Raw genomic sequence first — 57,671 nt, 5'->3', positions numbered from 1 at the left:
AGCGCGTACAAGCCGACCGACATGTTCCGCTCGCGCAGGAACTGGAGGTACGCTCCGTCGTTCGCGCGGCGCTCCGCCTCCAGATCGTCCAGCCGGAATGCCTTCATCGTGCTCCGCCCTCCGCATCCATGGTGCTCCCGACTACCTCTGGAACGATCACACTAATGAAGACCTTCATCATCAAGACCCTGGCCAACGCCGCAGCCCTCGCGGTCGCCGTCTGGCTGATCCCCGACATCGGGCTGACCGGTAACGACAACGCCGACAAGGCCGTCACGCTGCTGCTGGTCGCGTTGATCTTCGGCGTCGTGAACTTCGTCGTCAAGCCCCTCGTGCAACTGCTGTCGCTGCCGTTGCTGCTGCTGACCCTCGGGCTGTTCACGCTCGTGATCAACGCGCTGATGCTGATACTCACCTCCTGGATCGCGGACGAAGTGGAACTGAGCTTCCACGTGGACGGGTTCGGGACGGCGGTGCTCGGCGGTCTGGTGATCAGCATCGTCTCGTGGGCGACGAGCATGGTCCTCGACCGGGACTGAATCGTGCACCGGGGAGTGCACGGGTACGAGGGCGAAGGGCATGCGGCGGTCGGCTGCACCGGGCGCCGGGGACCGGGCTGAGGCAGGATGGAGCGCATGCGAACGAGCGAACGCCCCCACCCCGCGCCTTTCCTCGTCTGCTTCGTCTGCACCGGCAACATCTGCCGCTCGCCGATGGCCGAGGCCGTCTTCCGCGCCCGCGTCGCGGAGGCGGGGCTCGACGGCGAGATCGAGGTGGACAGCGCCGGCACCGACGGCTGGCACGTCGGCGAAGGCGCCGACCCGCGCGCCGCCGCCCTGCTCACCCAGCACGGCTACGAGCTGAAGCACACCGCCCGGCAGTTCACGCCCGACTGGTTCGCCGAACGCGACCTCGTCCTGGGCCTGGACAGCGGGCACGTACGCCGGTTGCTCAAGATCGCGCCGACCCCCGTCGACGCCGAGAAGGTGCGGCTGCTGCTCTCCTTCGCGCCCGATCTCGACCTGACCGACGTCGAGGATCCGTACTACGGCGGCACCGGCGGCTTCGAAGAGGCTCTGGACCTGATTGAGACCGCCGCCGAGGGCCTGCTGCAGGCCGTACGCGACGAGCTCGCCGCCCGCCCGTGACCGACCCGGCAGCCGGCCCAGCCCCGGACGACCCCGCACCGGACGGCACCATCGACCCGGACAGCACCGGCACCGGCGCCCCCGACGCCCCGGGCCGCCGCCCCGGCACCGGCGCCTCCCGCGCCCGCCGCGGCGTCGAGGCGCGCGCCGCCGCGCTCACCGGCGTCCCCGTACGGGCTCGCGCGGGCGTCGGTGGCGGGGACATCTCCGCCGCGCACCGCCTCGAACTCGCCGACGGCCGCCGCGTCTTCGCCAAGACCCGCGCCGACGCCCCCGCCGACTTCTTCGCCGCCGAGGCGCACGGCCTGCGGTTCCTCGCGGACACCGGCACCGTCCCCGTCCCCGCCGTCCTCGGCGAGGAGCCCGGGCTGATCCTGCTGGAGTGGGTCGAGCCCGGCCGCGCGACCCCCGCACAGGCCGAGCGGCTCGGCCGCGACCTCGCCGCGCTGCACGAGACCCCCGCCGCCGCCTACGGCACCCCTTGGCCCGCGTACATCGGCTCGCTGCCGCTGCCGTCTTCGCAGACCGCTCCCGCAGCCGCGGAACCACCGCCTGAGCACGCCGAACATGCGCCCGCCTCCCCCGATGACTGGCCCGGCTTCTACGCCGAGCACCGGCTGCTTCCTTTTCTACGCCTCGCCACTGACAACGCCGCCCTCACCCCCGCCGACACCCAGGCCGTCGAGCGCCTCTGCGCGGTGATCGACCAGGTCACGGGGCCGCCGCAGCCGCCCGCCGCCATCCACGGCGACCTGTGGTCGGGCAACGTGCAGTGGACGGCCGGCGACCGCGCGTACCTCATCGACCCCGCCGCGCAGGGCGGCCACCCCGAGGTGGACCTGGCGTTCCTGGAGCTGTTCGGCTGCCCGCAGCTGGGGCGGCTGCTCGGGGCGTACGAGGAGGTACGCCCCCTGCCCGGCCGGCGCGGCCGGGTGCCGCTGTACCAACTTCACCATCTGCTCGTGCACGCCGCGCTGTTCGGCGCCGGCTACGGCGTACAGTGCGGCGCGGCGGCGCGTGCGGCCCTGGAAGGAGCCGGCCGGTGACGCAGGACGACCCCTCGCACGCCCCCGAGCCCCCACCCCACGCCGACGCAACCCCCGACGCCGAAGCGACCCCCGACGCCGACGCCGCCCCCGACGCGGCCCACATCACCCTCCACGCCGACGCCACCCGCGTCGTACGCGCCGGCCTCCCCACCCCCGAGCCGTACGAACCCGCCCTCCCCGGCCCCGTCTTCGCCGCCCACTACCACCTCCCCGGCGACATCACCGCCGCCCCCTACGACTACGGCCGCGACGCCAACCCCACCTGGACCCGCCTCGAAGCCGCCCTCGCCGCGCTGGAGTCGCCCGGCGCCCCCGCCGAAGCGGTGGCCTTCGCCTCCGGCATGGCCGCGATCACCGCCGTCCTCATGGCCGTCCCCGCCCCGCCGCCGGACGGCACCCCCCACGGCCACGTCGTCCTCCCCTCCGACGGCTACAACCTCGTCCCCGGCGGCCTCCGCACCCTCCTCGAAGAGCACGGCACCGAGGTACGCGCCGCCCCCACCGCCAGCGACGCACAGGCCGAACTCCTCGACGGCGCCCGCCTGCTCTGGCTGGAGACCCCCGCCAACCCCGGCCTCGACGTGTGCGACATCCGCCGCCTCGCCGACGCCGCCCACGCGGCCGGCGCACTCGTCGCCGTCGACAACACCCTGCCCACCCCCCTCGGCCAGCGCCCCCTCGAACTCGGCGCCGACCTCTCCGTCGCCAGCGGCACCAAGGCGCTCACCGGCCACGGCGACGTCCTCCTCGGCTACGCCGTCACCCGCGACCCCGCGCTCGCCCGCCGGCTGCGCACCTGGCGCAGGACCGCCGGCGCGATCCCCGGGCCGATGGAGGCGTGGCTCGCGCACCGTTCGCTGGCCACCCTGGAGCTGCGCACCGCCCGCCAGGCGGCGAACGCCCTCGCCGTCGCCGAGGCGCTGCGCGCGACGCCCGGAGTAACGGGCGTACGCCACCCCGGCCTGCCCTCCGACCCGGCGCACGCGCTGGCCGCGCGCCAGATGCGCGCCGGGCGCTACGGGTGCGTGGTGACGTTCACGCTGCCGGACCGGGCGGCGGCGGAGCGGTTCCTCGGCGCGGCGCGGCTGGTCGACGAGGCGACGAGCTTCGGCGGCGTGCGCTCGACCGCGGAGCGGCGCGGGCGGTGGGGCGGGGACGCGGTGCCGGAGGGCTTCGTCAGGTTCTCCGCGGGCGTCGAGGACGCCGCCGACCTGGTCGCTGACCTGCGCGAAGCGCTGGCATACGCGCTCGCCCGCTGACGCCGCGACAGCCCGGCAAAAAGAACAAAACTCGCGTAAAGCCGCAATGCGTGGGTTCATGGTGTGTGGGGGAGCGGCGGGCACGCGGGTCGAGAGCCGCGTTCGAGACGCCCGTCGGAAAGCTCTCAAGGAGATCACACCATGCGTAAGATCGCCGCAACACTGGGCGCCGCCGGGATACTCGCCTTGGCCTCCCTGACCGGCGCGAACGCGCAGACCGCCGCCACCCCGGCGGACAGCCCCCAGAACACGGTCCAGCAGGAGCCGGGCCCGCAGGGCCCGAAGGGCGACAGCGCGAGCAACTGGGGCTGGCTGGGCCTCGCCGGCCTGCTCGGCCTCGCCGGCCTGGCGAAGAAGCCCGGGAAACCCGCCACGAGCGGCAGCCGCGGCGACGTCACCGACCGCGCCGCCCAGACCACCGGCACGCGTCGCGACTACGGCACGGACACCGGCATGCGCGGCACCGGAGGGGATGAGATGCGCGGCACGAGCGGCGGCCGGCACGACATGCCGGGCAGCACGGGCAGCAAGCGCGACATGACGGGCGGCACGCCGGGCGCGTCCGGGACGTCCGGCATGAAGGGCGGCGCGTCCGGCATGGAGGGCGGCGCCTCCGGCTCCTCCGGCATGTCCGGCGGTACGTCCGCGTCCCGTACCCGTACGTCCGGCACCGCCGGCGACCGCACCGGCCACAGCGACATCACCGGCGGCACCGCGCACGAGAGCAGGCCCGGCAGCGACCGCAGCGGCACCACCCACCGCGTCTACGACCCGGACGACCCCGCCCACCGCGCCAACCGCGGCAACCGCGGCAACCGCGGCAACCGCGGCAACGGCGACGACGACAAGCCGCGGTGACGGACCCGGCGTGCGGGCGGCACATCGAATCCGCCGCCCGCACACCGCTGTCCGCACACCGCCGCCCTCCGCAATGAGCCGATCACTTCCGGGGCGCGGGTTTCGACCGGCGTCCCGCGTGCCACATTCACCCCATGACCGTGTCCCACCGGCCCGTGGTCAAGCGCACCGCCCGCGCCGTCCTCCTCGACGGCGACGAGATGCTGCTCATCAAGCGCACCAAACCGGGCCACGAGCCCTACTGGATCACCCCCGGCGGCGGCGTCGAGCCCGGCGACGCCTCCGTCGTCGCCGCCCTGCACCGCGAGGTCGACGAGGAGCTGGGCGCCCGCGTCACGGGCGTCGTCCCCGTCTTCGTCGACACCGTCCCCGAAGGCCCCGCGGGCCCCGGCGGCGAACGCGGCGTGAAGGTGCAGCACTTCTTCGCCTGCCGCCTCACGTCCATGGACCTCACCCGCCGGCACGGCCCCGAGGTCGACGAGCCCCGCGGCGAGTACGAGACGGTGCGCATCCCCTTCACCCGCGAGGGCGTCGACTCCGTCGAGGTCGTCCCGCCCAGCCTGCGCGCCTATCTGCGGACGAACATCGAGGGCGTCCTCGCCGTCCTCGCCGACGACTTCGGTTAGCCCGGCGTACGCGTCAGCGCGTACGCCTCGCGCAGGTCCATCCCGCTGTACGCGTCCGAAGCCAGCCCGCTCACGTGGTGGTCGGCGTTCACGGCGACCGACCGCGGCACCACCGCGAACAGGTCGGTGTCCGACATCGAGTCCCCGTACGCCACACAGTCCGCCCGCGTCAACCCGTACTGCGCGCAGAGCAGATCCGCAATCCGCACCTTGTCCGACGGCGCCAGGATGCCCGCCATGTCCACCGGCTCGCGGAACGGCAACGCCGGGAAGCGCGAACCGTGCGCCGCGTGCACCCCCCACTCCAGCAGCCGCTCGACGAAGAACCCGGGCGCCAGCGAAACCACCGCACAGTGCTCCCCGCGGGCGGTGATGTCGGCCCACACCTCGCGGATCCCCGCGAGCCACGGCGCGCCCGCGAACGCGCGGGCCAGGATCTCGGGCGTGAGGCTGCTCCACATGCCGTGCGCGCGCTCGGCGTAGTCGTACGTGTCGATCTCGCCGGAGCCGAACGCGGCGTCCAGCGCCCGGAACTCCGCGACCAGGCCCAGCTGCCGCGCCAGCTCGATGTTCGCGGAGGAGCCGTGCAGCAGGGTGCCGTCCATGTCGAAGATGTGCAGCCGGGACATGGCCGTGAGGCTAGGACGTGCGTACGGTCGCGGACAAACGATTACTCGCGCCGCGACTACTCGCGCCGCTACACGCGCGCGCGTGTAGCGCCTGCGAAGTCGGCGCCCGTGGAGCGTCAGTCCGGGTCGTGCTCCGGGCCGCCGTAGTCGGGGCTGGTGAAGTCCGGGCTGGAGTAGCCCGGTCCGTCGGTCGCCGACGTTCCCTCGTCGGGGCTGGAGAACGACGGGCGGGAGTAGCCGAGGCGCGGAGTGCGGGTGGCGGTGGGTTCCGTACGCACCGCGGGGTACGCCCCGCCGCCCCCGGAGCCGCCGCCCTCGCCGCCGCCGGCGAGCGCCTCCTCCAGGAAGGGCTGGATGCCGCGTTCGAGCAGCGCGGCGCGCCACTCCTCGCGGGCTTCGTCGACCTTGTCGGTCAACTCCCGGCTGGCCGCGGCCCTGATGGACGTCGAGCCGTTGCGCAGCGCCGTCAGCAGCAGCGCGATCATCGAGATGACGATGGCGCCGACCGCGAGCAGCGCGAAGATCCAGCCCGCCTGGCGCATCGAGGACGCCACGGCGGGCTCGGGGTTCATCATGTGCAGCAGGTAGCCGACGAGCAGGAAGATCACCGCCGCCGTACCGGACAGCACCGGCACCAGCACCGCCGCCGCGGCGGCCACCCCCGCGCTGGAGTTGCCGCCCTGGCCGCCGCCCATCGCGCCGGCGAGGCGGATGCCCTCGCCGCCCAATGTGCCGCCGCCGCCCGAGGGCCGGCGCAGCTCTTTGCGCAGCCGTACGTAGTGTTCGTATTCGGCCGACGCGCATGCGGAAATCGCCGCCATGGCACCGAGGGCCATGGTGCGCAGCTGCTCGGCATTGAGCGGCCGTCCGCGGCCGGTGCCGACGGTGTACTCGGTGCTGTGCAGCGCGGTATCGAGGAGCCGCTCGAAGTCCGGGCGGTCCTCCGTCTGCAGATGCGACGCACTGGTCATGTGCTTGTGCTCCCCCGGATGGGCAGGCAACAAGGCAAACGGGGACGGAGCGTGCCTGCGGCGCTAGGTCCTGCGCGACAGGGCCTATAACCGATGGTAGAGCGCTTCGCGTATGGCGGATAAGTGTCTTCTCAGAAAAGGAGGTTCCGTATTAGAGCACGTCAGGCGGAAGTCCGCTAGCGTCAGATCAGCGGAAGTCGCACGACAAGCAGTTTTCCGGCCATGGTGACCCCGCCGTCCATGGCGATGGCGAGGTCGTCCGCGTAGATGTGCGGGCCCTGCACCGCCGCTCCCCGCTCCTCGCCGTCGGTGTCCTCGCTGGGCACCTCCCCGAGGAGATACGGGATCGGGCTGTGCCCGTGCACCAGCCGTTCGCCGCCGTACCGGCCCAGTAGCTCTCGTACCGCCGGCGGGCCCGTCTCCTCGTCGCGGAAGGCGAAGCGCTTGGTGAACTTGCGGAACAGGTCCCAGACCTCGTCCGCGTCCGAGCGGGCGAGGATGTCGTGGATGGTGTCGTTGACGCCCTCGATGGACTCTCCGTAGTCGAGGTACGCGGTGGTGTCGGAGTGCACCAGGAGGTGGTCGTCCTCCTCGGCGATGGCGTCGAGCCGCGCCATCCACTGCAGGTGGACGTCCTCCAGCCGCTCCATGTCGGTGCGCTGGCCGCCGTTGAGGAGCCAGGCCGCCTGGAAGGAGGCGGTGCCGGCACCGGAGTTGACCGGCGTGTCGCCGAAGCGTTTGGCGCCGAGCAACAGCAGCTCGTGGTTTCCCATGAGCGCCTTGCAGTAGCCGCCGGCGGCGGCGGCCTCGGCGGACAGCCGCATGACGAGGTCGATGACGCCGATGCCGTCGGGGCCGCGGTCGGTGAAGTCGCCGAGGAACCACACGCGGGTGTTGCCGGCGATCCAGCGGCCGGCCTCGTCGACGATGCCCTGGGCGCGCAGGGCGGCGTGCAGCTCGTCGAGGTAGCCGTGGACGTCGCCGACGACGTACAGCGGGCCGTAGCCGCCGCTCTCGCCGGGCCGGATCACCGGCAGGTCGGCCTGGGTCGGGGTGTAACCGTCGTCGGCGGCCCCGTCGCCGGCGTGCCCGTAGGGCTCGCCGGTGGCCGGTGCCGCGGGGACGGGGGGCGCCGCCCCGGCGGGCACCCCTGCCGTGGTCCGCAGCCCCGGCGTCTGACCGGCCCCCTGTTGCATCGAACCCCTCCACCGCCTAGCCGTTCTGCCACCGGGACACGACCGGGCCGCCGTGGGACCAGGTGCCGCTCCCCCGTGCAGGTGGAGGAGATCCGCGGTGTGCGTGCGCCCATCATAGAAATGCCTGTCGCAGCTTGTGCGGTACCAGGGGCCGCCAATTGGGCTCCGGCTGCGGAAGAGGGCTCCCGCGACAGCACCAGAACCGGGCAAACGGGGCATGACCGGCGGGGTGCGGGGCGGGGAGCGCAGGACTTCCGGGGCGCGGGGCGGTGCGGCGGGCCCTGGCGCGGCTCGGCGGGCGGCCGTACGGCCCGGCCCGGCGCGGGGCCGGGGCGTACGGCGGTGGCCGCGTCGCACGGCCGCGTCGCACGGCCGGGGCGTACGGCCGCGTCGTGCGGATGCGTCGTACGGCCGGCGTACGGCGCCGTGGCGCCGGACCGTTCGGCCGGCCGCGGCCCCCGCCGCTACGCCGGGCGGCGCGGGGCGCTGATGACCGTACGCGACGAGCGGCGCTGCGAGGACGCCCGCACGATCAGATCCGTCGGTATGACCTGCTCGATGGGCCGGCCCGCGTCCACGCCCTCGATGGCGTCGATCAGTAATTGCACGACGGCCGTGCCGATGCGGCGCGGCTTCAGCGACAGCGTGGTGATCGGCGGGTCGGTGGAGGCGTAGCCCGGTGACTCGCTGCAGCAGACGAGCATCAGGTCGTCGGGCACCCGCAGACCGTAGCGGCGGGTGGCGGCGAGCAGGTCGGTGCCGTTGGGGTCGAAGAGGCCGTAGACGGCGTCCGGGCGGTCGGGGCGGGCGAGCAGCCGGTCGGCGGCGACGGCGCCCGCGCGCGGGTCGTGGGCGGGGTAGGACTCGTAGACCGGGTCCTGGCCGACGCGCTCGCACCAGGTGAGGTACGCGGTGGTGGACAGCCGGGTGTACGTGTCCGTGCTGGTGCCGGTGAGCAGCCCGATGCGGCGGGCGCCGGCCTCGGCGAGGTGGTCGAGGAGGTCGAGGACGGCGGCCTGGTGGTCGTTGTCGACCCAGGCGGTCACGGGCAGGGAGCCGCCGGGGCGGCCGTCGCTGACGACGGGGATGCCCTGCCGGACGATCTCGCTGACCACGGGGTCGCCCTCGGCCGGGTCGATGACCACGGTGCCGTCGAGGGCGACGTTCGACCAGACGTCGTGCCGTGAGGTCGCGGGGAGGATCACCAGCGCGTAGCCGCGGGCGAGCGCGGCGGAGGTGGCGGCGCGGGCCATCTCGGCGAAGTACGCGAACTCCGTGAAGGTGAACGGTTCTTCCCCGTACGTCGTCACCGTTAAGCCGATGAGCCCCGACCTGCCCGTGCGCAGGGCGCGGGCGGCGGCCGACGGCCGGTAGCCGAGGCGGTCGGCGACCTCGCGGACGTGCCGGCGGGTCGCTTCCGGCAGTCTGCCCTTCCCGTTGAGCGCGTCCGAGACGGTGGTGATCGAGACGCCCGCTGCGGCGGCGACATCCCGGATTCCCGCCCGCGCCAGCTTGCGGCTGGGCGGCCGGCTCACTTGCGGTTGGATCGAGCCGGTCATGCGCCTTCTTTCTTCAAGCCCGTACGTTGTCCCCCGCGCAAGCCGCAATGGTCAGGCTTGACGTCGCGAGCTGATAGTAGGGCTCGGATGGCTCGATTGCGGGAGAATCCGAACCGTAACTGACAGGCACGATTCTGCGGAGCGATGTCGTCAAACGACCATGGAACGCCAAGTGGTTGCACCAATGACGCCCTAGGTCCATGGCGCGAGCCCCTTGGTACTTGTCATGGTACGAAGGTCTCGAAGAGGTCTCAGTCACCTTCACGGGTGATGCGCGCCATGGCGTCCGCCACCCGTGCGCGCCAGGGTGGATGCGCCCCCCTGCGCGTGGGCGCACACAGGTGACGGGCTCGGTTGGAGGACCGCGGTGACGAACGAACAGACTCCCAGGCTGCGGCCTGCGCTGGAGGGCATTCCCACGTACCGGCCCGGCAAGCCGGCCGCGGCGCCGGGGGCGGGCGCCGCGGCGTACAAGCTCTCCTCCAACGAGAACCCCTACCCGCCGCTGCCCGGCGTGCTGGCGGCGGCGGTCGCGGCGGCCGGCAACTTCAACCGCTACCCCGACATGGCCTGCGCCGCCCTCACCGCCGAGATCGCCGAGCGCCTCGGCGTGCCGCCCGAGCACGTCGCCACGGGCACCGGGTCCGTGGGCGTGGCGCAGCAGTTGCTGCAGGCGACGGCCGGGCCGGGCGACGAGGTGATCTACGCCTGGCGGTCGTTCGAGGCGTACCCGATCATCACGCAGATCTCGGGCGCGCGGTCGGTGCAGGTCCCGCTCACGGCGGAGGAGCGGCACGACCTGGACGCGATGGCGGACGCGGTGACCGACGCGACCCGGCTGATCTTCGTCTGCACCCCCAACAACCCGACCGGCACGGCGGTGCGGCGCGGGGAGTTGGAGCGGTTCCTCGACCGAGTGCCGCGGGACGTGCTGGTGGTGCTCGACGAGGCGTACGTCCAGTTCGTACGGGACGACGGCGTGGACGGCGGCATTCCGGACGGTCTTGAGGTCTACCGGGACCGGCCGAACGTCTGCGTACTGCGCACCTTCAGCAAGGCGTACGGGCTGGCGGGCCTGCGGGTCGGCTTCGCGGTGGCGCACGAGCCGGTGGCGGCGGCGCTGCGGAAGACGGCGGTGCCTTTCGGGGTGAGCCAGATCGCGCAGGAGGCGGCGATCGCGTCGCTGCGGAGCGAGGCGGCGCTGATGGAGCGGGTGGAGTCGCTGGTCGCGGAGCGCACGCGGGTGCGGGAGGGGCTGCTGGCGCAGGGCTGGACGGTGCCGGAGACGCACGCGAACTTCGTCTGGCTGCGGCTGGGGGAGCGGAGCGTGGACTTCGCGGCGGCGTGCGAGGCAGCGGGGGTGGTGGTGCGGCCGTTCGCCGGGGAGGGGGTGCGGGCGTCGGTGGGCGAGCGGGAGGCGAACGACATCCTGCTGGCGGTGGCGGAGGAGTTCCGCAAGGAGTCGTAGAGGGGCCGGGGTGGGGCGGACGCCCGGCGGCAGGGCGGCGTGGTGGGGGGTCCGGGACGTAGGGGACCCCCCTGAAAGACCCAAAAGGGGTTGTGCCACACTGAGGCTTGTGAATGTGAACTCATTCACGAGCGGCGCTGTTCATAGGGGTTTATGCCCGTATGCCATGCCGCCACGGCCTCACCGGACCGATCGGCGCGTGGATCATCGTCAGTGCCGTGTCCGTGCTCACGGAGAGGAGCCCACGTGGATCAGGCACTCGCCCCGGAGACCCTGGCGCGCTGGCAGTTCGGGATCACCACCGTCTACCACTTCCTCTTCGTCCCCCTGACGATCTCCCTCGCCTCCCTCGTCGCCGGGTTGCAGACCGCCTGGGTGCGCACGGGCAACGAGAAGTACCTCAGGGCGACGAAGTTCTGGGGCAAGCTCTTTCTGATCAACATCGCCATGGGCGTGGTGACCGGCATCCTGCAGGAGTTCCAGTTCGGCATGAACTGGTCGGACTACTCCCGCTTCGTGGGCGACGTCTTCGGCGCGCCCCTCGCCTTCGAGGCGCTGATCGCCTTCTTCTTCGAGTCCACCTTCATCGGCCTGTGGATCTTCGGCTGGGACCGGCTGCCCCAGAAGATCCACCTCGCCTGCATCTGGATGGTCGCGGCCGGCACCGTCCTCTCCGCGTACTTCATCCTCGCCGCCAACTCCTGGATGCAGCACCCCGTCGGCTACCGCATAAACGAGGAGTCCGGCCGCGCCGAGCTGACCGACTTCTGGCGCGTACTCACCCAGAACACCGCCCTCGCGCAGTTCGCCCACACCGTCACGGCGGCCTTCCTCACCGGCGGCGCGTTCGTCGTCGGCATCGCCGCGTACCACCTCATGCGCGGCCGGCGACCTCGTGATATCGCAGTCATGCGCAGCTCGCTGCGGCTGGGCCTGCTGACGATGGTCGTCGCCGGGCTGCTGACCGCGTTCACCGGCGACCGGCTCGGCAAGATCATGTACGAGCAGCAGCCGATGAAGATGGCGTCCGCCGAGGCCCTGTGGGAGACCGAGGCGCCGGCGCCCTTCTCGCTCTTCGCCATCGGCGACGTCGACAAGGGCCACAACAGGGTCGCCATAGAGGTCCCCGGCGTGCTGTCCTTCCTCGCCCACGACAACTTCTCCGACGCGGTGCCCGGCATCAACCCCACCAACGAGGCGATGAAGGAGAAGTACGACGACGAGTTCGGCCTCGGCGACTACCGGCCCAACATCCCCCTCGCGTACTGGAGCTTCCGGTGGATGATCGGCTTCGGGATGTCCTCCCTCGCCCTCGGCGCCCTCGGACTCTGGCTCACCCGCCGCCGCTTCTGGCTCGCCGACCGGCTCCGTACCGGCGAGGACGACGTCCCCAGACTCGCCCTCACCAAGGACCGCGAACTCGGCGCCCGCCTCGGCGGCTGGTACTGGCGGCTCGCCCTCCTCACCCTCCTCTTCCCGCTCGTCGCCAACGCCTGGGGCTGGATCTTCACCGAGACGGGCCGCCAGCCCTGGGTCGTCTACGGCGTCCTGCCCACCTCCTCCGCCGTCTCCCCCGGCGTCTCGCAGGGCGAGGTCATCGCCTCGCTGAGCGTCTACACCCTCCTGTACGCGGTTCTCGCCGTCATCGAGGCCAAGCTGATGATCAAGTACGTGCAGGCGGGGCCGCCCGAACTCACCGAGTCCGACCGCAACCCGCCGACGAAGATCGGCGGCCACGACCGCGAAGACTCCGACCGGCCCATGGCCTTCTCGTACTGAGGAGGGAGACCACGCCATGGAACTGCACACCGTCTGGTTCGTCCTCATCGCCGTCCTGTGGACCGGCTACTTCTTCCTGGAGGGCTTCGACTTCGGCGTCGGCGTCCTCACCCGGGTACTGGCCCGCGACCGCACCGAGCGGCGCGTGCTCATCAACACCATCGGCCCCGTGTGGGACGGCAACGAGGTCTGGCTGCTCACCGCGGGCGGCGCCACCTTCGCGGCCTTCCCCGACTGGTACGCCACCCTCTTCTCGGGCTTCTACCTGCCTCTGCTGCTCATCCTCGTCTGCCTGATCATCCGCGGCGTGGCCTTCGAGTACCGGGCCAAGCGGCCCGAGGAGCGCTGGCAGCGCAACTGGGAACTCGCCATCTTCTGGTGCTCGCTGCTGCCCGCGTTCCTGTGGGGCGTCGCCTTCGCCAACATGGTGCGCGGGGTGAAGATCGGCGCCGACAAGGAGTACGTCGGCGACGTCTTCGACCTGCTGGGCCCCTTCGCGCTGCTGGGCGGGCTGGTCACGCTCCTCCTCTTCACCTTCCACGGCGCGGTGTTCACGGCGCTGAAGACCGTCGGCGAGATCCGGATGCGGGCGCGCCGGCTGGCCGCCGTCCTCGGTACGGCGACGGCGGCGCTGGCGCTGGTCTTCCTGCTGTGGCTGCAGGCGGACACCGGCGACGGCCGGAGCCTGGTGGCGCTCGTCGCGGCGGTGGCGGCGCTGTTCTGCGCGGTGGGCGCGGTGGCGGCGGGCCGGGAGGGGTGGTCGTTCCTCTACTCCGGGGTGGCGATCGTGGCCACGGTCGCGATGTTCTTCCTGGCGCTGTACCCGGACGTGATGCCGTCCTCGCTGAATGCGGAGTGGAGCCTGACGGCGGAGAACGCGTCGTCGACGCCGTACACGTTGGAGATCATGACGTGGTGCGCGGGGATCGCGACGCCGGTGGTGCTCCTGTACCAGGGGTGGACGTACTGGGTGTTCCGCAAGCGCATCGGGACGCAGCACATCGCGCTGGAGGCGCAGGTGGCGGCGGGCCCGGGTGCGGGGCCAGGTGCGGCGCCGGGTGCGGGAGGCCCGGGTGCGGGAGGCCCGGGTGCGGGTTCGGGCGGGGCGGGCTCGGGCGGGGCGGGCCGGTGATATGAAGCCCGTCGACCCCCGGCTGACCCGGTACGCCCGCGCCACCCGGCTGTTCCTGTTCGCCACGGTCGCGCTGGGCGCGGCCGGGGCGGGGCTGGTCATCGCGCAGGCGGTGCTGATGGCGGAGATCGTCGTCGGCGCCTTCGAGGACGGCCTGTCGGCCGCCGACCTGCGTACGCCGCTGCTGCTGCTGGCGGCGGTCGCGGTGGGGCGGGCGGTGGTGAGCTGGCTGACGGAGCTGGCGGCGCACCGGTCGAGTGCGGCGGTCAAGTCGGAGCTGCGGATGCGGCTGCTGACGGAGGCGGTACGGGTCGGGGGCGCCCGCAGTGCGGTAGGGCGGGGCGCGGCGGGCCCGGACCCGGGCCCGGCGAAGGTGGATGCGCGGGGAGCCGGCGGAGGCGGTGGGGGCGGCGAGGGCGACAGGGCTGGCGGCCATGAACTCCGTACCGGGGAGCTGGCGGCGCTCGCCACCCGCGGAATCGACGCGCTGGACGCCTACTTCGCCCGCTACCTGCCCCAACTCGGCCTCGCCGTCGTCGTCCCGGCCGCGGTGCTGGCCCGCATCGTCACCGACGACTGGGTCTCCGCGGCGATCATCGCCGGCACGCTGCCGCTGATCCCGATCTTCATGACGCTCATCGGCTGGGCCACCCAGACGGCCACCGACCGCCAGTGGCGCACCCTGTCGCGGCTGTCCACTCACTTCCTCGACGTGGTCTCCGGCCTGCCGACGCTCAAGGTCTTCGGCCGCGCGAAGGCGCAGGCCGACAACATCCGCACCATCACCGCCGACTACCGGCGGGCGACGATGCGCACCCTGCGGATCGCGTTCCTGTCGTCCTTCGCGCTGGAGCTGCTGGCAACGATCTCGGTCGCGCTGGTCGCGGTCACCATCGGCATGCGGCTGGTCCACGGCGAACTGGACCTGTACACCGGGCTGGTGGTGCTCATCCTGGCCCCGGAGGCATACCTGCCGCTACGCCAGGTCGGCACCCACTACCACGCCGCGGCGGAGGGCCTGGCGGCGGCGGACCGGGTGTTCGCGGTGCTGGAGACGGAGGACGACGGCTCACGCGGGCAGGCGACGGCCCCGCGGAGGACGGCCTGGCGGGGATCCTGGCGCGGAGCGGCGGCGCGGGGTGCGGCGGCGCGGGGTGCGGCGGCGCGGGGTGCGGCGGCGCGGGGTGCGGCGGCGCGGGGTGCGGCGGCGCAAGGGACAGCGTCGGATCCGGAGAAAGCAACCGCCGCCTCCCCCTCAACCCCGCACTCCCACCCAAGGGTAAGCCGCCCCACCGACAGCGATTACCCGGACGCCCGCGAGGCCGACCTCGCCGTATCAACCCCGCACTCCCGCCCCAGGGTAGGCCGACCCACCGACAACGCCTGCCCGGACGCGCGCGAGGCCGACCTCGCTCTCGACGGCCTCGTCGTACGGCATGAAGGCCGGAGCGAGGACTCCCTTCCGCCGACGGCCCTCACCCTCCGCCCCGGCGAGACCGTGGCGCTGACCGGTCCTTCCGGCGCCGGCAAGTCCACGCTCCTCGCCGCCCTCCTCGGCCTCGTACGGCCCGCCGCCGGCCGGATACTCATAGGCGGGCGCGACCTCGCCGCGCTGGACCTGGCGACCTGGCACGCGCAGGTCGCCTGGGTGCCGCAGCGGCCCGCACTCTTCGCCGGCACGATCGCCGACAACGTCCGCCTCCCCCGCCCCGACGCCACCGACGCCGAGGTGGCGCAGGCCCTTCGCGACGCCGCCGCCGGCGACCTCGACCCCGCCACCGCCCTCGGCGAGGCGGGCGCCGGCCTCTCCGCCGGCCAGCGGCAACGGGTCGCCCTCGCACGGGCGTTCCTCGCCGACCGGGCCGTGGTCCTCCTCGACGAGCCGACCGCCGCCCTCGACGGCGACACCGAGGCCGCCGTCACCGCCGCGATCGCCCGGCTGGCCCGGGGCCGCACGGTGCTGCTCGTGGCGCACCGCCCGGCGCTGCTGGGGGTGGCGGACCGGGTGGTACGGCTGGGGGAGGGCCGGATCCGGATGACGGCGAGGAGGACGGGCGCGGCTTCGCCATGCGCTCCGGCCCCGGCCCCGGGCGGGGCGTTGGTTTCGGCGCCGGTCGCGGCGTCGTCGGCCGCGGTCACGGCGGCTTCGGCCCCGGGCGGGGCGCCGACAGCGGCTTCCGCGGCCCCGGCCCCGGACGGGGCGTCGGCTTCGGCGCCGGTCGCGGCGTCGGCAGCAGCTTCCCCGGCCCCAGCCCCGGACGGGGCGCCGGCTGCCGCCTCGTTCGCGGCGCCGACAGCAGCTTCCCCGGCCCCAGCCCCGGACGGGGCATCGGCTTCGGCGCCGGTCGCGGCGCCGCCGGCGGCTTCCGCAGCCCCGGCCCCGCGCGCAGCGGCGTCGCCGCCGGTCGTACGGGAATCGCGTGCCGAGGGCACGTACGAGCCGGGCAGCGGATCGTACGCGCCCGAAGGCACCCCGCACGCCCCCCGCCGCGCCCGCCGGCCCCTCGCCGGGCGGCCCGCCCGCCGGCGCGGCGGTGCGCTCCGCGGCACCACCGCCCGGGGCCGGCTCGCGCTCGCCGCGCTGCTCGGTGCGCTCGTCCTCGCGTCCGCCGTCGGGCTCATGGGCGTCTCCGGGTGGCTCATCTCGCGCGCCTCCCAGCAGCCTCCCGTGCTCTACCTCATGGTCGCCGTCACCGCCACCCGCGCCTTCGGCATCGGCCGCGCCGTCTTCCGCTACGCCGAGCGCCTCGTCTCCCACGACGCCGTGCTACGGATCCTCGCCGGCCTCCGCGTCGCCGTGTACACGCGGCTCGAACGCCTCGCCCCGGCCGGCCTCGCCCCGCATCGCCGCGGCGACCTCCTCACCCGGCTCGTCGCCGACACCGACACACTGCAGGACCGCTACCTGCGCTGGCTGCTGCCCGTCTCCACCGCCGCCCTCGTCGGCACCGCGTCCGTCGCGGGCGCCGCCGTCCTGCTGCCCGAGGCCGGCGCCGTGCTCGCCGCCGGGCTGCTGGCCGCCGGCGTCGGGGTGCCGCTGCTCGCCGCCGCCACCGCCCGCCGGACCGAGGCCCGGCTCGCGCCGGCGCGGGCCGCGCTCGCCACCGAGGTCGTCGACGTCCTCACCGGTACCGCGGAGCTCGCCGTCGCCGGCGCCCTGCCCCGCCGCCTCGCCGCGCTCCGCGACGCCGATCGCCGGCTGACCCGTATCGCCGCCCGCAGCGCCGCCGCGCTCGCGCTGGGTGCCGGGCTGTCGGCGCTGATCTGCGGGCTGACGGTGGCAGGGGCGGCGGCGGTCGGGGCGCAGGCCGTGTACGACGGGCGGCTGCCCGGCGTCTGGCTGGGGGTGGTGGTGCTGGGGACGCTCGCGGCGTTCGAGGCGGTGAACGGGATGCCGCTGGCGCTGCAGCAGCGGGCCCGGGTGCGGCGCAGCGCGGCCCGCGTCGACGAGATCCTCGACGCGCCGCCGCCGGCCAGGGAGGGTACGGGACGGCCGCCGGCGGATCCGTTCCCGGTCACGCTGGCGGGGGTCTCGGCGCGGCACCCGGGGCAGAGCGGGCTGGCGCTGGACGGCGTGGACCTGCGGCTGACGCGGGGGCGGCGGGTCGCGGTGGTGGGTGCGTCGGGGTCGGGGAAGACGACGCTGGCGCATGTGCTGCTGCGTTTTCTGGATCCGGTGGCGGGCGCGTACCGGCTGGGCCCGCAGGCAGCGGACACCGCTCTCGTTTCGGAGCACCGCTCTCCCCCGAGAACAGCGCGTTCAACCGAGAGCACCGCTGACGCCCTCGACTGCGACTCCGACGCCGTACGCCGCCTCGTCGGCCTCTGCGCCCAGGACGCCCACCTCTTCGACAGCACCCTGCGCGAGAACCTCCGCCTCGCCATCCCCCATAGCCTGAACGGCATGGGCGGTACCCCCAACGGCGCCACCGACGACGAACTCCGCGCCGCCCTCGCCGCCGCCCGCCTCCTCGACTGGGTCGAGACCCTGCCCCGCGGCCTCGACACCCCGGTCGGCGAACACGGCGCCCGGCTCTCCGGCGGCCAGCGCCAGCGCCTCGCGCTGGCCCGCGCGCTGCTCGCCGACTTCCCCGTGCTCGTCCTCGACGAACCCGCCGAGCACCTCGACCTCCCCACCGCCGACGCCCTGACCGCCGACCTGCTCGCCGCCACCGAGGGCCGGACGACGGTGCTGATCACGCACCGGCTGACGGGGCTGGCGGCGGTGGACGAGATCGTGGTGCTGGAGCGGGGGCGGGTGGTGCAGCGCGGGTCGTACGCGGAGCTGGCGGAGACCGAGGGTCCGTTCCGGCGCACGCTGGTACGGGAGCGGGCGCAGCCAGCCCCGCGGCCGGGCCCGGACCCGACGGACCCGCAGCCCGGCCAGGACCCGACGGACCCGACGGACCCGGAGCTGGGCCCCGGCGACCCGGGGGCGCGGCCCGTACCGGATAATTCCGACTTTCCGTACTGAGAGCCGCTTATTACCCTCAGGACATGACCGCTGCCGACTCCATGGACGCCGCCGCCCGCGCCACCCGCGGCCTGCAGGGCGTCTCCAGCGAGCTGGCCGAGCGCGTGACGCAGCTGCTGGCCGCCATGCGGTCCATCGGCACCGGGTTCCAGCTGCACCCCACGCTCGACGTGATCGCGCAGACGGCGGCGGAGCTGGCGGGGGCGCGGTATGCGTCGATCGTGGTGATCGACGAGCAGAGCGGGGACCTGGACGACTTCGCGTCGTACGGCGTGGACGAGGTGGACCGGGCCCGTATCGACGAGATCCCGGACGCGCCGGGGACGACGCTGACGGTGCCCATCGACGTGGACGGGCGGTACTTCGGGGACCTGGTGCTGTCGGAGAAGCTCGGCGGCGGGCGGTTCCGGGACTACGACCTGCACCTCGTGCGGGTCATCGCGACCGAGGCGGGCATCGCGATCGGCAACGCGCGGCTGCACCGGGAGACGCGGCAGCGGGAGCGGTGGATCGACGGGGCGAACGCCGTCACGACCGCGCTGCTGTCCGGCGCGGACGCGCGGGACGCGCTGGGGGTGATCGCGGAGCAGGCACGAGGGCTCGCGGACGCGATGGCGGGGGTGGTGCTGCTGCCGCGGGCCGGGGGTGGTCTCGGGGCCGGCGGCGGTGTCGGGAGTGCCGGCGGTGCGGGCGGGGTCGGGGGTGCCGGCGGTGTCGGCGGCGGGCGTGAGGGCCGTGGGCCGCGTGAGGGCCGCGGGGCGCGTGGCGTGCGCGGGGCGGAGTGGCTGGAGGTTGCGGCGGTGGCCGGGGAGGGGGTGGCGGACCTGCTGGGGATGGCGCTGCCGTCGCACAGCCCGACGGTGCAGGCGCTGCTGGCGGGCAAGGAGGTCTTCCTCGACGACGCCGGCGCCGGCCCGCGGGCGGTGAGCGAGGTCGCGCAGCGCTTCGGGCCGTGCATGATGCTGCCGCTGCGCAGCGGGAAGCGGGTGCTCGGTGCGCTGTCGCTGCCACGGGCGCCGGGGGGCCGGCTGTACACGGAGACGGAGAAGCAGTCGGCGACGCAGTTCGCGGGCCAGGCGGCGCTGGCGCTGGTGCTGTCGGAGGCGCAGCGGGACCGGGAGCGGCTGGCGGTGTACGAGGACCGCGACCGGATCGCGCGGGACCTGCACGACCTGGTGATCCAGCGGCTGTTCGCGACGGGGATGCAGCTGCAGGGGGCGAAGCGGCTGGAGCGGGCGCCGGAGGTACGGGAGCGGATCGACGCGGCGGTCGACGCGCTGGAGACGACGATCGAGGAGATCCGGGCCACGATCTACGCGCTGCAGCAGGAGCCGGAGCAGGCGCCGACGGGGCTGCGGGCGCTGGTGCTGCGGGAGGTCGCGACGGCGGCGGCGCCGCTGGGGTTCCAGCCGTCGACGAGCTTCGTGGGGGCGGTGGACGAGCGGGTGGACGAGCGGATCGCGCGGAATCTGCTGGCGGCGCTGCGGGAGGGGCTGTCGAACGCGTCGCGGCATGCGGGGGCGGGGCAGGTGGGGGTGGTGATCGATGCGACGGCGGAGCTGCCGGACGGGCGGGACGCGGTGCGGCTGACGGTGGCGGACGACGGGCAGGGGCTGTCGCCGTACGGGCGGCGGAGTGGGTTGCGGAACATCGAGCGGCGGGCGGAGGAGCTGGGCGGGCGGGCGACGTACGGGCCGGGGCTGGGGGACTGCGGCGGGGGGACGTCGCTGATCTGGGAGGTCCCGCTGGAACCGCCGGCCGGCGAAGCGCCAGGCGGGGCTGGGGCGCCGGGCGGGGCTGGGGCGTAGGGAGCTGATCGCCGCTCACTCGCGAGAACAGCGCTCTCGGTACGGAGCGCACTGCACCCGGCGCCCGGCCTTTCCCGCGGAGCACCGCTCCCCGTCACGCCCCGTTCAGCAGCTGCTCGATGACCGCCGCCACCCCGTCGTCCTCGTTCGCCGCCGTGCGCCGCGTCGTGGCCGCCAGGACCTCCGGGTGCGCGTTGGCCATCGCGTACGACGTACCGGCCCACGTCAGCATCTCGATGTCGTTCGGCATGTCGCCGAAGGCGACGACCTCCGCCGCCGCAATCTCCCGCGCCGCGCAGTAGCGCGCCAGCGTGCTCGCCTTGCTCACCCCCCGCCCGCTCACCTCCAGCAGCGCGCTCGACGTCGACCGGGTGAACTCCCCGTACGCCCCCGCCCCCGCCCGCGCCGCGCCCAGGAACTCGTCGGCCCCGCGGCTCGGGTGGTACGCCAGCAGCTTCAGCAGCGGGTCCCCTGCCCGCTCCGCGTCCTCCGCGAGCAGTTCCTCCACCGGCGCTATCTGCCCCGGCCCGCGGTACAGCGGGTACTCCGGTTCGCGGCCGAAGCCGCCGGCGTGCTCGACCGCGAACGCCGTGCCCGGCGCAACGGCGCGCAGCACGCCGACGACCGCGAGGGCGTCGGCGACCACCAGCGGGCGGACCTCCAGCTCACGGCCGCGGTGCAGGTCGACGACCGCGGCCCCGTTGGCGCAGATGACTGTCCCGTGCCCCTGCACGTGCGCCGCGATCCCACCCATCCACCGCGCCGGCCTGCCCGTGACGAACACGACGGCCAGCCCCGCCGCCTCCGCGGCGGCGAGCGCGGCGACCGTGCGGGCGGAGACGGTCTTGTCGTCCCGTAGCAGGGTGCCGTCGAGGTCCGTGGCGATGAGCCGGGGACGGGAACGGGAGTGGGGAGAGGGAGGGACGAAGGCGGCGGCGTCGGTCACCCGGCCATCATCGCGTACGCCCCTCTCCCCGCCATCCGTCAAGCTCCCAACTGCGCCGGAGCCTCCGTGGCGATGCGCTCGAAGACGCGCTCGTCGGCGGCGAAGACCGAGTCGGGGATGGGCCAGTGGAGCACGATCTCGGTGAAGCCGAGGGCGGCGTGCCTGCCGGCGAAGTCGACGAAGGCGTCGAGGGACTCCAGCGGCCGGTCCGGGGTGAAGCCGGCGAGCAGCACCTTCTCCATCGCCGCGGTGTCCCGGCCCACCGCCGCCCCCGCCTCGGCGAGGCGGGCGGTCTGGGTGCGGATGGCCTCCAGGGAGTCGGCGGCGGTGCCGGTCGCGGACGTCTTCGGGTCGCCGGTCGTCACCCACGCCTGGCCGTACCGCGCGGCCAGCCGCATCCCGCGCGGCCCGGTGGCCGCCACGGCGAACGGCAGCCGCGGGCGCTGCACGCACCCGGGGATCGTCCGCACCTCGTGCGCCGAGTAGTAAGTCCCCGCGTACGACGTCGTGTCCTGCGTCAGCAGGGTGTCCAGCAGCGGTACGAACTCCCCGAACCGCTCCGCCCGCTCCCGCACCGGCCACGGCTGCTGCCCCAGCGCGGTCGCGTCGAACCCCGAGCCGCCCGCGCCGATCCCCAGCGTCATCCGCCCGCCGGACACGTCGTCCAGCGTGATCAACTCCTTGGCCAGCGTGACCGGGTGCCGGAAGTTCGGCGAGGTCACGAGGGTGCCGAGGCGCAGTCGGGCGGTCGCGGTGGCGGCGGCGGTCAGGGTCGGCAGGGCGCCGAACCAGGGGCCGTCGCGGAACGTGCGCCAGGAGATGTGGTCGTAGGTGTACGCGGTGAAGAAGCCCAGCTCCTCCGCCCGCTGCCATTGCGCACGGCCGCCGGATTGCCACCGCCGGATCGGCAGGATCAGGGTGCTCAGTCGCATACCGCGACCCTACGGCCTGCCTTGCGGGGGGCGCAGGGTCGCGACTGCGCGCGCGACCGCGAGGTCAGCAGCCGCCGCAGTTGTAGTACGTGACGTCCCAGTGGTTGCTCTCGCGGGCGTAGATGTTGCCGGAGCCGGAGCGGTACTGGGCGGCGCCGTCGCCGCGGTCGCCGATGTAGGTGAAGTTGCCGGTGACGTAGTTGTTGATGCAGGTGCCGAGGGAGTAGTCCAGCTTGTAGCCGTTCCAGTGGCTGTACGTGCCGCCGGCGTGGCCCGTCTCGGTGCCGCCGGTGATGTTCAGGGCGCAGCCGCTGGCGGACTTGAGCGTCTGGGCGCCCTGGGCGGAGGGGAGGTTGAGCTGCTCGAAGGAGGTACAGGTGGGGTTGTTGCGATCGGAGCAGCCGCCGGAGGACGACCAGGTGATGCCGGAGGAGCGGAACATCGACGTGGCCTGGGAGTGGCTGATCTTCGTGACCAGGGGCGCGGCCGGGGCGGCCTGGGCTGCGGGGGCCGCGACCACGGCCACCGAGGCCCCGGCGGCGAGGGCGAGGGCGAGAGCCGTGAGTGCGGAACGTACACGCATGGTGGAACCTCCTGCTGGGATGGGGGAGTTGTGGGGGATCCGGCTGAGCAGGTGGTACATCGCAGGATGATGCCCGATGTCTACGCGCGTCGCCAGGGGGAGGGTGACCGGTGTTGCGGGAACTTCCCGCCGGGGCGGGTGCGTCTGTTCCGGTGATGGATGGTGAAGGAGTACGGGACGGCAGGGACAGCAGGGACGCCGGGGCCGTCGGGGCGGGCGGGTGTCTGCTGGCGCTGCTCGGGGCGGCGGTCGCGCCGGTCGCGTGGGCGCCGCGGGCGGCGGTCAGCATCGACGGCGGGTTCGAGGGCCACGCCCGCGACCTGAGCGTGCTCTACGTCGACCTGCCGCTCGTCGTCCTCGGCGGCGCCCTGCTGCCGCTGGGCGTCTGGGCGCTGGGGCGGCGGTGGGTGCGGCGGCCCTGGGTGGTGGCGCTCGCGGCCGTCGCGGCGCTGGGGCTGGGTGTGTGGGGGCTCACCGAGTGGTGGTCGCCGCGCCGGCCGCCCGACCCCGGGTACGGACCGGGGATCTGACCGCTCGTACCCGGGGCGGGGGCGGGGAGCAGGTTCAGGCGAGGACACCTGTGTCTCTCCCGCAACGGGCACGTGAACCCGAGCCTCCTCCTACGCGGCGGAGTCCCCGTCCCCGTCCCCGTCCCCGTCCCCGTCTCCGCCTCCGCCTCCGTCCACGTACCGCAGCACTCCCCACATCGCGTCCTCGCCCCCGTCCTGCGGCGAGTGGCCGCCGCAGGCGTCGAGTTCTTCGCGTACGGCGTCCGCGTCGATCCCCGAGCCGATGAGCACCAGCCGCGTGGCCCGCTCCTCGCCGCGGCCCCAGGGGGTGGGCTGGAAGCGCAGGAAGCGGCCGACCGCGTGCAGTCCGTACTTCTGCGGGTGGCCGGGGACGCCGAAGTGGACGAAGCCCTTGACGCGGTAGAGGCCGGCGGGGCGGGTGTCGAGGAAGTCCAGCAGGCGGCGCGGGCTTACGGGCCGGCCGGTGGTGAACTCGACGCTCTCGTAGGCGGCGTGGAGATGCGTGCCGTGATCGTCGCCGGTGCCGTCTTCCGGAGTGAGGTCGGCGAAGGAGAGCTGGCGGTGGCGGGGAGCCGTGGCCGCGCCGGGGCCGTCGCCGCCCGCCGGGTCGAAGAACAGCCCGGGGTCCACCCGCCCGTACGCCGTCGCCACCACGGGCGTATCGGGGCTCAGCTCCCCGACCGCCGCGCGGACGCGGCGGAGTTCGCCGTCGTCGATCCGGTCGGTCTTGTTGAGCACGACGAGATCGGCGACGGCGAGATGGCGGTCGATCTCGGGGTGCCGCTCCCGGGTGGCGGCGAACTCGGCGCCGTCCACGACCTCGACCAACCCACCGTACGCGATGCGGTCGTTCTCGCTGGCCAGCACCATGCGGATGAGTTCCTGCGGCTCGGCGAGGCCGCTGGCCTCGACGACGATGACGTCGATCCGGCCGGTGCCGGCGAGCCGGTCGAGGTAGGCGTCCAGCTCGGCGGTGTCGACGGCGCAGCACAGGCAGCCGTTGCCGAGGGAGACCATCGAGTCGACCTGGCCGGCGACGGCCATGGCGTCGATCTCGATGCTGCCGAAGTCGTTGACGACGGCGCCGATCCGGCTGCCGCCGCCGTTGCGCAGCAGCCGGTTGAGGAGGGTGGTCTTGCCGGAGCCGAGGAACCCCGCGAGTACGACGACGGGGATCCGTCCGCTGCCCACCAGCCACCCTCCCTCCCGGCGCCGTCCGTTCTGCCGGGCGTCTCTGCCGGGCGTCTCTGCCGGGCGTCCAGCGTAGAGGGCGGGACCGTCAGCCGTAGCGCTCGATGCGCGCCTGGGCGGGCGGGTACGGGGACTGCGCCGTGGTGCCCGCCGACCAGAAGCCGGCCGTGCCCGGTATGGGGGCGAGCGCGGACATCACGGGGGTCACGCCCTCCGCCGCGGTGGGGCCGCGCTCGCTGGTCCAGGCGGTGCCGTCCCAGCGGAGGTAGTGGGCGCCGGTGCCGTCCCAGAAGTCCCAGCCGGCGATGACGGCGGGGTGCCCGGCGGCGTCGGCGGCGATGGCGCCGAGCGAGCCGACGGAGAAGGGGGCGTCGACGTCGGTCCACGCCGTGCCGTCGTAGTGGCGCAGGACGACGCCCGGGGGCTTGCCGGGCGGGCCGCCGGCGCCGTAGTCGTGGCCGGTGAGCCAGATGTCGTCGGGGGCGACGGGGAGCAGGTCGGTGACGGACAGCCGCAGGCCGAAGAGTTCGGGCAGGACGTGCCAGGAGCGGTCGTCGTAGCGGGCGACGACGAGGCCGCCGGAGACCCAGGTGGCACCCGCGCGGTCGACGTGGACGTTCCACAGGCTGGGGGCGCCGCCGTCGGCCGTCGGCAGCGCGGGCGACCAGCTCCAGCGAGTGCCGTCGGCGTCGTCGGAGCGCAGGACGCGGGAGGCGCCGTCGCGGGTGCCGGAGATGCGGAGGGTGCCGTCGGGGGCGACGGCGACGGCCCACAGTTCGGTGCCGGTCTCGCCGCGGCCGGGGAAGTCGTGCTCGCGCCAGGTGGCGCCGTCCCAGGCGAGGAGGTGGTCGGCGCCCGCCTGGTCGTAGCCGACGGCCCAGGCGGCGACCGCGCCGGCGGCGTCGGCGGGGGCGGCGGCGACGTTGCGGATGTTGCCGGTGTACGCGAGGTGCGAGACGTCGGTGGGCTGCCAGGCGGAGCCGTCCCAGGTACGGGCGAGGGGCCGGCCGGAGACGGAGCCGCCGCGGGCCTCCTCGCCCACCGCCCAGGCGAGGTCGGGCCCGGCGGCGGCGACGGCGTTGATCAGCGCGGCGGGCTCACCGGCCGGTACGGGCACCTCCCGCCAGGCTGCGACGCGGGGCCGGGTGGTCCCGGCGGGCCGGGCACCCGCGGCGGTGCCGCCGGGGGCGGCGGGGGTGATGGCGGAGCCGCTGCCGGTGGCGGTGAGGCCGAGCCCGGTGGCGGTGGTCGTGACGGTTAACCCTCTGACAAAGCTGCGTCTGCGCATGCGTGTTCTCCTCCCGTTGTACGGCCGAGCCAGAGTGACCCGCGAGTAACGAAGGGTCAACCCCGCGCGCGACCCCGCGCGCGACCGTGCCCGGAACCGGAGTCGACTCGGAGTCGAGGCCCCCGGCCACATCCAGACCACCCGGGCCGGCCTCGCCGAAGCCGACCCCGCCACAAAGCTGACACCGATGACCATGACATCGGCCCACGGCCGCTCCGTCAATGCCCGCAGCCACCCTGTGGATACCCTCGGTAACCTCAGGGTTCCGGCCCCGCTCCCCCTACGGGTCCGTCAGCCCCCGGTCGTACCCGCCAACCATCGCCAGGGCTGACGCCCGCCACGCCCCGCACCACTACCGTCTTGCAGCGTGACAGTCATCGCCACCGAGAATCTGAGCAAACGGTTTCCCCGGGTCACCGCGCTCGACGGGCTCACCCTCGACATCGGCCCCGGGGTCACGGGCCTCGTCGGCGCCAACGGCGCCGGCAAGTCCACGCTGATCAAGATCCTGCTCGGCCTGTCGCCCGCCTCCGAGGGCTCCGCCACCGTGCTCGGCCTCGACGTGGCCGCCGGCAGCGCCACCGCCGCCACCATCCGCGAGCGCGTCGGCTACATGCCCGAGCACGACTGCCTGCCACCGGACGTCTCCGCCACGGAGTTCGTCGTCCACATGGCGCGCATGTCCGGCCTGCCCGCCACCGCGGCCCGCGAGCGCACCGCCGACACCCTGCGCCACGTCGGCCTGTACGAGGAGCGCTACCGCCCCATCGGCGGCTACTCCACCGGCATGAAGCAGCGCGTCAAGCTCGCCCAGGCCCTCGTGCACGACCCGCAGCTGGTCTTCCTCGACGAGCCGACCAACGGCCTCGACCCCGTCGGCCGCGACGACATGCTCGGCCTCATCCGCCGCGTACACACCGACTTCGGCATCTCCGTCCTCGTCACCTCGCACCTCCTCGGCGAGTTGGAGCGCACCTGCGACCACGTCGTCGTCATCGACGGCGGCCGGCTGCTGCGCTCCAGCTCCACCAGCGAGTTCACGCAGAGCACCGCCACCCTCGCGATCGAGGTGACCGACACCGAAGCCCACCCCGACGGCACCGCCACGCTGCGCAAGGCGCTCGCCGGCGCGGGCCTGGGGATCACCGCGGACGGACGTCTGCTGTACGTCGACGCCGAGGACGAGGGCACGTACGACGTCGTACGGGACGCGGTGGCGGGGCTCGGGCTCGGGCTGGTGCGCATGGAGCAGCGCCGGCACCGCATCGCGGAGATCTTCGCCGACGACGAGGCCCAGCCGGCGAGCACGTCCGGCGGCGGCGCCGACGGCACCACCACCGGAGCCGGCACCGGAGGCGGCAGCGGACCCGGCACCGGAGCCGAAACCGCCACCGGCACCGCGCCGCCCCCCGCGAGCACGTCCGCGACCGACCCCGCCACCGACGCCGCCACCGACCCCGCGACCGACCCCGCAGGAAGCCCTCATGCCCACTGACGCGCCCGGCACCAGCACACCCCCCGCCGCCACCGACGTCATCCACGACATCGGCTACCGCCACTACGACGGCCCCCGCCTCGGCCGCGGCTACGCCCGCCGCTCGCTGTTCACCCAGTCCCTGCGCGCCGCGTACGGCCTCGGCCGCTCCGCCAAGTCCAAGGTGCCGCCCGCGCTCCTCTACGGCATCATGTGCCTGGTCGCGCTCATCATCGTCGCGGTCGCCGTCGGCACCGACATGGACGAACTCCCGCTGGAGTACACCGACTACGCGATCTTCCTCCAGCCCGTCATCTTCCTCTTCATCGCCGCCCAGGCCCCCGTGTCCGTCTCCCGCGACCTGCGGTTCCGGACCGTCCCGCTGTACTTCTCGCGCCCCGTCGAGCGCATCGACTACGTCGCCGCCAAGTACGCGGCGATGGCCTCCGCACTCTTCATCCTCACCGCCACCCCCCTGCTGGTCCTCTACGTCGGCGCACTGCTGGCGAAACTCGACTTCACCGACCAGACCAAGGGCTTCGCCCAGGCGCTCGTCTCCGTCGCCCTGCTCTCGCTGCTCTTCGCCGGCATCGGGCTGGCCATCGCCGCCCTCACCCCGCGCCGCGGCTTCGGCGTCGCCGCCGTCATCGCCGCGTTCACCGTGCCGTTCGGCGCCGTGAGCGCGCTGCAGGGCATCGCCTGGGAGCAGGACAACCTCGACGCCATCGGCTGGTTCGCGCTCTTCTCGCCCATCGGCCTCATCGACAACGTCCAGTCGGCGTTCCTCGGCGCGACCCCCGCCACCGCCGCCCCCGAACCCGTCGACCCGTCCACCGCGGCCGGAGTCGCCGCGCTGCTCGTCGCGCTCGCCGTCGCCGCCGGCTGCTACCTCTTCCTGCTGCGCCGCTACCGAAAGGCCGGACTGTGACCACCATCCGGATCGACAGCGTCTCCCGCTGGTTCGGCAACGTCGTCGCTGTCAACGACGTGACCATGGCCATCGGCCCGGGCGTCACCGGCCTCCTCGGCCCCAACGGCGCCGGCAAGTCGACCCTCATCAACATGATGGCCGGCTTCCTCGCCCCCTCCACCGGCGCGGTCACCCTCGACGGCGTCCGCATCTGGCGCAACGAACAGGTCTACAAGCACATCGGCCTCGTCCCCGAGCGCGAGGCGATGTACGACTTCCTCACCGGCCGCGAGTTCGTCCTCGCCAACGCCGAGCTGCACGGCCTCGGCGCCGACGCCGCCCGGAAGGCACTGGCCACGGTCGAGATGGAGTACGCGCAGAACCGCCGGATCGGCACGTACAGCAAAGGCATGCGACAGCGCGTGAAGATGGCCTCCGCGCTCGTCCACGAACCCGACGTGCTGCTCCTCGACGAGCCGTTCAACGGCATGGACCCGCGCCAGCGTATGCACCTCATGGACCTCCTAAGGAGTATGGGCGCCGCCGGCCGCACCGTGCTGTTCTCCTCGCACATCCTGGAGGAGGTCGAACAGCTCGCCGCGCACATCGAGGTGATCGTCGCCGGCCGGCACGCCGCCTCCGGCGACTTCCGCAAGATCCGCCGGCTGATGACCGACCGCCCGCACCACTACGCCGTACGCTCCAGCGACGACCGCGCACTCGCCTCCGCGCTCATCGCCGACCCGTCCACCGCCGGCCTCGAACTCGACCGGCGCGACGGCATACTGCACATCCAGGCCGTCGACTTCGCCCGCTTCACCGAGCTACTGCCGCGCGTCGCCAGGGACCACGGCATCCGCCTCTACGAGGTCTCGCCATCCGACGAGTCCCTGGAATCCGTCTTCTCGTACCTGGTCGCGGCCTGAGAAGGAGCGAAGAACGCGATGCTGTACCACCCCACCGTCGCCCGGCTCACCCAACGAGCCGTACTCGGCCGCCGCCGGGCGCTCATCCTGCTCCTGCTGCCCGCGCTGCTCCTCGTCATCTCCGTCGTCGTACGCGCCCTCGTCGGCGCCGACGACGAGGTCACCGCCGACGTGCTCGGCGGCTTCGCGCTGGCGACCATGGTGCCGCTGATCGGCGTTATCGCCGGCACGGGCGCCATCGGCCCGGAGATCGACGACAGTTCGATCGTCTACCTCCTCGCGAAGCCCGTGCCGCGGCCGACGATCATCCTCACCAAGCTGATCGTCGCCGTCGGCATCACCGCCGCCTTCTCCGCCGTCCCCACGCTGGTCGCCGGCTACATCCTCGGCGGCAACGGCAGCCGCCTCGCGGTCGCATACGCCCTCGCCGCCGCGGTCGCCTCCGTGGCGTACGCCGCCTTCTTCCTGATGCTGGGCACGATCTCGCGGCACGCGGTGGTCTTCGGACTGGTCTACGCGCTGGTGTGGGAAGCCCTGCTCGGCAGCCTCGTCGACGGCGTGAAGACGCTGAGCGTCCAGCAGTGGGCGCTGGCGGTGGGCGAGAAGATCGGCCAGGGCGGCCACCTCGTGTCCGACGTGGGGCTGCCGGTGGCGACGGTACTGCTGGTCGTGGTCACGGCCGGCGCGACCTGGTTCGCCGCCCAGCGTCTGCGGTCGCTGACGCTGGCGGGCGAGGAGTAACGGACCGGCGACGCGCCGGTCCCGCCGCCCGGCCCACCGGCACCCCCCGAATACCTGACGGCGGGCCGCGAACACGGAAAGATGGCCGACATGACCCTGCCTGCCCTCCCCGAGGAGTCCTTCCAGCGCGTGCTCTGCGTCGTCGCCCACCCGGACGACATGGAGTACGGCACGTCCGCGGCCGTCGCCCGCTGGACCGCACGCGGCATCGAGGTCGGCTACCTCCTGCTCACCCGCGGCGAAGCCGGCATGCCGAACCCTCCCGAGGAGACGGCACGCCTGCGCCTCGCCGAGCAGCAGGCCGCCTGCGCCGTCGTCGGCGTCGAGCACCTGACCGTCCTCGAACATCCGGACGGCGTGCTCGTCTACGGCCTCGACCTGCGCCGGGACATCTGCCGGGAGATCCGCCGCTTCAAGCCCGACGTCGTACTCGGTACGGGATACGCCATCGAGACCCCCTTCGGCTTCGACCAGGCCGACCACCGCGCCGCCGGACTCGCCACACTCGACGCGGTACGCGACGCGGGCAACCGGTGGGTCTTCCCGGAACAGATCGACGACGAGAACCTCGAACCGCACTCGGCGCGCTGGCTCATCCTCCCCGGACTCGAAGGCTCCGGCGCGACCCACGGCGTCGAGGTCACCGGTGAGCCGCTGCAGCGCGGCATCGCCTCGCTCGAAGCCCACGCCGCCTACCTGGCCGCACTCCCCGGCCACCCCGCCCCCAAGGACTTCATCCCGAAGTTCACCGCGATGAGCGGCAAGGCCATGGGCGTCGAACACGCCGTCCTGTTCCGCGCCCACGACCTGCAGGCACCCCCGGACTTCTTCACCGAAACCGACGAGGACTGACCGCGGCAGGCGGACGGTGACCTCAGCCGCTACGAGGTCGGATCATCTTCGACCGGCGGCGGCCGGTATCCGCCGGTACCTGGATCCCCGTGGCGGGCGATGAGCTCGGAGCGGATCAACTCCAGCAGCCGCCCCACCCAGTTCCGTCCCCTGTTGTCGGGAACGTCCCTCCAGTACGGCGACTCCGAAAGCCCGGCGTAGCGGATCCGGGCGTCCCCGGTGGAGACGAGGACCTGCGCCAGTTCGGGGTGCTGACTGAACTTCGCGCGCAGGAGCCCCGCCATGACCGCGAGCCGAACGTCCGGCCAGTCACTTCTCCGCGGTGCCCGACCGCCCAGCTCTTGCGCTTCTCTCCCGGACGCCGCCTCGCGGATTCTGCTTCTGTCGGAGGTGTCGGCCGCGCACAGCGCCCAGTAGCCGTGCAGTACGGACGCGTAGCGTTCACCCGCGAAGACGATCTCCGCCGGAAAGTCGTTGCGCAGCACGAAAAGGCCCGGTTCGCCGGGCCAACCCTGTGGGTAGACGGTTTCGTTCGAGACGAGTGCCGGCCGGCCCGCTTCCGAGGGGTCGTCGGCGTACCGAATCGCGAGCCTCTCCTGCTCACGCCGGACTGCCTCGTCGCCACGGTCGAAGTAGTCCAGGGCTTCCCGATGCATGTCAGCCGTGACCGTCGGGCCGTCGCCGCCGACGGCCTCACCGATGCTCGTGACCAGAATCCGCAGCGGACGGTCCTGGCGGTCCATGTCTCCGAGGACGTAGATGCGCAGATGCGGAGGGACCGCGAGATATGCCGCTCTCAGCATCGCTCTGTTGGCCTCGACCGGTTCCTGTTGAAAGCGACGGATCGCCTCCCAGCACCGCTGCGCCGCGGTGGGCCGCTCGTTGAGATCCTCGATCCGGTCGGCGACTTCGAGAAGGAAGCCGTCTGCCGTCAGCGGTTCACCGCGACGAGAACTCCACGTCGATTCCGCGGGAGGCGAAGGCGCCTCGGGATTCGTTACCGCCAACCGCCCCGTTGCCAGCAACTTCCGGAGGCCGGCCAGGTCGGTGCGATCACCGCAGACGATCGCGCCGTCCGCGAAGACGACCAGATCTTCGACGTAGTACGTGCTGCCGAGCTGGTGCCGTCGCCAGACATGGCACCAGGTCCCGTCGATCCTCTCTCCGTCCACCATCCGATATGTCGGTCCGTGCCATGTCATGCGCGCACGCTACTCGACGTGGTCAGGTCTGGGCCATGTCCACGAATCGGGAGTAGTGGCCCTGGAACGCCACCGTGATCGTCGCCGTCGGGCCGTTGCGGTGCTTCGCCACGATCAGGTCCGCTTCGCCCGCACGGGGGGACTCCTTCTCGTACGCGTCCTCTCGGTGCAACAAGATGACCATATCTGCGTCTTGCTCGATCGAATTGTGAATCATGATGCCGTTAGCGACGAAGTTGTGCGTGCCGAGCACCGTGGCGTCGTACACCTCCTGCTCGCCCAGGTTCTCAATCGAGACGACCTCGTCCCAGAACACATCGCTGGTCGCCAGCATCTCCAGATCCGCGCTCTGCAAGACCTCCGCGATGCGCCCGAGGCGGACTCGACCGGGCGACCTCTTGTAGAGCGCACTGCCGCAGTATCGGACGTCCAGGGCGGCCTGGAAGGCTCGTGTCGTCAGTGACTGCTCGCGTAGCTGCTCACGGACCTGCTCCCAGACGTCACGCGGAACCGTGTCGAGGTTGGGGTTGGCTCGCACCTGCCGTAGGCGCTCCACCGCGGATACGACGTGGCGGGAGCGATCGCCGTGGGCTCCGACGTCGCGCAGGAACCGGCGCTGGTCGTCCACGCCCGAGACGTCCACGGTCCAGCCGGGGCGGCCGGTGGAGTTGCCCACCGCGCGCAGCCGGGCGCGGATATCGAGCCGCAACAGCAGCAGTTGCAGGTCCCGAGCCAGCCGCTCGCTGGTCGTCGCGTAGTAGACGCGGACAGCCCCGGACTTGGACACCGTCACCGAGCCGTCCGTCGCCCACAGGTGGCGGAGGAAGAGCCGCACTTGCTCGTCCGGCAGGGCGAACAGCTCTGGCGGAAGGAACTTCTCATGTGCACGCTTGCCGTACAGCCCCATCCCGTCAAGCCAGGCAGCGATGGGATTGCGGCGGCCCCGCGCCAGGCGGAAGGGGGCGGGCAGGTAGACGTGCGACCAGGTGCCTTGGGCGACGCGCCGGGGAGTGATGCCGTAGTGGGCCGCCGCCTTCTCCACCGTGGCGAGGTTGGCCTCGTCGTTGCTCGTGTAGTGCAAGGGCTGGCGCGGAGCCACGCAGCCGTCGCCGATCAGGTGCGCAAGCATGATCACCTCGGCTTCGGGCCAGGCTTTCTGCTGCACGGGAGCATCCAGCCGCCGTGGGGTGGCGATGCGCGAGCCCGCGGCCAGCTCCCCGAGGGGGGTCCAGCCGTCGTACGTCAGGAACGGGTGGTTCGCCGTCGCCTCGATCTCCCGGCCCGAAGCCAGGCGCAAGCGGAACGTCTCCTTGACCCCGCTGGAGAACACGTGCGTCATCGTCCGAGGCACGAGCCGGAGTTGCTCGTCGAGCGACCAGACGGGAATGTCCTTCTCACCGGCGGCCAGCAGCTCGCCGATAGTGACCTCGTTTCCGGTGTCAGCCCGCAGGACGCGCGTCGATGCGGTGACGCATCCCGACTCACGTAGGTCGGAGACCATCGGCTTCTTGTCCGTGCGCTGTTCGGGGCCGCGGTTGAGCTGGGACAAGGCGATCACCGGGACCTCCAGTTCCTTGGCGAGGAGCTTGAGGTTCCGGGACATCTCCGAGACCTCCTGCTGGCGGCTCTCCGGGCGGCGGGAGCCGCCCGTCTGCATCAGCTGGAGGTAGTCGATGACGATCATCTGGAGGTCGTTGCGCTGCTTCAGGCGGCGGCACTTGGCGCGGATCTCCATCATCGACAGGTTCGGCGAGTCGTCGATGTACAGCGGGGCGCCCGTCACCTCCGGCATGCGACGGGCGAGACGGGTCCAGTCGTCGTCCGTCATGCTGCCGGAGCGCATGTGGTGCAGCGCCACGCGGGCTTCCGCGGAGAGCAGGCGCATCGCGATCTCGTTGCGGCCCATCTCCAGCGAGAAGATGACGCTGGGCAGGTTGTTCTTGATCGAGCAGGCTCGGGCGAAGTCCAGGGCGAGCGTGCTGTTGTGCGTCGGCACCATCGACCGGGAAGCAAGGTACAGGTGATCGGGATGTTCGATCTGCACGCAGCGGACCGGGACGCTGGGCACCTCGCGGACGTCAGTGACGAAGCGCTGTGTCAGGCGGCGGGTGCCGGTCTTCCTTCGCGCCGCGTGCGTGTGTCGCTTGCGCTCCAGCCGGAAGACGTCGTCGGTGGTGGTGAAGTTGACGATGTGGACGGTGGAGGTTCGCTCCGTGCGTCCCGCGACCCGTTTCGTCGTCGTGCCGCAGCGGTAGCCGAGGCTCATCACGAGTTCGCGGAAGTCCTCGGCGAGTGCCCTGCTGGTGACCGCGAACTGGACCGAGCCGGTGTTGGTGACCGTACCGTCGCTGTCGAGCAGTCCTGCGAGTAGCTGCCTGCGCTGCTCGACCGAACTCCGCAGGTAGTCCTGCGGGATGTGCTTATTGCTCAGGAGGCCGTTGTCCCGCAGTGCGACGAGGAGGCTTCCGTGTCGGCGTCGGCAGGTAGCACACCGCGGCTCGGCGAAGGACGAGAAGCATCGCTCGCCGCAGTCCACGCAGGTCGTGTGGTCGACGGGAGGGGTGGTGAAGCGAGCCTTACCACCGCATGACTGCCCGCACGTTCGGACATGAGCCGGGTTGGGGCTGAATGGCTTCCCGCAGACCGCGCAGGCTTTCGTGATGCGCCGGGGTTCTTCGACGGCGAATGTCAGGGCGAATGTGATCGTCTCTCCGACGCGCCGCACGTCCATGCCCTCATCGGCGATGAATCGGAGCACCTCTGGGTCCGCCGTCGTGATGCGGGCTGCATCGCTCGCACCGTCGCCAAGCCAGGTGCCAAGGACGTACGGCGGGATGGGCAGGGGGCGAGGGGGGAGGGCGAGGGGGGCGGTGGTGGGGATGGAGTGGTTGAGGCGGTTGTCCGCCAGGTTCGTGCAGCGCAGGCTCTCCGCGATTTCTTTTGTCGTCCGGACCGCGGCCGGGGTGCCCCTGGAGCGGCGGGACGCTCTGGTGTCCGTCAGCCACTGGTGGTCCGCGTCGGCGACGATCGTGGTGCCGTCGTCGAAGGTGACCTCGTAGCACGGGCGGCCGGTCATGACCTCTGTGGCGGCGACCACGCGGGTCGGGGAGCCGTCGGCGGCGAGGAGGAAGTCGCCGGAGCGGACCTCGCCCATCGTCGTCCACCCCGTGGGCGTGGGCAGCGGGGTGTCGAGGGCGAGCGCCTTGCCCATCGCGGGGCGGGCGGCTACGACGATCATCTGGCCGGGGTGGAGGCCGTTCGTCAGGGAGTCGAGGTCGGTGAAGCCCGTGGGGACGCCGGACATCTGGCCGCTGCGGGAGCCGATGGCCTCGATCTCGTCGAGGGCGCCCTCCATGATCTCGCCGAGGGGGAGGTAGTCCTCGGCGGTGCGCTGCTCGGTGACGGCGTAGATCTCGGCCTGGGCGGAGTTGACGATGTCGTCGACCTCGCCGTCGGCGGCGTATCCCATCTGGGTGATGCGCGTGCCCGCCTCGACCAGGCGGCGGAGGATGGCGCGCTGGTGGACGATCTCGGCGTAGTACTCCGCGTTGGCGGCCGTGGGGACGGACTGGACGAGGGTGTGGAGGTACGACGCGCCGCCTACGCGGGCGAGTTCGCCGCGCTTGGTGAGTTCGGCGGAGACGGTGATGGGGTCGGCAGGCTCGCCGCGGGCGTAGAGGTCGAGGATCGCGGTGTAGACGGTTTCGTGGGCGGGGCGGTAGAAGTCGTGGCCCTTGAGGACCTCGACGACGTCGGCGATGGCGTCCTTGGACAGCAGCATGCCGCCGAGGACGGACTGCTCGGCGTCCAGGTCCTGCGGAGGTACGCGCTCGAAGGCGGCGGGGGCGCCGGGTCCCCAGGGGTCTTCGGGGGCGGACTGGTCCGGCCGGCCGTGCTGGTCCGGCTCACGGCGCAGTGGACGGGGGTCCCCGGGCATGGTGTCCACGTAGTCCCGGTGCTCGGACACGGCGGCCCCACCTCCTCCCACCCGCCTCGCGGCGGACCTCTCAGGGCGCCCCTCTTTCTTACGGCACGCCGCTGACAATTCGTCCGCGGCGTTCCGCTTACGGCGCGTCGGTCGCCCCCCGGTCCGCCGGGGCGGGGGCGCCGCTGTCGGCAGGGGGGAGGGTCCACCGTAGGTCCGCGGCGGGCTCTGGCCAATTGCGCTATCCACAGGGGGTGTGGAAAGCGCCCGCCAACCTGTGGATTAGTTGGGGAAAGCTGTGCACGAGCCGGGGGACAGTGCTGTGGACAAGCACACCATCACTTCTCGATCACCCGTTTTACCTGCTACTTCTCCATCCACCGCCGGTGGAGGAGAAAAACTTTCCCGTCCGGGCCCCGGTTGCGGCGGACACCGTGGGTGACCGTCCCGTACGCATCGAAGTGTAAGTGGTCCATAGCCATTGCGTCTGTTACCTGTGGACTATTAGATTTGCTGCATGCACGACGTCCCCGCGGCCACCGCCGCCGAGTCCGGTACGCCCGACGAGCGGCGGCGCCGCACCCGGCGGCGGCACGACCGCGAGATAGTCACCCTCGCCGTCCCGGCCTTCGGCGCCCTCGTCGCCGAGCCGCTCTTCGTGCTCGCCGACAGCGCCGTCGTCGGCCACCTCGGCACCCCGCAGCTCGCGGGTCTCGGCGTCGCCGCCGCGCTCCTCACCACCGCCGTGAGCGTCTTCGTCTTCCTCGCCTACGCCACCACCGCGGCCGTCGCCCGCCGCGTCGGCGCCGGCGATCTGCGCTCCGCCATCCAACAGGGCGTCGACGGCGTCTGGCTCGCCGCGCTGCTCGGTGCCGTGCTCGTGGCCGCCACCGTGCCGACGGCGCCCGGCCTCATCGACCTCTTCGGCGCCTCCGACACCGCCGCGCCGCACGCGACCACGTATCTGCGCGTCAGTGCGTTCGGCATCCCCGCCATGCTCGTCGTCTTCGCCGCCACCGGCGTGCTGCGCGGGCTGCAGGACACCCGCACCCCGCTGTACGTCGCGATCGGCGGCTTCACCGCCAACGCCGCACTGAACGTCGCGCTCGTCTACGGCGCCGGCCTCGGCATCGCCGGCTCCGCCTGGGGCACCGTGCTTGCGCAGTGGGGGATGGCGACGGTGTACCTGGTCGTCGTCGTACGCGGCGCCCGGCGGCACGGTGCCGCCCTGCGCCCGCACCCGGCCGGCATACGGGCCTCCGCGCGGGCCGGGGTGCCGCTGCTGATCCGTACGCTGTCGCTGCGCGCCGTGCTGCTCATCGCGACGGCGGTGGCGGCGGGGCTCGGGGACGAGTCGGTCGCGGCGCACCAGGTGGTGCTGAGCATCTGGTCGCTGCTGGCGTTCGCGCTGGACGCGATCGCGATCGCCGGGCAGGCGATCATCGGCCGGTATCTGGGCGCGGGGGACGTGGACGGGGCGCGGGAGGCGTACCGGCGGATGGTGCAGTGGGGGGTGGCGACCGGCGCGGTGCTGGGGGCGCTGGTGGTGGCCGCCCGGCCGCTGATCCTGCCGCTGTTCACGGACGATGCGGGGGTGCACGACGTGCTGCTGCCGGCGCTGCTGGTCGTCGCGGTGACGCAGCCGCTGGCGGGGGTGGTGTTCGTGCTCGACGGCGTGCTCATGGGCGCGGGCGACGGGCCGTACCTGGCGTGGGCGATGCTGCTGACGCTGGCGGTCTTCGCGCCGGTGGCGCTGGCCGTGCCGGCGCTGGGCGGGGGGCTGACGGCGCTGTGGTGGTCGATGGGGCTGATGATGCTGACCCGGCTGGCGACGCTGTGGCTGCGCGCGCGGTCGGGGCGGTGGCTGGTCACGGGCGCCGTCCGGGCGTAGGGCCGTCGAGGGCGGCGCCGCAAGGGGCCACGCCGGGGCGCAGGGGCCACGGGCGCCGCAGGGGGCGTAGCGGCGGCGCGGGAGGGCGGCGAAGGCGCCGCCGGGGCGTGGAGGCGGCGCAGAAGAGGGCCGCACCCCCGCAAGGGTGCGGCCCGTCCTCTGTGGCTACTCGCCGTCGCGCGGCGTCAGCCGGCCACGACCTCGACGCCGACCTTCGCGTCGACCTCGGGGTGCAGCCGCACGGACACCTGGTGGGCGCCGAGGCTCTTGATCGGCGCGGCCAGCTCGATGCGGCGCTTGTCGACGTCCGGGCCGCCGGCCGCCTTGATCGCCGTGGCGATGTCGGCCGGGGTGACGGCGCCGAAGAGCCGGCCGCTGGCGCCGGCGCGCGTGGACAGGCGTACCTGGACGCCCTCCAGCTCCGACTTGACGGCGTTGGCCTGCTCGACCGAGGCGATCTCGCGCAGCTTGCGGCCGCGGCGGATCTGCTCGACGTCCTTCTCCCCGCCGCGGGTCCAGCGGATGGCCAGCCCGTTGGGGATCAGGTAGTTGCGGGCGTATCCGTCCTTGACCTCGACGACGTCGCCCGCGGCGCCGAGGCCGGTGACCTCGCCCTTGAGGATGATCTTCATGCTTCGCTCACCCTCCCTGTCAGCGCGCGGTCGAGGTGTAGGGCAGCAGCGCCATCTCACGGCTGTTCTTCACGGCCGTGGCGACGTCACGCTGGTGCTGGGTGCAGTTGCCGGTGACCCGGCGGGCACGGATCTTGCCGCGGTCGGAGATGAACTTCCGCAGCAGGTTCGTGTCCTTGTAGTCGACGTAGGAGATCTTCTCCTTGCAGAAGACGCAAACCTTCTTCTTCGGCTTGCGCGGAGGCGGCTTCGCCATGATGTCTCTTACTCCAGTGTGATCAAGAAGTGTGGTGTACGAGCACCCTCGTCACGCCCCGGGGAGTCCGGGGTCAGAACGGGGGCTCGTCCGAGTAACCGCCACCCTGGCCACCTTGGCCGCCCTGGCCGCCGCCGGAGTTGCCACCCCAGCCGCCGCCCTGGCCGCCCTGCTGACCGCCGCCGCCGGACGTCGCCCAGGGGTCGCCCTGCGCGCCGCCGCCCTGGCCGCCCTGGCCGCCGCCGGAGTTGCCACCCCAGCCGCCGCCCTGGCCACCCTGCTGGCCACCGCCACCGCCACCGCCGAAGCCGCCGCCCTGGCCGCCCCTGCCGGTGGTCTTGGTGACCTTGGCGGTGGCGTACCGGAGCGCGGGGCCGATCTCGTCGACCTCCAGCTCCACCACGGTCCGCTTCTCGCCCTGCTGGGTCTCGTACGAACGCTGGCGGAGCCGGCCCTGGGCAACCACGCGCGTGCCGCGCGTCAGCGACTCGGCGACGTTCTCCGCCGCCTGGCGCCAGATCGAAGCGCGGAGGAACAGCGGGTCGCCGTCCTTCCACTCGTTCGTCTGCCGGTCGAACGTCCGGGGCGTCGACGCGATCGTGAAGTTCGCGACGGCCGCGCCGGACGGCGTGAAGCGCAGCTCGGGGTCATCGGTCAGGTTTCCGACGACGGTGATGACGGTCTCGCCTGCCATGTCTTGACCTCTCGCGGTTGCTGCCGGGTGGTGCCGGGTGGTGCGGTCTGGCTAGTCGGTTCGGTTACTCGTACGTCGTTTACTCGTCGGTTGTCGTCAGTGGATTGCGGGGCGCAGGACCTTGGTCCGCAGCACCGACTCGTTGAGGTTCATCTGCCGGTCGAGCTCCTTGACGACATCGGCCTCGGCCTGGATGTCGATGACCGAGTAGATGCCCTCGGGCTTCTTCTTGATCTCGTAAGCGAGACGACGACGGCCCCAGGTGTCGACCTTCTCCACCTTGCCCTTGGCCTCACGGATCACGGACAGGAAGGACTCGATCAACGGGGAGACTGCACGCTCCTCGAGATCGGGGTCGAGGATGACCATCACCTCGTAGTGACGCATTGTGGAACCCACCTCCTCTGGACTCGGCGGCCACGGTCTCTCCGTGGCAGGAGGTTCTTCATTGCGTCGCAACGGTAGCGCCCGGCACTGACAACCCGCGGCGGCGGCGCCGGATGGGGCGCCGGTGCGGTGGGATGGCCTGGGCAGACTCCGCTACAGACCGCACACAGTACCCGCAGCGGCCCTTCCGGTTGAAATCCGGCCTCGATTCCCGGCAATCTATACACAACGGGTGTGAGCGGCGTCACGTACGACGTACGACCCTGGAGCCCGCGCCGCCATACGGGCATGGAGGTGCCCTATGCCTCAGGCAGTACAGCCCCCGCAGCGGGACATCGGCCTCTTCGCCGGCGACGGCAAGCACCACGTCGCACCGGACACGCTGCTCGCCATCACCCTGGTGTTCGGCGCCGTCTCGCTCGTCCTGGCGCAGTGGCACGGCCTGCACGTGCCGGCGACGTGGACGGGACTGATCGGGATCGTCACCGGGGCGTGGGGGCAGATGATCTCCGCGACGACCCGGGAGCGGTTCCCGATGCTCCTCGGACTGGGGGCGGCCGGGCTCGGCTTCTTCCTGGCGATGGCGCGCGGCGGCTTCTCGCTCTAGCGCGATCGAGCACTCCGTTCCCGGGTCAGCGGCTCCCGGCGCCCCCGGCCCGCTCCCCGCCCCCGTAGCCCCGTCTCGCTCCCCGTCCCCGCAGCCCGTGCGGCTTCGGGCCTTCCCTCCTGGGGTGCGGCGTCCCCGCAGTAGGCTTCACCCGCGAGAAGCCTGCCGCAGTCGGCAACCCGCCGCAGCACGAGGAGCGCCGCCATGAGCCTGACCCTGCAGCCCATCAGCCGCGAGCAGCATCTGGCGTACGTCCGCAGTCTGCCCGCCGCGAGCCACTGCCAGGTGCCGGCGTGGGCGGACGTGAAGTCCGAGTGGCGCTCGGAGAACCTGGGCTGGTTCGACGCCGACGGCCGGCAGGTGGGCGCGGGCCTGGTGCTGTACCGGCAGCTGCCCAAGGTGAAGCGGTATCTGGCGTACCTGCCGGAGGGGCCGGTCATCGACTGGCACGCGCCGAACCTCGACGCCTGGCTGACGCCGATGCTGGCCCACCTGAAGCGGCAGGGGGCGTTCTCCGTGAAGATGGGCCCGCCGGTGATCATCCGCCGCTGGGAGGCGCCGACGATCAAGGCGGGCATCGCCGACCCGGACGTCAAGCGGCTGCGCGACGTGAACGCCGACGTCGTCGAGCCGCAGGCGTTCGAGGTCGCCGAGCGGCTGCGGCGGATGGGCTGGCAGCAGGGCGAGGACGGCGGCGCGGGCTTCGGCGACGTACAGCCGCGCTATGTCTTCCAGGTGCCGCTGGCGGGGCGGTCCCTGGACGAGGTGTTCAAGGGCTTCAACCAGCTGTGGCGGCGGAACGTCAAGAAGGCCGAGAAGGCCGGCGTCGAGGTGGTGCAGGGCGGTCTGGAGCACTTCGGCGAGTGGCAGCGGCTGTACGAGATCACGGCCGAGCGCGACAAGTTCCGCCCGCGCCCGCAGGGTTACTTCGAGCGCATGTGGAAGGTGCTCAACGCCGAGGAGCCGGGCCGGATGCGGCTGTACTTCGCGCTCTACCAGGGCGAGTGCCTGGCCGCGACGACGATGCTGACGGTGGGCGGGCACGTGTGGTATTCGTACGGTGCCTCCGCCAACCACGGGCGCGAGGTGCGGCCGTCGAACGCCATCCAGTGGCAGATGATGAAGGACGCGCACGCCGCCGGCGCGCACGTCTACGACCTGCGCGGCATCGGCGACGCGCTCGTCGACAGCGACCACCTCTTCGGGCTGATCCAGTTCAAGGTGGGCACGGGCGGGCAGGCCGCCGAATACCTGGGCGAGTGGGACTACCCACTGAATAAGCTGCTCCACAAGGCTCTCGACATCTACATGTCCCGCCGCTGACCACGGCGGACTCGCGCGTGAAGCTGCGGACTTGCGCGTGAAGGAAAGGGCCTCCGACACCGCGAAGGAAGGTACACCGACCGCCATGCCGCTCACGCTCTACGTCGATTCCGCGCGCTGGCGCGCACACCAGCAGCACGTCCTGGAGCAGTTCCCCGGGCTCGTCCCCGTCTGCAAGGGCAACGGCTACGGCTTCGGCCACGAGCGCCTGGCCGCCGAGGCCGCCCGGCTGGGGGCGGGCCCACTGGCGGTGGGCACGGTGTACGAGGCGGCGCGGGCGCGCGACTTCGTCAGCGGCGACCTGCTGGTCCTCACCCCGTACCAGCTGACCGAGGAGCCCGTGCCGCTGCCGACGCGGGTGATCCGCACCGTCGCGTCGGTGGACGCGGTGGGGCGGCTGGTCGGGGCCCGGGTCGTCATCGAGGTGATGAGCTCGATGCGGCGGCACGGGGTGACGGAGGAGGAGCTGCCGAAGCTGGCGTCGCTGCTGTCGGACGTGACGCTGGAGGGCTTCGCGATCCACCTGCCGCTGGACCGTACGGACGGCTCCAGCGCGGTGGACGAGGTCATCGCCTGGATGGACCGGCTGCGCGCGGCGCGGTTGCCGCTGCACACGATGTATGTCAGCCATCTGCAGCCGGACGAGTTCGAGCAGCTGCAGCGGCAGTTCCCGCAGACGCGCTTCCGGGCGCGTATCGGCACCCGGCTGTGGCTGGGGAACCACGACGCGACGGAGTACCGCGGCACGGTGCTGGACGTCACGCGGGTGGCGAAGGGCGACCGCTTCGGCTACCGGCAGCAGAAGGTGTCGGGCGACGGCCACCTGGTGGTGGTCGCCGGCGGTACGTCCCAGGGCGTGGGTCTGGAGGCGCCGAAGGCGATGCACGGGTTGACGCCGCGGGCGAAGGGCGTGGCGCGGGCGGGGCTGGCGACGGTGAACCGCAACCTGTCGCCGTTCACGTGGGAGGGCAAGCAGCGCTGGTTCGCGGAGCCTCCGCACATGCAGGTGTCGATCCTGTACCTGCCGGCGGAGTCGTCGGCTCCGGTGCAGGGGGACGAGATGGTCGCGCACCTGCGGCACACGACGACGCAGCCGGACCGGGTGGTGGAGCGCTGAGCCGCTCCGCTGTGGTTCCCCGACAAGGAATCCCGGGGGCTTCGCCCCCAGACCCCCTTCTCACGGTGCCCGGGTTCACTCGATGGGGGACACCCGGCCGGGTTTCGTGACCCGTTCCGTTCCCCACCGCACCCGCGGCGCCCCCGGTGCCCCGGGCGCCGCCGGCCCGCCCGCCGCGTGCCGCCCGTGGCCCGCGTCGGCGAGCACCCGCACGTCCGGCGCCCGGTCCAGGACGCCCCCGCCGGGGTCGTCGTCGCCGAGGCGGCGTACGGGATCGCGGTCCGGCATGACGATGTCGCGGACGACGACCGCGCACAGGTACAGCGTGCCGAGCAGATGCGCGGCGATGGCCACGTGGTAGCCGTCCGGGGGCAGGCCCTTGGCGTCCTCGCCGCCGTTGGTGTAGGCGAGGTAGAGCCAGATGCCCAGGTAGTACGCGACCTCGCAGCCCTGCCAGATGAGGAAGTCCCGCCAGCGCGGCCGGGCGAGGGCGGCGAGGGGGATGAGCCACAGGACGTACTGCGGCGAATAGACCTTGTTGGTGACGATGAACAGCGCCACGACCAGGAACGCCAGTTGCGCGAAGCGCGGACGGCGCGGCGCGGTGAGCGCGAGCGCGCCGATCCCGAGGCAGCCGAGGACCATCAGGCAGGCGGCGTAGATGTTGGCGTCGTCCAGGGGCTCGCCGGAGCGCTGGGAGATGATCAGCCAGAACGAGCCGAAGTCGACCCCCCGCTCCTGGCTGAACGTGTAGAACTTCGCCCAGCCGTCCGGCGCCTTGATCATCACGGGCAGGTTGACGACGAGCCAGGCGCCGACGGTGGCGGCGGTCGCGGTGCCGAACTGCCGTAGCCGTCCGGCGCGCAGACAGAGCAGCAGCAGGGGCCACAGCAGCAGCACGGAGTACAGCTTGGCGGCGGTGGCGAGGCCGAGCAGCACGCCGGCCGCCACGGGCCGGCTACGGGACCAGGCGAGCATCGCGGCGGCGGTGAGGGCGACGGCCAGCAGGTCCCAGTTGATCGTCGCGGTGAGCGCGAGCGCGGGGGCGAGGGCGACGAGGAGGCCGTCCCAGGGGCGGCGGCGGTGCGTACGGGCGACGCAGACGGCGACGATCGCGGCGCAGAGCATCAGCATGCCGGCGTTGACGAGCCAGTAGACCTGCTCGCGGTGCACGAGGTCGTCGCCGCCCGGGGTGAGCCAGGCGGCGACCTCCATGAACAGCCCGGTCAGGACCGGGTATTCGAGGTATTCCATGCCGCCGGAGGTCTCCGGCGGGATCTTGTCGAAGTACGGCGTGAGGTCGTCGGCGAAGCCGCGGCCCTGGAAGAGGTGCGGGATGTCGGAGTAGCAGGCGCGGGTGTACTGGGCGTTGGCGCCGGAGAACCAGGCGCCGTCGTAGCACGGGTACTTCTGCACCATGCCCAGCGCGAACATCCCGATCGCGACCAGCGCCACCACCCGCACGGGAGTCCACCAGGAGCCGCCGAACAGCGCCCGGCGGCCGAGCGGACCGCCGAGGACCTCGCCGCCGCGGGCGGCGATCTCGTCGTGCCGGGTGGGCGCCACGGGCGGCCCGTCCGGCGCCCCGGCGGCGGCCGGCCGCCGGGCCGGGTCGTGGTCGACGCTCGTCATGGGGCCATCCTGCCGTACGGGGGTGGGGGCGCAGGCGGGCGTCCGCGTACCGCGCGGTGAAGGGGCTGCGGACGGGGCTACGGGCCCGCCGGCCCCGCCGCCCGGCCGGGCCGGCCCCGGCCGCGTACCAGCGACCGGGGACCGGGGACCGGGCGACCGGGGGCCGGACGGGCGGCCTACGGGGCGGGGACTCCGGCCGTGCCGGAGGGCGCGTCGGCCGGGCGCACGGTGGCGACCGTCATGGGATCACTCCTCCGTCGTCGGTTCCTCCGTTGCCGTTCTGGCCGCCGTTGTCCCAGCCGCCGTCGGTGGTCGTCTCTCCGGTCGTCTCGCCGCCGGTCGTCTCCCCCGTCGTCTCGCCGCCGGTCGTGGTCTCCCCGTCCGTCTCCCCGCCGGGATCACCGCCGTTCGTCGCGCCGCCGGACTGGCACTCCAGGTCCCACGGCTCGCACGTCTGGCTGGGCGGCGGCGACGTCGAGGGCGGCGGGCTGGTGGTCGGGTCGACCGGCTCGTCGGTGGGCATGGACTGGGTCGGGTCGGGGTCGACGGTCTCGGTCGGGGAGGGGTCGGGCACGCCGCCGCCGTCGACGATCTCGCCCAGCGGGCCCGGCTCCGGGAACTCCTCCACGTCCTTGCCCGCCAGGGCGGCCTTCATGTAGGAGGTCCAGATCTCCGTCGGGATCGCGCCACCGTGGATGGAGTCGAAACCGCCGGTCCCGTTCATGGACAGCAGTTCCTGCTTCTCACTCCGCGGGTCGGTACGGAAGAGGGTGACGGCCGTGGACAGCTGCGGGGTGTAGCCCACCCACCAGGCGGACTTGTTCTTGTCCGTGGTACCGGTCTTGCCGGCCGCGGGCCGGTCGAGGTCGAGCGCGGCGGCGCCGGTGCCGGAGCCGTACTCGCCGAACTCGCCCTCGATGACGTTCTCCTTCAGCACCTTCGTCACGGTGTCGGCGACGTTGGCGTCGATGCCGCGCTCGGTGGGGTGCTCCTCGGCCCCGTACCCGTCCAGCTCCTTGCTGTCCTTGACCACTCTCGTCACGGAGTACGGCTCGATGTGCTCACCGGAGGCCGCGAACGTTCCGTACGCACTGGCCATGCGGATGGCGCTGGGGGTCGAGGTGCCGATGGAGAAGGAGGCGTTGTTGTTCGGGTCCATCGAGTCCTCGAGGATGCCGAGGTCCTCGGCCGTCTTGCGGATGTTGTCCAATCCCACGTCGATGCCGAGCTGGACGTACGGGGTGTTGATGGACAGCCCGGTGGCCATGTTCAGGTCGACGTATCCGTAGCTGTTGTCACCCTCGTTGACCTGCCGGAAGTCCTCGCCTCCCGGCCCGGGCATCGGGTCGCCGTTCTGGTCCCGGATGATGATGTCGTTGTTGCCGTTGTACTTGCTCTCCGGTGAGATCGCCTCGCCGTCGCTGAGGTACGTGCCGTTATCGAACGCGGACGCGAGGACGAACGGCTTCCAGGTAGAGCCGACGGGCACGCCGAGGGTGTCGGCGTTGTTGCTGAAGTGGTCCTTGTCGAAGCCCTCGCCGCCGTAGAGCGCGACGATCTTCCCCGTCTCCGGGTCGACCGAGGCCCCGCCGAACTGGACGTGCTTGTCCTTCTCCCGCTTCTTCGGGTCGAGGTACTCCTTGCGGGCGTCGTCGACCGCCTGCTCCATCTGCGCGACCTTCTTCTTGTCGAAGGTCGTGTAGATCCGGTAGCCGCCGCGCTCCAGCTGCTCCTTGGTAATGTCGGAGGTCTTCATGACGTATCTGTTGGCCGTCTCGATGAGATAGCCCTTCTGACCCGTCAGGCCGGCGCTGGGGTTGTACTTCGCGATCTTGGGGAACTCGTCGTACTCGGCCCGCTTGGCCGGCGACATCATCTTCTCGCCGTCCAGCTCGACCTCGGTCTGCCGGTCGAGGATCCACTCCCAGCGCGCCTTGGCCCGCTCGGTGTTGGCCTCCGGGGTGGCGCCGGGGACGGAGCCGCCCTGGGGGTCGTAGAGGTCGGGGCCCTTGAGGACGGTGGCGAGGAAAGCGGACTGGTCGGGCTTGAGGTCCTCGGCGTCCACGCGGAAGTACGCCTGGGCGGCGGCCTGGATGCCGTAGGCGCCGCGGCCGTAGTACGCGGTGTTGAGGTAGCCGGCGAGGATCTCGTTCTTGTCGACCTTCGCGCCCACCTTGATGGAGACGAACAGCTCCTTGACCTTGCGGGAGAGCGTCTGCGACTGGTCGTTGAGCATGGCGTTCTTCACGTACTGCTGGGTGATGGTCGAGCCGCTCTGGGTGGAGCCGCCGCCCGCCATGTTGAGGACGGCGCGGGTGATGCCCTTGGGGTCGATGCCCGGGTCGGAGTAGAAGGTGGCGTTCTCCGCGGCGATGACCGCGTTCTGCATCTCCCTCGGGATGTCCTCCAGATCGACGAGCTGGCGGTTCCTCTCACCGCCGTACGTGGCCATCTGGGTGCCGTCGGACCAGTAGTAGACGTTGTTCTGCGCCCTGGCGGCGGCGGCGACGTCGGGCACGCTCACCAGCATGTAGCCGAGGAAGAACAGGCCGACGAGCAGGCCGAAGCCGAGGACGCACATCCCCGTGACCTGCTTCCAGGAGGGGAGCCAGCGGCGCAGGCCGGTGTGGTTCGACCGGGGGTAGTCGATGAACCGCTTGCGCGGCGGCGGCTCGGGGCGGCGCCTGCGGCGCGGGCCGTCGTAGCCGCCGGCGGCGGAGTGGCCGCGTCCGTCGCTGTACCCGCCGCCGCCGTGCCCGCCGCTGCGGGCGGCTCCGCCGGCCGCGGCGCCCGCGCCGGCTCCGTAGCCGGTGCCGGTGCCGCCGGCGTTGCCGCCGCCGGCGCGGCGTCGGCCGCCACCGCCACCGCCTCCGGCGGCGCGGCGGCCGGCTCCGTAGCCCGCGTCTGCGCCAGGCGCCCCGTGGCGGCCGGAGTGTGCGCCGTGACGGCCTCCTCCGCGGCCGCTGTTCGGCGGCTTGCGTCGGTGCTCGCTCATGAAGGGACTACTCCTCGAACAGGTGGCATCGCCTGTGGGCGCGTACTGTCAGCCGGTCCCCCCGATGCGCGACCGGTTCTCTGTCCTTTGGCAACCAGCCGCACTGTACCGAGGACGAAGACGTCCGAAGGCGGCTCCCGGTTCCCTTCACCAAGCATGCGGAACAGGGTACGCACCGCCGCTGACCGCTTTGCGCCGGGTATTACGCGCCATACCGGACACTTCGGCGCGCCTGAGCGCGTCGATGTGACGCCGTTCACACAACCCTCACTTGCCGCCGCCGGAGGGCCGCTCTATCGTTGGATATATCGAGCCGATACATCAGTACGACACATCGGCTCGGCATAACAACGCGGGACACCGCGGCACGGGAGGAGGCGGCGTTGAGCAGACGCTCCGACGTCCTGGAATTCGCCGTCCTCGGCCTGCTCCGCGAGTCCCCCATGCACGGCTATGAGCTGCGAAAACGGCTCAACAGCTCGTTGGGGGTGTTCCGCGCGTTCAGCTACGGCAGCCTCTATCCCTGCCTGAAGACCCTCGTTGCACAGGGATGGCTGACGGAGGAGACCGCTTCTGCGCCGCAGGACGGTCCCGCCGTACCGCTGGCGGGCCGGCGCGCCAAGATCGTCTACCGGTTGACGGCCGAGGGCAAGGAGCACTTCGAGGAGCTGCTCGCCCAGACCGGGCCCGAGGCGTGGGAGGACGAGCACTTCGGCGTCCGCTTCGCCTTCTTCGGCCAGACGTCGCGGGACGTACGGGTCAGGGTGCTCGAAGGCCGGCGCAGCCGGCTGGAGGAGCGTCTGGACAAGATGCGGACGTCGCTGGCGCGCACGCGCGAGCGGCTCGACGACTACACCCTGGAACTTCAACGGCATGGGATGGAGTCCGTCGAGCGCGAGGTGCGCTGGCTGACCGAGCTGATCGAGAGCGAACGGGCGGGGCGCGACGAGCGCTCTTCGGGAGACGCCGGTTCACAAGAGACGGGCGGCCTGCCCCGTGACCGGGACAGTACCCGGCCGGACCCGTCCGACGACACCGCCAACTGAGGTCCTGCCCTGGCACGGCCTCAACGAACAACAGGGAGCAACCGTCAATGGGTTCGGTTCGCGTAGCCATCGTCGGCGTGGGCAATTGCGCCGCGTCACTGGTGCAGGGCGTCGAGTTCTACAGGGACGCCGACCCGGGCAGCCGGGTGCCCGGACTGATGCACGTCCAGTTCGGCGACTACCACGTCCGTGACATCGAGTTCGTCGCGGCGTTCGACGTCGACGCCAAGAAGGTTGGCCTCGACCTCGCCGACGCCATCGGGGCAAGTGAGAACAACACCATCAAGATCTGCGACGTGCCGAACAGCGGCGTGACCGTGCAGCGCGGCCACACGCTCGACGGCCTCGGGCGCTACTACCGCGAGACGATCGAGGAGTCCGCCGAGGAGCCGGTCGACGTCGTGCGGGTGCTGCGGGACCGCCGGGTCGACGTGCTGGTCTGCTACCTGCCGGTGGGCTCCGAGGACGCCGCGAAGTTCTACGCGCAGTGCGCCCTCGACGCCGGCGTGGGCTTCGTCAACGCCCTGCCGGTGTTCATCGCGGGCACCAAGGAGTGGGCGGACAAGTTCACCGAGGCAGGCGTGCCGATCGTCGGCGACGACATCAAGTCGCAGGTCGGCGCCACCATCACGCACCGCGTCATGGCGAAGCTCTTCGAGGACCGGGGCGTCATCCTGGACCGTACGATGCAGCTCAACGTCGGCGGCAACATGGACTTCAAGAACATGCTGGAGCGCGACCGGCTGGAGTCCAAGAAGATCTCCAAGACCCAGGCCGTCACCTCCCAGATCCCCGACCGCGACCTGGGCGAGCACAACGTGCACATCGGTCCTTCGGACTACGTCGCGTGGCTGGACGACCGCAAGTGGGCGTACGTACGTCTGGAGGGCCGCGCCTTCGGTGAGGTGCCGCTCAACCTGGAGTACAAGCTGGAGGTCTGGGACTCGCCGAACTCCGCGGGCATCATCATCGACGCGCTGCGCGCCGCGAAGATCGCCAAGGACCGGGGCATCGGCGGCCCGGTGCTGTCGGCATCCTCGTACTTCATGAAGTCCCCGCCCGTGCAGTACTTCGACGACGAGGCGCGGGAGAACGTGGAGAAGTTCATCCGCGGCGAGGTCGAGCGCTAGACGCGCGCTAGACGCCGCCACCGCCGCCGCCGACACTCGCCGTCCCGAGGGGCCCCGGGCTGCAGCCCGGGGCCCCTCGGCATGTGATGCTGAACGCCATGCCCGTTGTCCGCGACCTCCGCAGCCTGCTGCGCCTGCACGGCTTCCGCCGGCTGCTGGCCGTACGGCTGCTCTCCCAAGGCGCCGACGGCGTCTACCAGGTGGCGCTCGCCGCGTACGTCGTCTTCTCCCCGGAGCGGCAGACCTCGCCGGCCGCCATCGCCTCCGCGATGGCCGTGCTGCTCCTGCCGTACTCGGTGATCGGCCCCTTCGCCGGCGTGCTGCTGGACCGCTGGCGGCGCCGGCAGGTGCTGCTGTACGGGAACCTGCTGCGCGCCGGTTTCGCCGCGGGCACCGCGGCGCTGCTGCTGGCCGGGGTGCCGGACGGGCTGTTCTATCTGTCGGCGCTGTCCGTCACCGCCGTCAACCGCTTCGTGCTCGCGGGGCTCTCCGCCGCGCTGCCGCGCGTGGTGGACACCGAGGAACAACTCGTGGTCGGCAACTCCCTGTCGCCGACCGCGGGCACCCTGGCCGCCACGGCCGGCGGCGGCGTCGCTTTCCTCGTCGGGCTGGCCGGGCCCGAGGGGAGCACGGCTGACGCGGCGACCGTGCTGGTCGGCTCGGGGCTGTACCTGGGCGCGGCGCTGGCGGCGCTGCGGATGGCGCCGGGGTCGCTGGGGCCGGACCCGGAGCTGGTGCTGCCGCGGATCGCCGCGGCGGTCGCCAGTACCGCACGCGGCCTGGTCGCGGGGGTACGCCATCTGGGCGAGCGGCGCGAGGCGGCGCGGGCGCTGTCCGCCATGGCGCTGATGCGCTTCTGCTTCGGGGCGCTGACCGTGATGTTGCTGATGCTGTGCCGCTACGCCTGGTCCGAGGGGGAGGACGAGGGCATGGCGCTGCTCGGCGTGGCCGTCGGTCTGTCGGGGCTGGGGTTCTTCGTCGCGGCGGTGGTGACGCCGTGGCTGGTGATCCGGCTGGGCCGGACCGGCTGGATGACGCTGTGCGCGGCGCTGGCAGCCGTGCTGACGCCGATGCTGGCGTTGTCGTTCGCACCGGCGCCGCTGCTGGTCGCGGCGTTCGTCCTCGGAGTCACCACGCAGGGCGTCAAGATCACGACGGACACGGTGGTGCAGTCGTCGGTGGACGACGCCTACCGCGGCCGGATCTTCTCCCTCTACGACATGCTCTTCAACATCGCCTTCGTGGTGGCCGCCGCCGCCGCGGCGGTGCTACTGCCCGCGGACGGGCGCTCGGCGGTGCTCGTGGCGGGTGTCACGGTGGTCTACGCAGGCGTCGCCTTGTCGATGTTTCACGTGAAACAGGCGTCCAAGGACGAGGGGCATCCCGCGCCTGTGGACGTGGACGGCGGAGCCGAGCCGCATGTTTCACGTGAAACGTGACGCCCGCGGCGGCTACACCGGCGGATTCTGCTCCTACGCCGGCGGATTCTGCTCTGCCCACCACGCACGCAGCGCCTCGACCGCGGCCTCGTGTTCCATCGGCCCGTGCTCCAGCCGCAGCTCCAGCATGTGCCGGTACGCGCCGCCGACCGCTGGCCCGGGGCCGATACCGAGGATCTCCATGATCTCGTTGCCGTCGAGGTCCGGCCGGATCGAGTCCAGCTCCTCCTGCGCCTGCAGCCGGGCGATGCGCTCCTCCAGCCCGTCGTAGGCGCGCTGCAGGGCCAAGGCCTTGCGCTTGTTGCGGGTGGTGCAGTCGGAGCGGGTCAGCTTGTGCAGCCGGTCGAGCAGTGGCCCGGCGTCACGCACGTAGCGACGTACCGCGGAGTCCGTCCACTCGCCGGTGCCGTAGCCGTGGAACCGCAGGTGCAGCTCGACCAGCCGGGAGACGTCCTTGATCTGGTCGCCCGAGTACTTCAGCTTCGTCATCCGGGTCTTGGTCATCTTGGCGCCCACCACCTCGTGGTGGTGGAAGGAGACCCGGCCGTCCTTCTCGAACCGGCGCGTGCGCGGCTTGCCGATGTCGTGGAGCAGCGCCGCCAGCCGCAACACCAGGTCGGGCCCGTTCTCCTCCAGCGCGATGGCCTGCTCCAGCACGATCAGGGAGTGCTCGTAGACGTCCTTGTGTCGGTGGTGCTCGTCGCGCTCCAGGCGCAGCGCCGGCAGCTCCGGCAGCACGTGCTCGGCCAGGCCGGTGTCGACGAGCAGCCGCAGGCCCAGGCGCGGGCGGGGGGAGAGGAGCAGCTTGTTCAGCTCGTCCCTCACCCGCTCGGCGGACACGATCTCGATCCGCCCGGCCATGTCCGTCATCGCCGCGACGACCTCCGGCGCCACCTCGAAGCCCAGCTGTGCCGCGAACCGCGCGGCCCGCATCATCCGCAGCGGGTCGTCGCCGAAGGACTCCTGCGGGGTGCCCGGGGTGCGCAGCACCCGGGCCGCCAGGTCGTCCAGGCCGCCGTGCGGGTCGACGAACTCCTTCTCCGGCAGCGCCACGGCCATCGCGTTGACCGTGAAGTCGCGGCGGACGAGGTCCTCCTCGATGGAGTCGCCGTACGACACCTCCGGCTTCCGCGACGTCCGGTCGTACGCCTCGGAGCGGTACGTGGTGATCTCGATCTGCAGGTCGCCCTTGCGGCAGCCGACCGTGCCGAACGCGATGCCGACCTCCCACACCGCGTCCGCCCAGGGACGCACGATGTCGAGCACCCGCTCCGGGCGGGCGTCGGTGGTGAAGTCGAGGTCGTTGCCGAGCCGGCCGAGCAGCGCGTCCCGTACCGATCCACCCACCAGCGCCAGCCGGACGCCGGCGTCCTGGAAGCGGTGCGCCAGGTCGTCGGCGACGGGGGAGACGCGCAGCAGTTCGCTGACGGCGCTGCGCTGGGCACGGCTCAGCGTGGCCTGCTCGGTTCGGTGGTCTTCGCGGGCGTTCGGCACAACAGAACAGAGTACGGCCCGCGTACAGCGGGACCGCAACTGCCCACCCTCCACGGCGCCTCCGTACCGCCCCGGTGTCGATCAGGTGTACGGGTGCCGGAGGGTTGACGCAGTCCCCGACACCCGGCGTCCCGCACCTCGTTACCATCGGGGTCCAAGGCAGGCGGCACAAGGCCGCGGGCCGGGCACGAGGACGACGAGGACGGGCGAGCGCGTGGCCGAGCTGGCACATTTCACCGGGTCCCCGGGCGGCTCTCCCGCCCGTCCCCCGGCCCACCGGCGGCTGCTGGCCGCCCTGCTGCTCGTGGCGCTGCTGCTGCCGGCCGCGCTCGTACAGCTGCCGGCGGCCGGCGAGGCCCGGGCGCAGCCGTCCGGCTCCCGCTCGGTGAACGTGTCCGTGGACTACCTGGACCCCTCCGTGCCCTCCGGCGGCGACGACCTCACGGTCACCGGGAAGGTCACCAACAGGACCGACGCCAAGATCGCCGACCCGCACGTCTCGCTGCGCCTCAGCGGGCCGCTGACGAGCCGCAGCGCGGTCACCGACGCCACCGAGCGCACGGGCTGGCTCTCGGAGTACGACGGGGTGGAGATCGACGGCCCCGGCACCCAGGAGCTGAAGAGCCTGGCCCCCGGGATGACCCGCGAATTCAGCATGACGATTCCCGTGGACCGGCTGCCGCTGGACGCGCCCGGCGTGTACCAGCTCGCCGTCTCCCTCAGCGGGACCTCCGCGGACGCCGGCTACGAGCAGGTGCTGGGCATCGAGCACACCTTCCTGCCCTGGCAGCCGGACGACCTGTCCACCAAGACCCGGCTCACCTTCGTCTGGCCCGTCATCGCCACCCCCCAGCTGACCGCGCGCACCGAGGCGGACGAGGAGCAGACCCCGGTGCTCGCCAGCGACGGCCTGCTGGAGCAGATGGAGCCCGGCGGCCGGCTGCAGCAGATGGTCGCGCTCGGCGAGGAGCTGCCCGTCACGTGGGTCATCGACCCGGATCTGCTGGTCACGGCGGCGGCGATGGCGGACCCGTACAACGTGACGACCGAGGACGGCGAGACCGTCCCCGGCAAGGGCCAGGAGACCGCCCGGCAGTGGCTGGCCGACCTGCAGAACGCCGTCAAGGGCCGCGAGGTCGTCGCGCTGCCCTTCGGCGACCCCGACCTGGCCTCCATCGCCCACCGCGGCCGCAAGATCTCCGGAACCCTCGACCAGCTCGGCGACGCCACCGACCTGGGCCGCAAGACCGTGGAGTCGGTCCTGAACACCGAGCCGGAGACCGACGTGGCCTGGCCCGCGGAGGGCGCGATCGACCGGCGCGTCGTCGGCGTCGCCGGCGCGGCCGGGGCGCAGTGGATCCTCGCCCGCAGCGACAGCATGAGCGAGAACGGTCTGTCGTACACCCCGACCGCGGCCCGCCCCATCGGCGGCGGGCAGACGGCGGTGGTGGCCGACGCACAGCTCTCCCGGGCCTTCGAGGGGGACATGAGCCGGGCGGAGACGTTCTCCCTGGCCATCCAGGAGTTCCTCGCCCAGACGCTCGTGACGACCCTGCAGCAGCCGAACATGCAGCGGAGCATCGTCGTCGCGCCGCAGCGCACCCCCACGCTGGGCCAGGCACAGGCCATGGCGGAGGCGATCAGCGACCTCGACACCAGTACGTGGATGACGCCGCTGAACCTCAGCGGCGCCGCCGTGGAACCCGCGGACCCGGCCGCCAACCGCACGGTGCCGGGCACCGGCGCGTACCCGGAGCGGCTGCGGAAGCAGGAGATCCCCCGCGAGGCGTTCGACCGGATCCTCGCCACCCGGCAGCAGCTCGACAACTTCTCCGACATCCTCGACGACAGCCTGCGGGTGACCGTGCCCTTCGGCAACGCGCTGCTGCGCGAGATGTCCACGCAGTGGCGCGGTCGCAAGGCGGAAGCGGAGGCGTTCCGCCAAGGGGTACAGGACTATCTAGAGGACGTCACCTCGCAGGTGCAGCTCATCGACAAGTCCGACCTCACCCTCTCCGGCAACAGCGGCACGATCCCCGTGACCGTGCAGAACAACCTCTTGCAGGACGTCCGCGGGCTGGAGCTGCGGCTGACGTCGGACGTGCCCAGCCGGCTGCGGATCGAGGAGGGCACGCAGTCCATCGAGGTGGCGGGCGGCCGCAGCACGTCGGTGAAGTTCGAGGCCTCCGCACGGGCCAGCGGCCCGGTGAAGATCACCGCCCAGCTCTTCACCGCGGACGGCAGGCCCTTCGGTGAGAAGAAGACGTTCCAGGTGGAGGTGACGTCCATCACCTCCACGGTGCTGCTCGTCATCGGCGCCGGGATCCTGCTGCTCGTCCTCGCCGGGGTGCGCATGTACACGCAGCGCAAGCGCGCCGCCCAGACGGCGGACGCGGACGGTGGGGCCGACGGGAACGGGGAAGAGAACGGAAACGGGGACAGGGACGGGGACGGCGGCGCCGACGCCGCCGGGGATCCGGAGGACACGGCGGAACCCGGTAGCGACGGCGATACCGGGGAAGCCGACAGGAAGGCACCCGGCACGCACCTCACCGGCGGCGACAGCGCCGACGACACCGACGCGGAAAGCGGTGCCCGGTCGGGTGCCAGTGAGAGAGTGGAGCGGTGAGAGCGACCAGGCCGTTTCCAGGCCGGCCATGACCCTTGTGGGGTGTCGATGAACGCGCCGTACGACGGTGACCGCAGTCAGGGCACCGGCGATCCCGCGAATCCGCCGCCTGCCGGCCCGCCGCCGCCCCCTGCCCAGCAGCAGCCCCCGGCCGACCCGCAGAACGCCGCCGACCCGTACGCGTCGGACCCGTACGCGCCCGGAGCCCAGGACCCCTACGCGCCGTACGCCCAGGGGCACTACGCGCCGCCGCCCGCCGACCCGTACGCGCAGGGTCCCCCCGGTCACTACGCCCACCCCACCGCTCCGGATCCCTACGCGCAGCACGCACCGCCGGCCCACCCCGGGGCCCCGGCTCCGGACCCGTACGCGCAGCCCGGCCACCACGGGCAGCCCGGTCATCAGGGCCAACCCGGTCATCAGGGCCAGCAGCCGTACTACGGGCAGCCGGAGCCCCCTCAGCACGGCGGGCCCGCACAGCAGGGCCACCCCGCTCAGTACGCCCAGCCCGCGCCCCCCGCACCCCCCGCACACCGCGGTCAGCCGCCGGGCGGGCAGCCCGCGCCCGACCCGTACGGCCATCCCGCCCAGCCGGGTCAGGACCCCTACGCGCAGCCCGCTGACCCGTACGCCGGAAGCCCGCAGGCACCGCACGACCCGCGGTCCCCGTACCCCCCGCGCGACCCCCGGGCCCCGCACCATCCCCAGGGCCACCAAGGCCACCAGCAGCACCCGCACGCCGCCCCCCAGGACCCGTACGGCCACCCCGCCCAGGCCGCGGCCCCGTCGCCGCCCTACCCCCAGGACCCGTACCTCCAGGACGCCTACGCCCCCGACCCGTACCAGCAGCGCACCGACCCCCTCGGCGACGCGCTCTACGACCACGCCGCCCACCCCCCGCCGCCGCCCGGCAGCCAGCCCGCGGCCCAGCCGCCGTACCAGCAGCCGCCCTCGCCGCACTACCGCCCGGACCCCCGGCAGTGGGCCGGCCCGCCCGCGCCCGAGCCCGACGGCCCCACGCGGCATCTGCCCTACGGCGACCAGGGCGCGCAGTTCGTCGGCGTCGACGACCTCGTCACCCGGGCCGGCGGGCCGGCGCAGCCGGAGCCGGACGCCTTCGCCCACCTCTTCCGCGACCAGCGCGCCCCGCAGCCGCCCCCGATGGGTCTCCAGCCGCAGCCCGCGGGGCCCGCACCCGTACCGCCGCAGCGCGCCCGCGGGGGCCGTGTCGCGAGCCTGGCCCGCTCCAGCGCCGTCATGGCGGCGGGCACCCTCGTCTCGCGCATCACGGGGTTCCTGCGCACGCTGGTGATCTCCGCGGCGCTCGGCGTCGCGGTCCTCGGCGACACGTACACCGTCGCGTACACGCTGCCGACGATGATCTACATCCTCACCATCGGCGGCGGCCTCAACTCCGTCTTCGTCCCGCAACTCGTACGCGCGATGAAGAACGATCCCGACGGCGGCATCGCCTACGCCAACCGGCTGCTGACCCTCGTCTCGGTCCTCCTCGGCGGGATGGTCCTCGTCGCCGTGTTCGCCGCACCGCTGCTCATCCCCGCGATGTCGGTGACGATCGCCGACAACCCGCAGTCCAACGAGGTCGCCATCACCTTCGCGCAGTACTGCCTGCCCACCATCTTCTTCATGGGCATCCACGTGGTGATGGGGCAGATCCTCAACGCGCGCGGCAGCTTCGGCCCGATGATGTGGACCCCGGTCCTCAACAACATCGTCATCATCGCCACCTTCGGCCTCTTCCTCTGGGTCTACGGCACGCACAACTCCTCGACGATGGGCGTCGACACCATCCCCGCGGAGGGTGTGCGGCTCCTCGGCGTCGGCACGCTGCTGGGCCTGGTGGTGCAGGCGCTGGCGATGATCCCGTACCTGCGGCAGACGGGCTTCAAGATCCGGCCGCGCTTCGACTGGAAGGGGCACGGCCTCGGCAAGGCGGCCAAGCTCGCCAAGTGGACGTTCCTCTTCGTCCTCGCCAACCAGGCCGGCATGCTCGTCGTCACGCAGCTCGCCACCTGGGCCGGCGACTCCGCCTCCGAGGAGGGCCACGAAGGCACCGGCATCATGGCCTTCCAGAACGCGCTGCTGATCTGGCAGATGCCGCAGGCGATCATCACCGTGTCGGTGATGGCCGCGATGCTGCCGCGCATCTCGCGGGCCGCCGCCGACGGCGAGCCCACGGCGGTGCGCGACGACATCTCGCACGGCCTGCGCACCTCGGCCGTCGCCATCGTGCCGATCGCCTTCGCCCTCGTCGCGCTCGGCATCCCGATGTGCACGCTGCTGTTCGCCGCGGTCGGCAGCGACCCCGCCGCCTCGATCGGGTACGTCCTGATGGCCTTCGGCCTCGGGCTGATCCCCTTCTCCGTGCAGTACGTCGTGCTGCGCGGGTTCTACGCCTACGAGGACACCCGCACGCCCTTCTACAACACGCTGATCGTCGCCGCGGTCTTCGCGACCGGCGCGGCGATCGCCTTCCTCCTGCTGCCCGACCGGCACGCGGTCATCGGCATGGCCGCCTGCTATGGCATCGCGTACACCGTCGGCGTCGGCGTCGCCTGGCGGCGGCTGAAGCAGCGCATGGGGACCAACGACCTGGACGGCGCCCACGTCGTCCGCACGTACGCCCGCCTCATCGGCGCCAGCATCCCGGCGGCGCTCGCCGGCGGCGCCGCCGCGTGGGTCGTGACCGACAAGCTCGGCCACGGCGTCACCGGATCACTCGCCGCGCTCGTCGTCGGCTCGGTCGTCCTCGGCGCGATCTTCTACGTGGCGGCCCGGCGGATGCGGATCCAGGAGCTGAACGCGATGATGGGAATGGTCCGCGGCCGCCTCGGCCGGTAACCGGGGGCACAACCTTCCGTCATCGCCATGTGTCGTGGATGACGGAAGCCTGTGAGCACAATTGTCTTGGCGCGGCTGCAC

Annotated in this window: 45 protein-coding genes (1 of these 45 only partly in view); 26 read left to right on the top strand and 19 right to left on the bottom strand. The window is 72.4% G+C overall.

Features of this window, described 5'->3' with window-relative positions:
- A protein-coding gene (locus tag T328_RS25240; protein ID WP_496498448.1) for a cupin domain-containing protein crosses the window boundary here: on the bottom strand, positions 1–107 show its start. Its footprint begins 211 nt before the window's first position; the window shows 107 of its 318 coding nt (coding positions 1–107); its start codon is at positions 105–107; the stop codon falls past the left edge of the window.
- Between the two features lie 57 nt (positions 108–164).
- On the opposite strand from T328_RS25240, the gene T328_RS25235 reads away from it, so the two are divergent.
- The 6 genes from T328_RS25235 to T328_RS25210 all read left to right on the top strand — a co-directional run bounded on the left by T328_RS25235 (position 165) and on the right by T328_RS25210 (position 4,940).
- Positions 165–539 (top strand): phage holin family protein, encoded by a 375-nt coding sequence (locus tag T328_RS25235; RefSeq protein WP_496498447.1) that lies wholly within the window; start codon positions 165–167, stop codon positions 537–539.
- A gap of 87 nt (positions 540–626) precedes the next feature.
- Positions 627–1,148, top strand: a complete 522-nt coding sequence (locus tag T328_RS25230; protein ID WP_496498446.1) for a low molecular weight protein-tyrosine-phosphatase — start codon at positions 627–629, stop codon at positions 1,146–1,148.
- Positions 1,149–1,198: 50 nt separating this feature from the next.
- Entirely contained in the window at positions 1,199–2,194 is a 996-nt protein-coding gene (locus tag T328_RS25225) for a fructosamine kinase family protein (RefSeq protein WP_496498498.1), read from the top strand.
- On the top strand, positions 2,191–3,456 hold the full coding sequence (locus T328_RS25220; protein WP_496498445.1) for a cystathionine gamma-lyase: 1,266 nt from the start codon (positions 2,191–2,193) through the stop codon (positions 3,454–3,456). Before T328_RS25225 ends, T328_RS25220 begins: the two co-directional genes overlap by 4 nt.
- 141 nt (positions 3,457–3,597) lie before the next feature.
- The gene (locus T328_RS25215; RefSeq protein WP_496498444.1) at positions 3,598–4,314 is read left to right on the top strand and encodes a WGxxGxxG family protein; all 717 of its coding nucleotides are present in this window, start codon (positions 3,598–3,600) and stop codon (positions 4,312–4,314) included.
- 134 nt (positions 4,315–4,448) lie between these two features.
- Complete coding sequence (locus T328_RS25210; RefSeq protein WP_496498443.1) at positions 4,449–4,940, top strand: NUDIX hydrolase; 492 nt, start codon at positions 4,449–4,451, stop codon at positions 4,938–4,940.
- Here the strand turns inward: T328_RS25210 and T328_RS25205 are convergent.
- From T328_RS25205 to T328_RS25190, 4 genes are all read right to left on the bottom strand, one after another.
- The gene (locus tag T328_RS25205) at positions 4,937–5,569 is read right to left on the bottom strand and encodes an HAD family hydrolase (protein WP_496498442.1); all 633 of its coding nucleotides are present in this window, start codon (positions 5,567–5,569) and stop codon (positions 4,937–4,939) included. The genes T328_RS25210 and T328_RS25205 overlap by 4 nt on opposite strands.
- Before the next feature lie 116 nt (positions 5,570–5,685).
- Positions 5,686–6,540 (bottom strand): hypothetical protein, encoded by an 855-nt coding sequence (locus tag T328_RS25200; protein ID WP_496498441.1) that lies wholly within the window; start codon positions 6,538–6,540, stop codon positions 5,686–5,688.
- A 182-nt stretch (positions 6,541–6,722) separates the two neighbouring features.
- The gene (locus tag T328_RS25195) at positions 6,723–7,736 is read right to left on the bottom strand and encodes a metallophosphoesterase (protein WP_496498440.1); all 1,014 of its coding nucleotides are present in this window, start codon (positions 7,734–7,736) and stop codon (positions 6,723–6,725) included.
- Positions 7,737–8,200: 464 nt separating this feature from the next.
- Positions 8,201–9,295 (bottom strand): LacI family DNA-binding transcriptional regulator, encoded by a 1,095-nt coding sequence (locus T328_RS25190; RefSeq protein ID WP_496498439.1) that lies wholly within the window; start codon positions 9,293–9,295, stop codon positions 8,201–8,203.
- A gap of 367 nt (positions 9,296–9,662) precedes the next feature.
- On the opposite strand from T328_RS25190, the gene hisC reads away from it, so the two are divergent.
- From hisC to T328_RS25165, 5 genes are all read left to right on the top strand, one after another.
- Positions 9,663–10,763 carry a histidinol-phosphate transaminase gene (hisC, locus tag T328_RS25185; RefSeq protein WP_496498438.1) on the top strand — a complete coding sequence of 367 codons (1,101 nt, stop codon included), beginning with the start codon at positions 9,663–9,665 and terminating at the stop codon, positions 10,761–10,763.
- 246 nt (positions 10,764–11,009) lie between these two features.
- The gene (locus tag T328_RS25180) at positions 11,010–12,542 is read left to right on the top strand and encodes a cytochrome ubiquinol oxidase subunit I (RefSeq protein WP_496498437.1); all 1,533 of its coding nucleotides are present in this window, start codon (positions 11,010–11,012) and stop codon (positions 12,540–12,542) included.
- Positions 12,543–12,558: 16 nt separating this feature from the next.
- Positions 12,559–13,674, top strand: coding sequence for a cytochrome d ubiquinol oxidase subunit II (cydB, locus tag T328_RS25175; protein WP_496498436.1), 1,116 nt, complete (start codon positions 12,559–12,561; stop codon positions 13,672–13,674).
- Between the two features lies 1 nt (position 13,675).
- On the top strand, positions 13,676–18,148 hold the full coding sequence (gene cydC, locus T328_RS25170) for a thiol reductant ABC exporter subunit CydC (RefSeq protein WP_496498435.1): 4,473 nt from the start codon (positions 13,676–13,678) through the stop codon (positions 18,146–18,148).
- Positions 18,149–18,171: 23 nt separating this feature from the next.
- Positions 18,172–19,956, top strand: coding sequence for a sensor histidine kinase (locus T328_RS25165; RefSeq protein ID WP_496498434.1), 1,785 nt, complete (start codon positions 18,172–18,174; stop codon positions 19,954–19,956).
- 94 nt (positions 19,957–20,050) lie between these two features.
- Here the strand turns inward: T328_RS25165 and T328_RS25160 are convergent, their stop codons facing one another.
- The 3 genes from T328_RS25160 to T328_RS25150 form a co-directional block, all read right to left on the bottom strand.
- Positions 20,051–20,902 (bottom strand): HAD hydrolase family protein, encoded by an 852-nt coding sequence (locus tag T328_RS25160; protein WP_496498433.1) that lies wholly within the window; start codon positions 20,900–20,902, stop codon positions 20,051–20,053.
- Between the two features lie 38 nt (positions 20,903–20,940).
- Positions 20,941–21,834, bottom strand: a complete 894-nt coding sequence (locus tag T328_RS25155) for an LLM class flavin-dependent oxidoreductase (protein ID WP_496498432.1) — start codon at positions 21,832–21,834, stop codon at positions 20,941–20,943.
- A 64-nt stretch (positions 21,835–21,898) separates the two neighbouring features.
- Positions 21,899–22,417: a hypothetical protein gene (locus T328_RS25150; protein WP_496498431.1), complete on the bottom strand. Its 519-nt coding sequence runs from the start codon at positions 22,415–22,417 to the stop codon at positions 21,899–21,901.
- Between the two features lie 155 nt (positions 22,418–22,572).
- On the opposite strand from T328_RS25150, the gene T328_RS25145 reads away from it, so the two are divergent.
- Positions 22,573–22,947 carry a hypothetical protein gene (locus T328_RS25145; protein WP_496498430.1) on the top strand — a complete coding sequence of 125 codons (375 nt, stop codon included), beginning with the start codon at positions 22,573–22,575 and terminating at the stop codon, positions 22,945–22,947.
- Positions 22,948–23,037: 90 nt separating this feature from the next.
- Here the strand turns inward: T328_RS25145 and T328_RS25140 are convergent, their stop codons facing one another.
- Together T328_RS25140 and T328_RS25135 are read right to left on the bottom strand one after the other, a co-directional pair.
- A complete protein-coding gene (locus T328_RS25140) occupies positions 23,038–24,138 on the bottom strand; it encodes a CobW family GTP-binding protein (RefSeq protein ID WP_496498429.1) in 1,101 nt (366 codons plus the stop codon).
- Positions 24,139–24,226: 88 nt separating this feature from the next.
- Positions 24,227–25,426, bottom strand: a complete 1,200-nt coding sequence (locus T328_RS25135; protein WP_496498428.1) for a hypothetical protein — start codon at positions 25,424–25,426, stop codon at positions 24,227–24,229.
- A gap of 367 nt (positions 25,427–25,793) precedes the next feature.
- Between T328_RS25135 and T328_RS25130 the strand changes: the two genes are divergently transcribed.
- The 5 genes from T328_RS25130 to T328_RS25110 all read left to right on the top strand — a co-directional run bounded on the left by T328_RS25130 (position 25,794) and on the right by T328_RS25110 (position 30,329).
- The gene (locus T328_RS25130; protein WP_496498427.1) at positions 25,794–26,921 is read left to right on the top strand and encodes an ABC transporter ATP-binding protein; all 1,128 of its coding nucleotides are present in this window, start codon (positions 25,794–25,796) and stop codon (positions 26,919–26,921) included.
- Positions 26,911–27,828 carry an ABC transporter permease gene (locus tag T328_RS25125; RefSeq protein ID WP_496498426.1) on the top strand — a complete coding sequence of 306 codons (918 nt, stop codon included), beginning with the start codon at positions 26,911–26,913 and terminating at the stop codon, positions 27,826–27,828. Before T328_RS25130 ends, T328_RS25125 begins: the two co-directional genes overlap by 11 nt.
- Positions 27,825–28,736 (top strand): ABC transporter ATP-binding protein, encoded by a 912-nt coding sequence (locus T328_RS25120; RefSeq protein ID WP_496498425.1) that lies wholly within the window; start codon positions 27,825–27,827, stop codon positions 28,734–28,736. Before T328_RS25125 ends, T328_RS25120 begins: the two co-directional genes overlap by 4 nt.
- Before the next feature lie 21 nt (positions 28,737–28,757).
- Entirely contained in the window at positions 28,758–29,477 is a 720-nt protein-coding gene (locus tag T328_RS25115; protein ID WP_496498497.1) for an ABC transporter permease subunit, read from the top strand.
- 90 nt (positions 29,478–29,567) lie between these two features.
- Positions 29,568–30,329 (top strand): PIG-L deacetylase family protein, encoded by a 762-nt coding sequence (locus T328_RS25110; protein ID WP_496498424.1) that lies wholly within the window; start codon positions 29,568–29,570, stop codon positions 30,327–30,329.
- A 29-nt stretch (positions 30,330–30,358) separates the two neighbouring features.
- On the opposite strand, the gene T328_RS25105 is transcribed toward T328_RS25110, so the two are convergent.
- Positions 30,359–31,504, bottom strand: a complete 1,146-nt coding sequence (locus T328_RS25105) for an NADAR family protein (RefSeq protein ID WP_496498423.1) — start codon at positions 31,502–31,504, stop codon at positions 30,359–30,361.
- Between the two features lie 49 nt (positions 31,505–31,553).
- The gene (locus T328_RS25100) at positions 31,554–35,312 is read right to left on the bottom strand and encodes a replicative DNA helicase (protein ID WP_496498496.1); all 3,759 of its coding nucleotides are present in this window, start codon (positions 35,310–35,312) and stop codon (positions 31,554–31,556) included.
- Positions 35,313–35,973: 661 nt separating this feature from the next.
- Between T328_RS25100 and T328_RS25095 the strand changes: the two genes are divergently transcribed.
- The gene (locus tag T328_RS25095; protein ID WP_496498422.1) at positions 35,974–37,347 is read left to right on the top strand and encodes an MATE family efflux transporter; all 1,374 of its coding nucleotides are present in this window, start codon (positions 35,974–35,976) and stop codon (positions 37,345–37,347) included.
- Positions 37,348–37,532: 185 nt separating this feature from the next.
- On the opposite strand, the gene rplI is transcribed toward T328_RS25095, so the two are convergent.
- From rplI to rpsF, 4 genes are all read right to left on the bottom strand, one after another.
- Positions 37,533–37,979 (bottom strand): 50S ribosomal protein L9, encoded by a 447-nt coding sequence (gene rplI, locus T328_RS25090; protein ID WP_496498421.1) that lies wholly within the window; start codon positions 37,977–37,979, stop codon positions 37,533–37,535.
- A 19-nt stretch (positions 37,980–37,998) separates the two neighbouring features.
- Positions 37,999–38,235, bottom strand: a complete 237-nt coding sequence (rpsR, locus tag T328_RS25085; RefSeq protein WP_018838794.1) for a 30S ribosomal protein S18 — start codon at positions 38,233–38,235, stop codon at positions 37,999–38,001.
- Between the two features lie 73 nt (positions 38,236–38,308).
- On the bottom strand, positions 38,309–38,929 hold the full coding sequence (locus tag T328_RS25080; RefSeq protein WP_496498420.1) for a single-stranded DNA-binding protein: 621 nt from the start codon (positions 38,927–38,929) through the stop codon (positions 38,309–38,311).
- A 96-nt stretch (positions 38,930–39,025) separates the two neighbouring features.
- Positions 39,026–39,316, bottom strand: coding sequence for a 30S ribosomal protein S6 (gene rpsF, locus T328_RS25075; protein WP_018838796.1), 291 nt, complete (start codon positions 39,314–39,316; stop codon positions 39,026–39,028).
- Between the two features lie 301 nt (positions 39,317–39,617).
- On the opposite strand from rpsF, the gene T328_RS25070 reads away from it, so the two are divergent.
- From T328_RS25070 to T328_RS25060, 3 genes are all read left to right on the top strand, one after another.
- Positions 39,618–39,923 (top strand): hypothetical protein, encoded by a 306-nt coding sequence (locus T328_RS25070; RefSeq protein WP_496498419.1) that lies wholly within the window; start codon positions 39,618–39,620, stop codon positions 39,921–39,923.
- 204 nt (positions 39,924–40,127) lie between these two features.
- Complete coding sequence (locus T328_RS25065) at positions 40,128–41,246, top strand: lipid II:glycine glycyltransferase FemX (RefSeq protein WP_496498418.1); 1,119 nt, start codon at positions 40,128–40,130, stop codon at positions 41,244–41,246.
- A gap of 85 nt (positions 41,247–41,331) precedes the next feature.
- Positions 41,332–42,363 carry an alanine racemase gene (locus T328_RS25060; protein ID WP_496498417.1) on the top strand — a complete coding sequence of 344 codons (1,032 nt, stop codon included), beginning with the start codon at positions 41,332–41,334 and terminating at the stop codon, positions 42,361–42,363.
- A 75-nt stretch (positions 42,364–42,438) separates the two neighbouring features.
- Here T328_RS25060 and T328_RS25055 read toward each other — a convergent pair whose 3' ends face one another.
- The gene (locus tag T328_RS25055; RefSeq protein ID WP_496498416.1) at positions 42,439–43,995 is read right to left on the bottom strand and encodes a glycosyltransferase family 87 protein; all 1,557 of its coding nucleotides are present in this window, start codon (positions 43,993–43,995) and stop codon (positions 42,439–42,441) included.
- Between the two features lie 238 nt (positions 43,996–44,233).
- Entirely contained in the window at positions 44,234–46,990 is a 2,757-nt protein-coding gene (locus tag T328_RS25050; RefSeq protein WP_496498415.1) for a transglycosylase domain-containing protein, read from the bottom strand.
- Positions 46,991–47,373: 383 nt separating this feature from the next.
- Between T328_RS25050 and T328_RS25045 the strand changes: the two genes are divergently transcribed.
- The 3 genes from T328_RS25045 to T328_RS25035 all read left to right on the top strand — a co-directional run bounded on the left by T328_RS25045 (position 47,374) and on the right by T328_RS25035 (position 50,605).
- Positions 47,374–48,036 (top strand): PadR family transcriptional regulator, encoded by a 663-nt coding sequence (locus T328_RS25045; protein ID WP_496498414.1) that lies wholly within the window; start codon positions 47,374–47,376, stop codon positions 48,034–48,036.
- 47 nt (positions 48,037–48,083) lie between these two features.
- Positions 48,084–49,166, top strand: coding sequence for an inositol-3-phosphate synthase (locus T328_RS25040; RefSeq protein ID WP_496498413.1), 1,083 nt, complete (start codon positions 48,084–48,086; stop codon positions 49,164–49,166).
- A 98-nt stretch (positions 49,167–49,264) separates the two neighbouring features.
- Positions 49,265–50,605, top strand: coding sequence for an MFS transporter (locus T328_RS25035; RefSeq protein WP_496498412.1), 1,341 nt, complete (start codon positions 49,265–49,267; stop codon positions 50,603–50,605).
- 33 nt (positions 50,606–50,638) lie between these two features.
- On the opposite strand, the gene T328_RS25030 is transcribed toward T328_RS25035, so the two are convergent.
- The gene (locus tag T328_RS25030; RefSeq protein ID WP_496498411.1) at positions 50,639–52,099 is read right to left on the bottom strand and encodes a CCA tRNA nucleotidyltransferase; all 1,461 of its coding nucleotides are present in this window, start codon (positions 52,097–52,099) and stop codon (positions 50,639–50,641) included.
- A 214-nt stretch (positions 52,100–52,313) separates the two neighbouring features.
- Here T328_RS25030 and T328_RS25025 point away from each other — a divergent pair, with 214 nt between their 5' ends.
- Positions 52,314–54,728: a DUF6049 family protein gene (locus T328_RS25025; RefSeq protein WP_496498410.1), complete on the top strand. Its 2,415-nt coding sequence runs from the start codon at positions 52,314–52,316 to the stop codon at positions 54,726–54,728.
- Positions 54,729–54,776: 48 nt separating this feature from the next.
- Complete coding sequence (murJ, locus tag T328_RS25020) at positions 54,777–57,590, top strand: murein biosynthesis integral membrane protein MurJ (protein ID WP_496498495.1); 2,814 nt, start codon at positions 54,777–54,779, stop codon at positions 57,588–57,590.
- Positions 57,591–57,671: the final 81 nt, after the last annotated feature.

It is taken from the genome of Streptomyces sp. CNX435, from assembly GCF_059570575.1.
Note: the sequence above shows the minus strand (reverse complement) of the source record. Positions and strands in the feature narration are given on the sequence as shown.

Bases quoted from the DNA above. Each gene is read 5' to 3' on its own strand.
- T328_RS25230 (WP_496498446.1), top strand. From the start codon at position 627: ATGGAGCGCATGCGAACGAGCGAACGCCCCCACCCCGCGCCTTTCCTC.
- rpsF (WP_018838796.1), bottom strand. From the start codon at position 39,316: ATGCGTCACTACGAGGTGATGGTCATCCTCGACCCCGATCTCGAGGAG.
- T328_RS25065 (WP_496498418.1), top strand. From the start codon at position 40,128: ATGAGCCTGACCCTGCAGCCCATCAGCCGCGAGCAGCATCTGGCGTAC.
- T328_RS25205 (WP_496498442.1), bottom strand. From the start codon at position 5,569: ATGTCCCGGCTGCACATCTTCGACATGGACGGCACCCTGCTGCACGGC.
- cydC (WP_496498435.1), top strand. From the start codon at position 13,676: ATGAAGCCCGTCGACCCCCGGCTGACCCGGTACGCCCGCGCCACCCGG.
- T328_RS25210 (WP_496498443.1), top strand. From the start codon at position 4,449: ATGACCGTGTCCCACCGGCCCGTGGTCAAGCGCACCGCCCGCGCCGTC.
- T328_RS25150 (WP_496498431.1), bottom strand. From the start codon at position 22,417: ATGCGTGTACGTTCCGCACTCACGGCTCTCGCCCTCGCCCTCGCCGCC.
- rpsR (WP_018838794.1), bottom strand. From the start codon at position 38,235: ATGGCGAAGCCGCCTCCGCGCAAGCCGAAGAAGAAGGTTTGCGTCTTC.
- T328_RS25040 (WP_496498413.1), top strand. From the start codon at position 48,084: ATGGGTTCGGTTCGCGTAGCCATCGTCGGCGTGGGCAATTGCGCCGCG.
- T328_RS25190 (WP_496498439.1), bottom strand. From the start codon at position 9,295: ATGACCGGCTCGATCCAACCGCAAGTGAGCCGGCCGCCCAGCCGCAAG.
- T328_RS25050 (WP_496498415.1), bottom strand. From the start codon at position 46,990: ATGAGCGAGCACCGACGCAAGCCGCCGAACAGCGGCCGCGGAGGAGGC.
- T328_RS25080 (WP_496498420.1), bottom strand. From the start codon at position 38,929: ATGGCAGGCGAGACCGTCATCACCGTCGTCGGAAACCTGACCGATGAC.
- T328_RS25100 (WP_496498496.1), bottom strand. From the start codon at position 35,312: ATGCTGCTGTCCAAGGACGCCATCGCCGACGTCGTCGAGGTCCTCAAG.
- T328_RS25105 (WP_496498423.1), bottom strand. From the start codon at position 31,504: ATGGTGGACGGAGAGAGGATCGACGGGACCTGGTGCCATGTCTGGCGA.
- T328_RS25155 (WP_496498432.1), bottom strand. From the start codon at position 21,834: ATGCGACTGAGCACCCTGATCCTGCCGATCCGGCGGTGGCAATCCGGC.
- T328_RS25125 (WP_496498426.1), top strand. From the start codon at position 26,911: ATGCCCACTGACGCGCCCGGCACCAGCACACCCCCCGCCGCCACCGAC.
- T328_RS25055 (WP_496498416.1), bottom strand. From the start codon at position 43,995: ATGACGAGCGTCGACCACGACCCGGCCCGGCGGCCGGCCGCCGCCGGG.
- T328_RS25035 (WP_496498412.1), top strand. From the start codon at position 49,265: ATGCCCGTTGTCCGCGACCTCCGCAGCCTGCTGCGCCTGCACGGCTTC.
- T328_RS25165 (WP_496498434.1), top strand. From the start codon at position 18,172: ATGACCGCTGCCGACTCCATGGACGCCGCCGCCCGCGCCACCCGCGGC.
- T328_RS25145 (WP_496498430.1), top strand. From the start codon at position 22,573: ATGGATGGTGAAGGAGTACGGGACGGCAGGGACAGCAGGGACGCCGGG.
- T328_RS25095 (WP_496498422.1), top strand. From the start codon at position 35,974: ATGCACGACGTCCCCGCGGCCACCGCCGCCGAGTCCGGTACGCCCGAC.
- T328_RS25235 (WP_496498447.1), top strand. From the start codon at position 165: ATGAAGACCTTCATCATCAAGACCCTGGCCAACGCCGCAGCCCTCGCG.
- T328_RS25070 (WP_496498419.1), top strand. From the start codon at position 39,618: ATGCCTCAGGCAGTACAGCCCCCGCAGCGGGACATCGGCCTCTTCGCC.
- T328_RS25110 (WP_496498424.1), top strand. From the start codon at position 29,568: ATGACCCTGCCTGCCCTCCCCGAGGAGTCCTTCCAGCGCGTGCTCTGC.
- cydB (WP_496498436.1), top strand. From the start codon at position 12,559: ATGGAACTGCACACCGTCTGGTTCGTCCTCATCGCCGTCCTGTGGACC.
- T328_RS25215 (WP_496498444.1), top strand. From the start codon at position 3,598: ATGCGTAAGATCGCCGCAACACTGGGCGCCGCCGGGATACTCGCCTTG.
- T328_RS25195 (WP_496498440.1), bottom strand. From the start codon at position 7,736: ATGCAACAGGGGGCCGGTCAGACGCCGGGGCTGCGGACCACGGCAGGG.
- murJ (WP_496498495.1), top strand. From the start codon at position 54,777: ATGAACGCGCCGTACGACGGTGACCGCAGTCAGGGCACCGGCGATCCC.
- T328_RS25200 (WP_496498441.1), bottom strand. From the start codon at position 6,540: ATGACCAGTGCGTCGCATCTGCAGACGGAGGACCGCCCGGACTTCGAG.
- rplI (WP_496498421.1), bottom strand. From the start codon at position 37,979: ATGAAGATCATCCTCAAGGGCGAGGTCACCGGCCTCGGCGCCGCGGGC.
- T328_RS25135 (WP_496498428.1), bottom strand. From the start codon at position 25,426: ATGCGCAGACGCAGCTTTGTCAGAGGGTTAACCGTCACGACCACCGCC.
- T328_RS25060 (WP_496498417.1), top strand. From the start codon at position 41,332: ATGCCGCTCACGCTCTACGTCGATTCCGCGCGCTGGCGCGCACACCAG.